This is a genomic window from Pararhodospirillum photometricum DSM 122 (genome assembly GCF_000284415.1).
In the GTDB taxonomy this organism is placed as follows: domain Bacteria; phylum Pseudomonadota; class Alphaproteobacteria; order Rhodospirillales; family Rhodospirillaceae; genus Pararhodospirillum; species Pararhodospirillum photometricum.
This window is the reverse complement of the sequence record NC_017059.1, coordinates 3377155-3432583: the sequence shown is the minus strand read 5'-3', so window position 1 is coordinate 3432583 and position 55429 is coordinate 3377155. Positions and strand designations below refer to the sequence as shown.

The following is a 55429-nucleotide window of genomic DNA, read 5'->3' as shown; positions in this document are numbered from 1 at the left end:
CCTGGCTGCTTTTGTCGTCGCCGCCTTGTCCCTGGTCGGCATGCCCGGCACCGCCGGCTTCATCGGCAAATGGCAGCTCGTGTTGGCGGCCCTCGACAAGGGCTGGTGGTCGGTGGCCGTGCTGATCGTCCTGGGCTCGCTCCTGACCCTGGCCTATGTCTGGAGAGTGATCGAGATCGCCTATTTCCAGCCACCCCCGGTCCAACCGACGAGCGATCCCGGCGAGGGCCCCTGGTCCATGCGCCTGCCGGTGCTGGGGCTGGCGGCGGCCAACATTGCCCTGGGCTTTGTCACCGTCCCGACCGTGGGCTTGGCCGCGCCCGCTGCCCGGGCCCTGCTGGCGGGAGGCACCCCATGAGCGTTCTGGCCTGGATCCTCGCCACTCCGCTGTTGGGGGCGCTCCTGGTGCTGCTGGCCCGGCGGCCGCTGGTGCGCGATGTCGTCTTGCTGTTCATCGCGGTGGCGACCTTTTTGCAGGTTGTCCCGCTGGTCACGCCGGTTCTGGCGGGCGGGCGGCCCGCGTTTACCCTTCTTGAGGTCCTGCCCGGGGTGCCCTTGGCCCTGGAGGTCGAGCCGCTGGGCCTGATTTTCGCCCTGCTTGCCTCGGGCTTGTGGATCGTCGCCTCCCTTTATTCCATTGGCTATATGCGGGCCAACAACGCTCCGGGGCAGAGCCGCTTTCATGCCTTCTTCGCCCTGTCCATTGCCGCCACCTTGGGGGTGGCCATGGCCGGGAACCTGTTTACCCTGTTCTTGTTCTACGAGGCCCTGACCCTGGCCACCTATCCGCTGGTCACCCACGAGGGCACGCCCGAGGCGCGGCGGGCCGGGCGGCGTTATCTGGGGACTTTGCTCTTTACCTCCATTGCCTTGTTCCTGGTCGGGATCTTGTGGACCTACAGCCTGACCGGGCGCTTGGACTTTGCGCCGGGTGGTCTCTTGGGGCAGGTGCCCGATGGGCCGATGATCGGTGTTTTGCTGGCGCTTTATGTCTTTGGCATCGGCAAGGCAGCCTTGATGCCGGTTCATGGCTGGCTGCCCGCCGCCATGGTCGCGCCGACCCCGGTGTCGGCCCTGCTCCATGCCGTGGCCGTGGTCAAGGCGGGGGTGTTTAGCGTCGTCAAGGTGATCGTCTATGTCTTCGGCGTGGACCGGCTGGCCAGCACCGGCTCGGCCGACTGGCTGGCCTGGGCGGCGGGCTTCACCGTGGTCGTCGCCTCGCTCATCGCCCTGACTCGCGACAATCTGAAGGCCCGGCTGGCCTATTCCACGGTGAGCCAGCTCTCGTATGTGGTCTTGGCGGCGGCCCTTTATGTTCCGGCCGGGATCGTGGCGGCGGCGGTTCATCTCGTCGCTCATGCCTTTGGCAAGATCACCTTGTTCTTTGCCGCCGGCGCCATCTACACCGCCGCCCACAAAACCCGGGTGAGCGAGTTGGATGGCCTGGGACGGGTCATGCCGTGGACCTTCGCCGCGTTTACCGTTGGCGCCTTGTCGATGATCGGTGTTCCCCTGACTGCCGGCTTTCTCTCCAAGTGGCTGTTTTTGGAAGGCGCCATGGACAGCCAGGCCTGGGGGGTGGTTTTGGTGCTGGCCGGGAGTACCGTGCTCAATGCCGGCTATTTCCTGCCCATTGTTCACCGCGCCTTCTTCCGCGCCCCGGCGGGGGGCCAGGACCACGCCCCCGGGCACGAGGCGCCGCTGTTGCTGGTGGTGGCCCTGTCGTTGACAGCCATCGCGACGGCGGCCGTGTTCTTTGTTCCCGACTTGTTGCTTGACCTTGCGCGAGGTGTGGCATGAGTGGCCTCAACCAGACCGTCAAACGCCTGGCCGGCGCCGGGATTGGGGTGTTGATCCTGTCGGTGGCGGCCGAGCCCTTTGCCGGTGTCACCGCCCATGCCGGGATCGACGGCTGGCTGGGCTTTCATGCCGTGTTCGGCTTTGCCGCCTGTGTCGTGATGGTGCTTGTTGCCCGGCTCCTGGGCTTTTTTTTGAAGCGCGAGGACGGCTACTATGATTGATGCCTTGCCGCCCGGCCTGATCTTGATCCTGGGCGGCGTGCTGCTGCCCGTGCTCCCGGCTTGGGCCCGCGCCCCCTGGATGTTGGCGCTGCCTCTTTTGACCCTCGCGGCCATTTGGAACGTGCCGCTTGATGCCTCAATCCGCCTGGAGTTCCTGGGCTTTTTCCTGGAGCCCCTCCAAGGTGGGGCGCTGGCCCGGCTGTTTGGCACCGTGTTTGCCCTGATGAGCTTTGCCGGCACCTTGTTTGCCCTGACCCAGCCGCGCGTCACCGAGCTGGCCGCCGCCCTGGTCTATGCCGGGGGCGCTGTGGGCTGTGCCTTTTCCGCCGACTTGATCTCTTTGTTCGTGTTTTGGGAGATCATGGCCGTGGCCTCGACGGTGGTGCTGTGGTCCTCGGACCAGCCGGGTGCCGGCAAGGCCGGGCTGCGCTATGCCGTACTGCACCTGCTGGGCGGCGCCGTCTTGATGGCCGGCATCGCCGGGCACGCGGTCTCGACGGGCTCCATCGTCCTGACCGCCTTGTCCCTGGACAGCCCGGCCTCGTGGCTGATTCTGGGCGGCGTGCTGCTCAACGCCGGCGCGCCCCCGCTGTCGGCCTGGGTTGCCGATGCCTATCCCGAGGCGTCCTATTCCGGCATGGTCTTCCTGTCGGCTTTCACCACCAAAACGGCGGTGCTGGTGCTGCTCAAGGCGTTCGCCGGGGCCGAGGTATTGATCTGGGTCGGGCTGTTCATGGTGTTCTATGGCATCTTGTACGCCCTTCTTGAAAACGACATGCGCCGCATCCTGGCCTATTCCATCGTCAATCAGGTGGGCTTCATGGTGTGCGGCATTGGCATTGGCACCGAAATGGCCCTCAATGGCGCGGCCAGCCATGCCTTCGCCCATATCCTCTACAAGGGCCTGTTGTTGATGAGCGCCGGTGCGGTGTTGATGATGACCGGGCGGCGCACGTGCACCGATCTGGGCGGCCTGTATCGCTCCATGCCGATCACCACCACCTGCGGCATCATTGGCGCCCTGGCCATCTCGGCCTTTCCCCTGACCAGCGGCTTTGTCTCCAAGTCGATGGTGGGCGAGGGGGCCCTGGGCGAGCATTTGGTCTGGGTGTGGGTCGCGCTTCAGGCGGCCAGTGCCGGGGTTTTCCTGCATGCTGGCATCAAGTATCCGTGGTTTGTGTTCTTCCAGAAGGACAGCGGCTTGCGCCCGGCTGATCCGCCGCTCCCCTTGCGTTTGGCCATGATCCTTCTCGCCGTCTTGTGCGTCGCCATCGGGATCTGGCCCTCGGCCCTCTATAGCCTGCTGCCCTATCCCGTGGCCTACGAGCCGTATACGCCGGCCCATGTGGTCACTCAGCTTCAACTTTTGCTGTTTGCCGGTCTGGCCTTCTTCGTCCTGCTGCCGCTGATGAAGCGCACCCGCACCGTGAGCTTGGATGTGGATTGGCTCTATCGCTGGCTGGGGCCGCGCTTGGCCAAGGCACTGTGGCGGGCTTGGGAGCAGGCGGGGGCGGGGCTGGAGCGGTGGACTGCCGCCGTGGGGGCGGCCGTGGCGCCGGGCTTGCGCCACAGCCACGGTCCTCTTGGGCTGTTGGGGCGGGGGTGGCCGACCAGTTTGTCGGTGGTCCTTGTTTTGGGACTGCTGGCGCTGGCGCTGCTGTTGGGCTACGAGCGGTAGAGGAAAAAGAAGGCTGGGGAGGCTTGCCTCCCCAGACCCCTCGTTTCTAGGGGCGGCCCGGGGGCTGGTTCAGGTCACGGGCAATGTAAACGCGGCACGTTGAATAGCCATCGTTGTGGAAGTGATAGGTGACGTTGTCTTCCGCCTTGGCCTTTGGGTCGCGGAGGTTGTAGTCCTTTTTGGCGATACCGGTCAGGGTGCGCCGTCCGTCTTCGCTTCCGACGTAGCCGATGTACAGGCGTTCCTTGTTGACCTGATTGAACAGGCCGCGCCGACACAAGGAGGTCAACTCCTTGTTTAACTCGCCCACTTTCCAGAAGGCGGCGGTTCCCTTGCCATAAAGGCGGCCGCGATCTTGGGCTTGGGCCAGGGCCGGGGCGAGAAGAGCGGCGGCCATGAGCCCCAGCAGCCACGTTTTCATATCTGGCCTCTTCCATTGCGCAAGACTGCCTTGGTCAAGAGTGCCCCAAGGGCGGCAGCTTGGCAAGGAGAGGAGGGGTCTGGGGAGGCGAGCCTCCCCAGCCTTCCTTTCGCCCCCCGTTCCCAGGAAGCCCCAGCCACCCTATCTCTCAGTGAGAAGATCCCCCCAAACAAGGAGCGTGGCGCATGTGGCGACGGATAGGGCGATGGCTTTCGGCCGTGGGCGTGAGCGGGGCCTTGGCGGGCTGCGCAGTGGGGCCGGGCCCGAGCGTGGGGGGAGGCGAGTCCCCGCCAAGCGGCCGGATCATCGACACCCGGACTGGCACGCCCCTAACACCAGCGGCCCTGGTGGCCCGGCTGGCCGAGGCCGACGTGGTGTTGCTGGGGGAACGCCACGACAACCCGGACCACCACGCCGGGCAGGCCTTCCTCTATCAAGCCTTGATCGACCAGGGGCGCCGCCCGGCCCTGGTGATGGAGATGCTCGATCAGGGGCAGGAAGCGGCGATCATGGCGGCCCAGGCTGCGCCCGAGAGCGCCGCCACGGCGTTGGCCTGGGAGGAGCGGGGCTGGCCCGATTTTGCGTGGTACGCTCCCGTGCTGCGGGCGGCGTGGACGGCGGGGCTGCCGGTCACGCCCGGCAATCTGCCGCGCGAGACGATTCGGGCCGTGGTGCGCGCGGGGCAGCTTCCTGCGGGTCTGGATGTCAGCCGTCCCTTGCCCCCCCAGGCCCAGGCCGATCTCGAGACCGAACTGCGCGACAGTCATTGCGGCATGCTGCCCGAGGCCCTGCTGCCCGGCATGGTTCGGGCCCAGCGGGTGCGTGACGCCGTGATGGCCGAGGCGGTTCTGCGGCATCGGCCGTCGGTGCTGATTGCTGGCTGGGGGCACACCCGGCGGGATCGACCAGACGAACAACGCTTCGGGCAAAAGATAGCCGATGAAGTCGATCGGGCGCTTGATCGCGCCTCCCAAGGTAAAAAGTAAGGACTCGCGCCGATGCACAGCACGCTTGTTTTTCCAGACCCCGGCTCGTGGGACGTTCTGGAACTGCCCTTCACACCCGATCGGATTTTGTGCGTCGAGGTGTGGTGCCCTGACAAAGAAGTTTGGGTGACGGTCGCGCCCGAACGTTGGCGCTGTGACGGCGCCCGGATCCTCCCCGTTGGCGAATGGCCGACAGCGGTGGAGATGCGGGTGACGGTGGCGTCCTGATGCCCTACGCCCCGCCTCGGATATGCGCGCGGTGCAAGAAGCTGGTGCCCCATGGGCAACGCTGCCCATGCGCACCGGCCAGGGAGCCGGATCGGCGGGAGTCCGCGAGCAAGAGGGGCTACGGGGCACAATGGCGGCGGCTCCGGGACCTGGTGTTGGCCGACGAGCCGTTGTGTCGCGAGTGCGCCAAGGTGGGGCGCGTGGTGCCTGCGACTGACGTGGACCACATCATCCCGCACCGGGGCGACGATCGGCTGTTTTGGGATCGTCGCAATTTGCAACCGCTTTGTAAGGCGTGCCATAGCGCCAAGACAGCGCGCGAGGACGGTGGCTTCGGCAACAGGCGGAAAACGGGTTGATTGGCGCACTTGGTGCGCTGAATACCCCTAGGGCGGGTCTTTTATCTTTTGCTTACCCCTGGAGGACCGGGTGGGGGGTCACGCGCGCACTCTCTCGGAAATTGGGGTTTCGCAGTTTGCAGGGGTTTGAACAACCATGAAGGGCAGAAAACCGAAACTCTTGCTTGTCGAAAACGCCCCTCTGGCCGGCGGCTGTCCTGCCGCGCCGTCCTGGCTCCCCCCTCTTGCTCAAGCTGAATGGCGCCGAGCGGCCCCCCAGCTTCACGCACGCGGTGTGTTGACCGACGATGTGTTCGCAATGATGGAAAGTTATTGCATCGCATCTGGTCAGGTCCGTGAATGCGAGGAAGTCATGATGCGCGAGGGGCGGCTTGTCGAGGGCGAGCGGGGCCAGACGGTCCACCCTGCGCACCGGCTCCAACAAGCGGCGATGCGTGAGGCCAGACTTCTGGCCTGTGAACTGGGCATTTCGCCGCACCGCAAGAAGGCCGTCGAGGAAGAGGATAAGACTGGTGGCTGGGATTCCGATCTTCTCGCCTGACCCGGCCCTGTACGAGGACCCCACGGGCCGGGCGGATCGCGTATGCCGTTTCCTGGCCCGTCTGCGGCTGTGGGAGGGGCGGTTCGCTGGACAGCCGTTCACCCTGGCACCCTTTCAGCAAGCCGTCCTGCGCCGGATTTATGGCCCTACCGCGCCCGATGGTGGGCGGCTGGTCAGGCAGGCTTGCATCTGGATCCCGCGAGGCAATGCCAAGACCACGCTTGCCGCCGGCTTGGCCCTGGCTCACCTGCTCGGGCCGGAAAGCGAGCCGGGTGGGCAAATCGTCTGTGCGGCGGCGGATCGTGAGAATGCCGGGATCGCGTTCAACAGCGCTTGGCAAATGGTCCGACAAGATCCCGCGTTGCTGTCGCGCGTTCGGCCAATCGAAAGCCGCAAGATCCTTCATCACGACAAGAGCGCGTCGAAGTTATCGGCCATTTCGACAGAGGCTTACTCGAAGCATGGCCTAAATGTTTCTTTCTTCCTGGCGGATGAGGCCCATTCCTGGCCTGCAAGTGAAGCGCGAAAACTGTTCGGTGTCGTGCGCGATAGTATGGTGAAGCGTGAACACCCCTTGACCATCGTCATTTCGACTGCCGGCGAAGGCGAGGGGACGCTCGCGGCGGACCTTTGGGAATACTCTCTGGCCGTGGCACGCGGCGAGATCGAAGACCCGACCTTTGCCCCGATCATCTTTGCGGCGGATCCTGGCGACGACTGGAAGGCGCCCGAGACGTGGGCGAAGGCGAATCCTGCGATTGAAGCCGGGTTCTTGTCTGCCGAAGAGATCCGGTTGAAGGTCAAGAGGGCCGAGTTTATCCCGCGCGACGTGGCCGACATAAAGAGATTCCACCTGAACATCTGGCAAAACGGCGCTGCGGAACCCTGGATTGACCCTGCCGTTTATGACGCGGCGCCAGACCGGACCCCYCTTGAGAACCTGGAAGGCACGCCCGCGTTCCTCGGAATAGACATGGCGGCGGTTACGGACATGGCTTCGGTAGCCATCTGCTGGCCTGATGGCACCGGRGGCTATGACATCGACGTGACCGGGTTCTTCCCGGCTGACGGGATCCAGGCCCGAGGCGAGCGGGACCAAGCGGATTATCAGAAGATGGTCAAGGCCGGGTGCCTTCGTCTCACCGAGGGCAACGTCATTGACCAGAACGTGATTTTTGAACACGTGCTGGAACTGGCCGAACGCTTCCAGGTCCAGGAAATCGCCTGCGACCGTTGGGGGAGCGTCGGGTTCATGACGCGCTTGCAGGACGCGGGCCTGACCGTGGCCCCTTTCGGCCAGGGGTTCGCCAGCATGGCCGGGCCGGTCAACGAAATGGAACGAGCCATCTTGTCGGGTGGCTTTCGGCATGGCGGCAATCTGGCCCTGCGGTCTGCCGTTGGCAACGTGGCGCTGGAACAAGACCCTGCCGGGAACCGCAAGTTTACCAAGGCCCGCGCCCGTGGGCGCATAGACTCTGCCGTGGCTGCCGTCATGGCCCTGGCCCGTGCCCAGGCGGGTGGGAGTGTCGGGCTCGTTTATAACGATGCCGCGCTTCGGCCCGATGGCTTCCTGACGATTGACCTGGGGTGGTGATCGTTACGTAACGCTTGCCGCGCCGCGTCTGTTACGTTACGATCCGTTACGTAACAACCCGTAACGTAACGGACAAAGCCATGGCCCTTAGCAATGCCGAGCGACAGAAACGACACCGCGAGCGCGTCAAGGATGCGTTACGTAACGCAAACGCTGGCCCGCAAGGGCGAAGCCTGCCGCTGATCCTGGTGGATTATTACAGGTGGCTATCAGAACAATTGCCAGAAGACGACGAATTACAATGTGATTTAAAAGGCGATATAGAGGATCTGGTCCGTAGCGTGATATTGAGAATGATAAATGAACCTGACAATATTTTATGCGGAAGTTATATATTAGAACACCCCGAGCTAGTGTCTTTACTTGGTGGTGCTGATTTCGTAAACGCGCTTATTAAGTGGGATCGGGAGCGTAGTCTACGTCCATCAAAGCGAGGGGGGAAGAAAAGCCTTGCGCCAGAACCTCCCCCGTTGCCCGTTACGTAACGGTTTCACCCAACGGCCAGGGTGGCGTGACCGCTGTCCTGCCAGCCCGCCCCCTCTGAAAACCCCTTCCCGCGCCTTCGGATCGCGCCGAGGTCAGTAATCGCGCCCCCTCCGGCAAAGCATCTGTCGGCCCCTCTTCTGGTGGCCCTGGCGGCTGTTCTGCCGGCGACTTCCCGATGGTGCCCGTAATCCTTGAAAACGCTATCCAGAAGGGCCGTTATCCGACAGGGGCGTTCTAAACTAGCCCGGGCCAGGGCGTGGGGGCAGAGTCCAAGTATAGCCTTTTGGGTGTGTCGTGCCTGTGGATAACTTGGCGTTTTGGGGTAACGGTATAGTATCCCGTTGATATGTTTCCCTTTTTATATATTAAGGATATGGATACGGCTGGAAGATTCCGGGGTTTTCTCAAGCGGGACAAGGGTTTGGGGTTGACAGATAGTTTGCTGTGAGCAAACACTTGTTTGTCCTGAGCAAACTATCAGCGTGGGAGGGCACCTTGAGCATATCGAAGAAGCGGCTGGTGGCCGAGGRGCACGCCCCGGAGGACATCGCTACCGCGCGCACCGTCCAGGATGCGCAAGCCCGCATGGGGATGAAGCCCCAGTCGCTCAGGACCATCCTGACTGGCAAGGCCCCGACAAATGCGCCCAAGCCCCCAGAGGACCTATCGGCCCGGCAACTGCGCAAGCGGGGACGCTACGGGCAAGCGGCTTTGCTGGCTGATCAGGAAGCCCTGGCCGAGGATGACCCGACCAGAGCCCAAAAGGCCCGAGAGGCAAGCGGGATCCTTAAGCAACTGGCGAACAAACCGGAACAAGCCGAGTTTAATCTTTGGAGCGGCAACGCCATGACCGGGGACGAATACCACGACGCAATCAGGGATCGGTTGAAAGAGACGACAGCAACCCCGGCCGAACGCGCCATTGCTCTTGCCGTCTTGAAGGAGGTTTGCCGCTGGCTTCGCTGGCAGTCCTTCGAGTGCGGAAAAACGGCCGCAGAACTTGGCGATCTTTTGGGGTTCAACAAAACGGACATGTCTTTTGCCCTGACCCGACTGGAATCCGTGCATGCCATCACGCGCGTGAAGCGCGGTCGAACCAAAATCATCACTGTGAACCCCGAGGGCGCTTATCGCGGCGACGTGAACCACCACGCCGAGGTGATGGACAAGTACCGGGCCGAGGTGGTCCCCCTGCGCCCTGACTTGCGCCCCGCGTCTTGATCGAGGGAATAGCTATGGCCGAGAACGTCACGAACGACCTGTTGCTTGAACACCTGAAGCGCATCCAGGCGACACTCACCGCCTTGCAGGAAGGGCAAAACGACCTGCGGGAACGGGTGTCGGAACTGTCGTCGCGCACGGCGGCGCAATGGGGCGCGGAGGCCCGGCAAGACCTGCGGCTTGACCGCCTGGACGCCCGCCTTCAACGGATCGAAAGCCGGCTGGACCTGATCGGCTGACCACCCGAACGAACACCCGTTGACCGGCCGGTGATCGGGTGTACCCTCCCCGTTCATGATGAACGCCCCGCCCTTCACCTACGCCACCCTGGCTGTTCGCCTTGGCTGTACGCCAGAGGCCGCACGTCAACGCGCGCGGCGCCGAGGCTGGCTGGTGACGTTAGACAACAGGGGCCGCGCTCTTGTTCACGTTCCCCCTGGTGAACTGCCGGATGAACGGCCAGCAAACACCCGATCACCGGCCGCTGAACGCCCGATCGACGCCCGGACAGCAAACACCCCGACCCCGGACACTCTGGCCCTGGTGGCCGACCTGCGGGCCGAGCGGGACCGCCTGCTGTCCGAGGTGGCTGACCTGCGCGCACGGCTCGACGGCGCCGAGGGCAGGGCCAGGGCGGCAGAGATCGAAGCGGCGGAACTGCGGGGCCGGCTCGATGAACGCGAGCGGCTGGTGAGGGCGCTGGAAGGGCGCGGATGGCTGGGCAAGCTGTTGGGCTGACGGCCGATCCGCGCTACACTCCTTCCTTGCCCCAGCCATGACCGCGCCGCTGGGGCCGTCTGCATGGTGTGGTGAGGGTGCGCGGGACCGGGGCGCTAGGTGCGCCCGCTCGGAGCCACACCAATGAAAATCTCCCACCAAGACCTGTTTGACCGTGCCGTTGCCGCTTATGCCCGCGCCTGCGCACGGGACGGGGTGGCGTTTGCCCAGCCGAGCCTTTCGGCCAGTCACGTTGATGGCGACACCGTGACCTTGGCGAACATCAACGGCCCGCTGGCCCGGTATCGCTGGGCGGGGGCGAAGGTTTTGCGCGTCTCGGGATAATCGCCCCTTGCGCGACATTTTCACCTAGACCGCCGAGTCGCGCTGCGCGAGAATCAAGGCGCCCCCGGGAGGCGTTGGCCCGCTCCCCGGGGACTTTCCCCAACGACATGAAGAAGGATGTCGTCATGGACACCCCCACCCTAACCGTTTCCGTGCCCCAGAGTCTCGCCGCGAGTTTTCCCGTAAAACGCCTTTTCGCGGCGGAAGCAATTCGCGACCAGGATTTTAACGAACTGCGGTCGATTATTTCATCAATCGAACTTGCCGCACCCTGTCACTGTGAGGACTCGGGCGACAGTAACAGCACTTCGCTTCGCGATGCTTTGTTTTATCTTTGCGGCCAAGCGCGAGCGTCAATTAATAACATCAATGCGGCGCTCACTAAGTTCGAAGCACTTCTACGGCCGATTGACGACGCCTTTTCCGAGGCCATCGCGAAAGCCGAGGTGGAGGCGTGCGAGCGGCGTCTTGTCCAGGTCTTCGCGGACCCCGACGACCCCGAAAGCGTGGCAAGGGCAAAGCGCAGCGTTGACGAGTATATCGCTAGCTTGAAGGCCGAACGCGCCCAGGGGGAGGGTCAAGCCGATGCGTGACGAAGACCGCCAAGATATCGTCTGCGCCCTATCCGGCGCGCAAAGCATCGCCCAAGCCCTGGGACATATGGCTTTCGATGGCGAGCCGGTGGCCGATATGTCTGCGGCCCTCTGGGCTTTGGCCGAGATGCTGGGCGACCTGTCCGACCGACTGAGCCGGGCGCGCGTGCAGGGCGGGGAGGGCGTGGCCCATGTTTGACGACGAGGACCTGGGGCGGTTCGAGGCATTCGCTCGACAGGAATTTTCCCAATACATCCCCGCCGCTCGGGCACGCCGCCGTCGCCGCGCCGCCCTCTTCACCCTGGCCGCTGCCTGCTGTGTGGCCGTCGGCTGGTTCGGACACGCCTTGATGGCCTGACCCGCCCCTCTCCTTACCATCGCCGGAAACCCGCCCCGACCCCGAGGGCGGGTTTTTTTGTGTCTGCAAAAACAGTTGAGATTTTCCCATTTTCCCCCTTGCGCTCCCAATGAGATGTCGGTAAATTCACAACATTAGATGTTGGAACTACAACAACAACCTGATTGGAGACTGCAACCTTGAATACAAGAGAGTTTTACCGGAACCATGCCAAGCAAAGATATGGCATTACGCCGGGGGACGCATACGAGTTAGAGCGCGCCCTAAAGGTCCATGCCAACTTTCCCGAATCTTCTGGGAGCGGCCCCGGTGGTGGCGTCGAAGCAACCGCCTTCACGATTTCCTTCTTTACTATCGGATGTCTTCTGGGTGGCGTAAAAAAGGATCTTGGAGAGCGCGTCTGGACCTTTTGGAATTTGTCGCGCGAGGGGAGCTCTCTTTGCGGTTACGGCGATGTCCAGCTTACCATGGCCCGCGACGGACTTACCGGCGAACATCTGTTTGGGGATGCCGTCTACGCCGTGATCGCCAACCCCACCCTTGCCGCTCGCGTCGTCGGGATTGGCGTATCCCGGACGGCGCCGGAGGCTTGGATCACTTACCGCGACGGGGACGGCGTACAGATTTCCCGGTTTTCGGCCCACGGGACCAGCAACGACCGCGAGGAACGCGAGCACAGCGGCGTTCTTAACCTGACCGCCACGATAGGCGGAAAGGCACTTCAAGAAATAGCCCGGGATACAACCAAGGACACCGAAGAGGAAAGCGACACCAAAACACATACGACGTTTGTTGCTGACGCCTGACGCCTACCCCTCCCGGACATTTTTACACCTTGGGCAACGCGCCCTTGTGGGCGCGCACGCTCCCCCCTTGCCTAATCGAAGGCGTAGAAAGTGCTAAACCTTCAAGATATCGCGTCAAAGCTGCAAAAACTGATCCCGCTTCTTGGTAGCGACAAGGACGGTGAGGTTCTTGCTACGGTTGCAGCTATCCGGCGAACGCTAGATACCGCTGGAGGTGATTGGCACGACTTAGCCCGGGTTCTGGCGGGTCCAGTGCGGCCACCCCCACCACCACGGCGGCCACCCGGCGATGTGGACCTGATTAGGGCGCTTCTTCACGGTCAAATCGAACTCACCGATTGGGAGCGAAAGTTTCTTGAAAGTCTAAGCCTATGGATTTCACAACAGAAGCGTTTAACGCCCAAGCAAAAGCAAACGTTAATAAATATCGCAAAGGAGGCGGGCCTTGCTTGATTTCCAGGCTATTAACAGGGCTGCCATTGCCGCCTTGCCCTGCATCCTCCGACGCCTTTTCCCCCAGGGAAAGATAGACGGCGCCGACTTCTGCATAGGCGACATTCATGGGACACCAGGGCAAAGCCTTCGCATTTGCCTACGGGGGCCAAAGGTCGGGGTTTGGAAGGATTTCGCCACTGGCGAAGGTGGGTCCGACCCCGTTTCCCTGGTAGCCGCCTACGCGCGCGTCAATCAGGGCGAGGGCGCGGCTCTGCTGGCCCGGATGTTGGGGATTGATAATGACCGATGACCCCTTTCGCCCCCTTACCGACGAAGAAAGATCCCGTGGCCTGGATGGTGTGCCCACCCTGGACGGTGGCCGTGGCGCCGGATCTTCCCATGACGATCTTCTGTCCGTGGTCCCCGTCCCCGATGACATGCACCAGCCACCAGACCGACACCCGAAACTCGGGGCGCCGTCGAAGGTCTGGCAATATAGGGACCGCTTCGGATGCACCGTGTTTTTGCTGGCGCGCTACGAGCGGCCGGAGGGAAAGCAGGTACGCCCCCTGTCGGTGTGGCGTGACCCTGAGGGCCGTCTGCTGTGGCGCTGGAAGATGCCCGACGGCCTGCGCCCGATCCTGCGCGCCGACGAAATCCATGCAAGCCCGGGGAAGCCGGTCCTGGTGGTCGAGGGCGAGAAGACCGCCGACGCTGCGCAAGCCCTTTTTCCCGAAGCCGTCGCCACCACCAGCCCAAACGGGGCGCAAAGCCCGCAAAAAGCCGACTGGAGCGTTCTTTCTGGTCGAAATGTTGTGATCCTGCCGGATTTCGACGGGCCGGGAAGCCAATATGCGGCAACGGTGGCGGAAAAAGCCCGGGGCGCGGGCGCAAAGCGCGTTGTTATTGTCCCCATTCCCGATGGTTTCCCCCAGGGATGGGACGTTGCCGACGATGTGCCCCCGGGGGCCGACCTGGGGCCGACGCTGTCATTCATCCGTGCCGTGCTGGCAGGAGAGGGTCCAGAGGAAGAGGAGGAACCCCAGGCCAGCCAGACCGACGCGCTCCCCCGACCCGGCTTCGCGACGCATGATGAATGGGTGGTTATCGGGGGGAAGAAGCTGAAACCCGGCCTTTGGTTTCACGGGCTGRAAAAAACAAAGGAAGGTGTTGAAGGGTTCGATGAATGGATTTGTGCCCCCATTCACGCGGTAGCTCAAACAGCCGGGACGGACGGGACCAACTACGGGCGCTTGCTGCGCTTCAAGGATAGTACCGGAAAATGGCGCGAATGGTGCGCGCCGATGCGTCTGTTGAAGGGAACTGCCGAAGACTTGCGCGGCGAGCTTCTGGATCAGGGCTTGTTGATTGATCCCAGAAACAGGAACCTTCTCAATACTTGGCTGATGGCGCAAGTGCCCAAGAACGTGATCACCGCAACGCCCGTCACGGGCTGGCACGACGGAGCCAAGGGGCGCGCCTTTGTCACACCCACGCGGACCCTTGGCGATGACACCGTGCGCTTCCAAGCCGAAGCCGCTCATCTGGGCGTTTTTCGTGCCCGGGGGACCCTGGAAAGCTGGAAGGCCGAAGTAGCGGCGCCGTGCGCCGGGAACCCACTCCTTATCTTGTCGCTGTCGGCGGCGCTGGCTGGGCCGCTGTTAAAGCTGGCCCGGCAACACGACGCTGGGGGCATCGGGCTTCACCTCGTTGGCGACACGTCGAAAGGCAAGACGACGTGCCTGCAAGCTGCTGCAAGCGTTTGGGGAGCGCCCGACTTCGTGCGGACCTGGAACGCGACGGTCGCAGGTCTTGAGGCCGTTGCCGCGACGTTGAATGACACCGCGCTTATCCTGGATGAGATCAGCGAAAGCGATCCAAACACCGTCGGTTCCATTGCCTATTGCGTCGCGAACGGAACAGGCCGGTCACGGGCCGCACGCACTGGCGGCGCCCGAGACGCGGCGCGCTGGCGGGTGGTGCTGCTGTCGAGCGGCGAGCGGACCCTGGCAGCGCACGCAAGCGAAGGCCGGGCAACGGTGAAGTCAGGCCAAGAGGCCCGGCTGCTGTCCATCCCGGCGACGACGCGGGCGCACGGCGCTTTCGACAATTGCCATGGTCAGGAACCACGCGCCTTCGCCGACGGAATCAAGCGCGCCACCAGTTTGAGCCATGGCGTCGCTGGCGCGGCTTTTGTCGAGGCGCTTTTGACCTGCGAGGAAGACCTGCCCGCGCTCTACGCCGAGGCACTCAAGGCCGATGTGTTCGCCCGCGCTGAAGGGATGGAAGGCCGGGCGGCGGGGGCCTTCGCCCTAGTCGGACTGGCCGGTGAGCTTGCTGTTGAGGTGGGGATCCTCCCCTTCTCTGCGGGCGAGGCGATGGCGGCGGCGGTGGGGGCGTTCACTTCATGGAGGGGGCTCCAGAAGGGCTCTGCCGCACCGGAAACGGACGCCATCCTATCGGCCCTCCGGGGGTTCGTGACGAAAGCCGAGGCGCGGTTCTCGCCCCTCGGCGGGGATACCGTTGTTCGTGATCGGGCCGGCTGGTGGCGCGGCGATGACGGGGAGCGCGTCCATTACCTGCCCTTGGCGCCTTCCGCCTTCGGCGTCTTCGCTCTGGCCCTTTTCAGGGTCCAGCGAGCATCCCTGTCCTTCTGGGCCAGCTTGTGCGGGGTCTCTTCCCAGCCGTCAGGGATGCGCCCTTCGCGGATCGCCTGCTTCTCGTCGTCGTCGTTGCGCTGACGCGGCGCCGCCACAATGGTGGCGTCGATGATCTGCCCCGACATCGCCAGATAGCCGCCTTCCTTCAGCTTGGCGTCGAACACCGCGAACAGCTTCTCGATCGCGTTGGCCTCGGTCAGCGTCTCGCGGAACAGCCAGATCGTCTTGGCGTCCGGCGCCTTGTCCGCCAGCCCTAGGCCGAGAAAGCGTTTGAACGTCAGGCGGTCGTTGATCATGAACTCCGCCTGATCGTCGGACAGGTTGTACAGCGCCTGAAGCACCAGGATCTTAAACATCAAAACCGCGTCATGGGGCGGACGGCCGCCCCGGGCTCGGTCGCTGCGGTTCAACGCCTTGTCCAGCCGGTAGCGGAACGCCTCGAAGCTCACCACCCTCAGCAGCTTCTCCAGCGGGTCGCCCGCCTTCGACAACTCCGCATACCGCTCTTCAAGATCGAAGAACCCAGGCTGCCGACCCATCGTTCCCTCCAACACGGCCTGGGGCTTATTGAATCAGCAGACACCGCTCAGAGCCAGGGTTTTTCGAGGTGTCCAAGCGTTCCGGCCGCCCATCCCGCCGGGCGGACCCTTCAGCACCAGATCAAGGCGTGGCGTGGGAAGTTCTTCGTCTTCCTGGCCGACCGCCGGGTGCCGTCGACGAACAACATCTGCGAACGCGAAATCCGGCCCTCGGTGGTGTTTCGCAAGGTGACCAATGGCTTCCGCTCCGCTTGGGGAGCACAAATCCACGCCGGATACCGATCCATCACTGGAACCGCTCGCCTCTCAGGGGCTTCCGATTACGACGCCGTCTGCGACCTCGTCAGAGGAAAATTCGCCCTCACTTGATCGCCAAACAGCCAACCCCGTGAGCAGTTACCGATCTTATGGTGACCGTTGTGTTTCTTCAGGAGCCAGTTCAGAAGAGCTCGGGTGATCATACCCGCGCGGCTGATAGCAAAGGTCAGAATCGGTATAAAGACGCGGGCTGTACCAACGGCTAATTTTGGGAACCGCCGTTCCAAGTGCAGCCAGCAGAGTCTCGGATGGAGCCGGAGGCTGAACCCGCCTGTGTTGTGTCAGCCTCCAAGTGCTAAACGGCGTGTAAAGAATGCGCCGTCCCTCAGTGTGTGCTCCGAGAGCGATCGCTCCGGCCAGTTCGGCCACGGATATCTCCGTTCCGATTCGTCCTAAAAGCGTTTTCAAGAATGTTGCCCGGGCAACCCAGTGGCATGTCGCGACACCGTCCACGAAGCGCTGACAGAAGGCCATGCCGTGATACCCAGCATCGTCGGCAGCGCGGCCATAATCCGCCGTGGCAAGGAAGCCGCCCAGACCGAAAAATCCGCCGGCCCAGGCGACACGATTTTTACAATCTAAAACCCGACCACCGATTGCCACCGCTTCATCAACCCCGTCGAGCAGTCCTGCCAACTCCCGTATCGTAGAGGCCTCTGTCGGTGCGCAAAGTGCATCAAAGAAAACGACATAGTCGGCATTCGCGCAGACCTCCGCCACGGCGACCACCGGACTTCCCACCACTAGAGTCACATTCCCCAGAGCCCAGCCGCATCCTGCTTGATTCAGGCGTTCGATCAGAATTTGTGCATCTTCGCGAGTATCAAAGACAATCTGGACCGACACAACCGATCGAGGACGATGAAATAAAAGAGTGGCAATGGCTTCAACCGTCATCTTTGAGATATTGCTTGCAGCAATCACCCGCGCGATACGGTACGACGCCTGGGATACGGGCTGGAGGCGCCAGATACCGGTGTGAGGGAACAGCGTGTTCATCGTAACAGTGAGTCGTGAATTCCGCCCTGTCAGAGCGAGATGCTGTTCGATAACGTGGCGCTGACTATTGATGGTATCAGGCTTTGTCCCGCTCTCGATTGACGCTGTTGATCCTGGGTTGATACGCCAAGCGTAAAGAAGATGGGGGACATGAACGATCTTATAGCCAGCCCGCTCGACACGAGTGAAGGTATCCCAATCGTGGCTCCACGTTGCCTTCCGATCCGTGTAAGCTTCCACTTCAATGCCGACGTCCCGACGTAAAGCACAAAGATGACACGTAAAGCAAATGTTGGTGTGAAGAACCCAGTCGAAATCTGGTTTATGAAAAGGTGAAAAAAGACGTGAATGTTCGTTACTTTTGAATTCATCAGAATAAAGTGCAGCCGGATATCCATTTGAGTAGATATATTTAGCTATGACTTGAAGGGCGTCGAGCGTTAAAAAGTCATCAGCATCAACTGGAAGAACATAGTCTCCTGTGGTCGCCTGGAAGGCTTTCCCATAGCCGGCCATAATCCCTTGGTTTTCGGGGCTGACGATTACTGTGACATTGTCATGTTCATTGACTGAACGCAGCCAATCCAGAAGTTCCGGACGGTAGTCGCCGTCGCTAACAATGACCCATTCAAAATTACGATAAAATTGGTTAAGAATCGTCTTTTCGATCTCTCGCAAGAAACGAATAGGCTGCTTATAGATACTCATAAAGAATGAAAAACGGATCTTTTCTTCGACAAGAGGCAGGCGTCGTGCTGCTTCAATACGAGCTAGAACTTGATATTCCACATCTCGCACGGGACGCTCTTCTTGTTTTTGAACAACTTCATAAAAGGGGCGGGCCGTTGAAAAGTTTGGATTTTGGTAGGGATCAGACAAAATTCCCCAACGCGACACAAACTTTTGTAGTTCCCAATTAAATGTTCCTTCTTTTGATAAAGACTCAAAGTGGTACAGCTCAATAGCAGGATCGATAACAATCCTCAATCCCTTAGCCAGAACTTTAGTGCAGAAATCAACATCATTGTAATTCAAGCATAAACCGATATCGAAGCCACCGACAGCGATAAATAATGCGCGCGAAACCAAAAGGCAGGCGGCTGTCACTGCACTCACGTTATGGACAAGTTGTCCGATCCCCTGAGGACCAAAAGTTAGCCGCTGTTCGCCGATAAGCGGATGGGTTGGGATCCCATCAAGCAAGCTAATACCAACATGCTGGATGCTACCATTCGCAAAGAGGAGGCGTGGACCGACGATGCCGATGCCAGGTTGGGAAGCAAGCCCCACCATGTCCCGGAGAAATTTTTGTGAACGAGCCTGGATGTCATCATTGAGAAGAAGGATGTATTCGCCGCGCGCATAAGAAACGCCAATGTTAACTCTTTCAGAAAAATTAAAATTTTTAACATTGCAGTTAACATCCATAACATTTGGAATGTTTTTTAAAAACATTAATGTCGATTTACTAAGCTCGCCATTATGAACAATTATTATTTCATAATTTTCGTAAGATTCGCTACCAATAAGGCTCATGACACAGTTCTTCAGAAGATCAACTTGAAATCCGAAGATATCTCCCATACGTCCAGCACTTGGTATGATAATACTGACAAGAGGGGGGGGAGAGGGAGGAGAATATACAACCCGCCAATTACCCGTAGAATAGTGAGGCATAACCTCAAAGGAGGTCTTAGCATTTTTTTCAACAAATTCAGTAATGGCTTTTTTTTGTCGCTCTATCGCGTAGCTTTTCGCCGACAAAACATCAGCGGTTGAACCAGGAATGGCCACCCAATGGTAAAGAATCTTTGGAATATGAATAAAACGATTTGTGACTTGAGCAACACGCAATGCTAAATCGTAATCTTGCGTACCATCAAAATCGCTACGGAAGCCGCCTATTTTACGCACGATAGCCGTGCGATAGGCGGTTAGGTGGCCTATGTACATTGTACTTGTTAGGAACTCAGGCGACCAATCAGGTTTAAAAGTAGCATCAAAAAGACGTCCTTCGACGCTCATCTTGTCTTCATCCGAGTAGACAGCGTCTGGGGCATGATTAAGTACGGCAAGCGCGATTTCGAACAGAGCATCAGGGGTAAGTTGATCGTCGTGATCAAGGAGGGCAATCCAGGGCCCAGAGGCCAACATCAAAGCAGCATTTGAGGCCCCGGCAATCCCCTGGTTGATAGGAAGGGTAGTGATCCGGATGCGTGAATCGCGTACCGCGAACTCCTGTAAGACTTCCTGAACGCGGGGATGCGGAGAATTATCGTCAGCAATGCAAAGTTCCCAATAGGGGTAGATCTGCCCTAGGACAGATTCTATAGTCGCACGTAGCCATCGCTCCGGAGTATCGTAAACCGGCATAATGATAGAGATTTTTGGCCAGTCTTTTATCTCGTTGAGACGAGCCAGAAGAGCTGCCGTTGATATAAGCCTGACCGGAGGCTCGCTACTAGCCACCCCGCCGTTACGACCTTCCTCGTGTCCAAAGCAGAGAAAATGGTGATAGCCGGAGGGAATTTGCCGTTTTCCAACGGCTTCCGCGATATCGGGGTTGGCAACAAGGTACCGATGTTCACAGTATCCGGCGATCCGAGGAACCGTGCCGGAGATGTCTTCAATAAAGCCGTGCTCTCTCCAATGGCGGGCAGAGATGGCACCACTCGCATCTAGTCGGTGCGCTTGGTATAGAGCCTCAGCAAAATGCCAGGGGCCGCTATCTAGGACAAAACTGTGAGCGTGCAAGGTCGCCCAGTCACGCCCTGCTGCGTTGGAAAGCAAAGCGCCAACCGAAATTTCCGTGACCATGGCGACCAACTCACGGGTCAGCATGAGGTCTTGAGTGGCAAGGCGAGGAAGGGAACACCAAGGCGCGGTTGCTCGACCTTCGATTGCTCCAAACATTAGGTAATGACTATATCCGCTAATCAGCTCCCGCGCTTCCACAAGTGCGCGGACATCGCCATTGATGGCGAGATAACTCGTCTCGTCGAACCCTGGTACAGCATCGAAACCAAGGATCCCACCAGCTAGATAGTAGTGATCGAGAGGGCTGCGGGCAACGATCTCCGACATCTTACCAATGAAGACACCATATCGTTCCGTATACCAATTGACGTTGATAGGAACATGGGGGAGCAGTCCCTGTGAACGGCCCATCATCTGGTAATGATAGTACGGGGGCTGGCCTGTTTCAGTACACCACTCTGCTACGTCTGGATAGGCGCTCAGGTACCACTGACCATCAAAGACCCCGCCCCCGGCAAGAAGAGCCACATCACCAAGAATATCGACGGGCTGATCCTCCGGTTTAGTCCAGAGCATGCCTCCGGGGGCGATCGCTGGATCGAGCGGTTGCAGACCAACGCTATCAATTAGCTGTCCGTTGCCAAAAACATGGTAGATCCGAGGATTGCTAACAGGGGCGTGGACAGCCGGAAGCAAAAGGGAAAAGCCGTAAAAACCGGCCCCTCGGCCTTCCGCAGCGAGAGTAGGATGAAAAAGGCGGGCCAACGCAGCGGCGACCGTCTGCCCCTCAGTGACAACGCGGATTTCGACTTTTGCGTAAGGATCCGCATCGCTAAACGCCCAACCTGTCAGGACATAGCCCAAAAATTTGTTGATATAAACGCTCTCTAGGCTACCGACGATGGATTTCTGAGAGTTCATAGGGGGGATCACCTTGTTTCCGGTCGCCGTGGCGTCGCGAGGCTCATAAAGCCGAAATCTGTTATGATACGTAAAAAACCGCCTTCTTGGATCAAAGCAATGCTGGGTGCGATGATTACGCCAAGTGAGGGAAGTGGGCAAGAAAAAGACTTATATTCTATTTTTTATAATTCATCTAACCATTCCATTTGGACACCTCCGGAAACTGGCATCCGGGTCTGGTTCGTGATTCTATGGGCCATCGGCGGTTGGGAAGCTGGTGATGGCGGTTCAGATCGGGTTCTGGGATGTCGAGCGTCGTCTGGCCGAGCTTTCGGCGGAGGGCGATCCGCTGGAGAGGTTGTCGAAGACGGTGGATTTCGAGGTGTTCCGGCCGATCCTGGGTAACTGCTCACGGGGTTAGCTGTTTGGCGATCAAGTGGGGGCGAATTTTTCTCTGACGAGGTCGCAGACGGCGTCGTAATCGGAAGCCCCTGAGAGGCGAGCGGTTCCAGTGATGGATCGGTATCCGGCGTGGATTTGTGCTCCCCAAGCGGAGCGGAAGCCATTGGTCACCTTGCGAAACACCACCGAGGGCCGGATTTCGCGTTCGCAGATGTTGTTCGTCGACGGCACCCGGCGGTCGGCCAGGAAGACGAAGAACTTCCCACGCCACGCCTTGATCTGGTGCTGAAGGGTCCGCCCGGCGGGATGGGCGGCCGGAACGCTCAGCAGCACGTCTAGGCGATGCTCGGCTCTGCCGGCGTAGGTCGCCAAGGTGGTGTCCTTGAGCCTTGGCTTTCGTTTGCCGATGCGGATGGTCCAGCGTAAAAGATCCCGGATCCGGGGGGCGAAGACCGTATCCCCGCAATCGATGGCGTATTGGACATCCCGCAAAACATGGGCGAGGCAGACTTGGTGAACCTGGCCCAGGTCCTGCTGCCCAGCGTAGCGATCCGAGATCCAGACCTCCGGCCGGTGCAAGCCCAGAACCGATGTCACGACGGCGCGCGCCCGACTGGGCTTGATGTCGTGCAGAACGGCCGTATCGGTCACGAACACCCACTGCCAGTGGGTTTTGCCTTCGACCCGCGCCGTGGTTTCGTCCGAGGCGATGACAGCCGCCTGCATGATTCTCGTCTTGATGGCCGCGCAGGCCGCCGTCAGGCTGGTTTGGAGACGGCGGAAGGCGTTGGCGATCGCCCCTTCCGAGATTTTCAGCCCAAACAGCTCCTTCAGCATCCGGGCGAGGCGCTCGAAGCTGACGTGGTGACTGTGGTGCAAATACGTCAGCAAGGCCTGGATCCCTGGCCCAAAGGGGGTCCCAACTGGATGATCGGCCGGCGCCTGTGCCCGAAACCGTCGGCGACAAGCCGGGCACCGTCCCCCAAACAGCTCAACGCGTGTCACCACCGGCCGGATCGAGGGGAGGTCGATGTGGTCATAGCGGTGACGGCAGACCTGATGCCTCTCGCCTACGGCCTTTGCGCAATGCGGGCACACCTCAACTATACGGCGCTCCGTTTTATCCGGGGTTTCCGTGAGCGGTCGGGCGACACCGGGGCGGGAGGACCGGGTTTTGCCTGACTTTTTCGGGGGCTTTTTGTCACCCCCCTTACGCCCCGAACTGTCCTTCGAGGGAGGAAGGTGGGAGTTCGACGAGGTCTTCCTAGGCTTGCCGACCAGTGCCTCCAACTCCTCCACCCGCGCCGCCAAGCGCTCAATCAACGCCGCCTGATCGGTAATCAGGGCGTCCTTCTCGGCATCACTCAGGCGGACACCTCGAAGAACCGAGTTTTTGGACGGTTTGGATAGGAAAACGGGGCGCCCGAGCTGAGACTGGGGGCTATTTCGGTCTGAATTCCGTGGTATTTGGGCCGTTACGGCCCCCTCTTCGGCCTTTCGGCCGTCATGCGGGCGCAGTTCTCCCGTCCCACCAGACTAGGCGGCGCATGTTGTAGACGAGATTGGCCATGCCGATCTTGGTTTTGGCCCTGGCGATGCCGATGGTGCGGACGAAGAGGGCCATCGGCCCTTTCTGGCACGCGAAGACATGCTCGACGGCCGAGCGCACCTTGGAGCGGGCGGCGTTGGCCTTAGCGTGGGCCTGTGACAGTGGTTTGCCCGGTGCCCGGCGAAAATGGACCTTCGAGCGCAGGCCCCGTTTCGCCATGAACTCCTCGTTCTTGCGCGAGCGATAGGCGGTATCTCCAGGTTTCCCTATCAGGACCGTGGTAGACCACCACGTTGATAGGCCGGGTGTGGAAGCGCAGTAATGCGTGAAGCTAACCGGTACTAATCGTCCGATCGGCTTGATAAACGCGCAGCGGCCAGGCCGGCCCTAGCGCTTGTAAATTCCCATAACGACATCACAGACGGCTTCGATGGCTTGGTGGTCATGGCGAACAGGAAACACCCGATCCCATCCCGAACTCGGCCGTGAAACTGTTCAGCGCCAATGGTACTGCGTCTTAAGGCGTGGGAGAGTCGGTCGCCGCCAGGCCTTCAAAGCCGTCTGTCAAAAAACCCTCTTAAGAAAGCCCGCTCCGGTGATTCCGGGGCGGGTTTTTTGTTTGCGCAAAGGGAAGGCCGGATTAGCCAAGAGGCGGCGTGGTCATGCCGGGCGGCACCGGCAGCCCGAGGAGGCGCAACACGGTGGGGGCCAGGGCGGTTTGCTCCTGAAGGTCAGGGGAGCTTGGACCTGCGTCGGGGGCTAGGTCATAACAGGGCACCAAGCGGGCGGCCTCGGCGGTGCCGCCGTGGTGGCCCTCGTCATCCATGCCGTGATCGGCAGTGACCAGCACGCGAAAGCCCTGGGCTTGCCAGAGGGGCACAAACTGGCCCAGCAGCTCGTCTTGGGCGGCGGCGGCGCGGCGGTAGGGGAGGGAGGTGCCGCCGTGGCGGTGGCCGTGGACATCGCAGCCCATGGGGTGGACCAGCATGATCTGGGGGCGAGCCCGCTCGATCATCCGTGCGGCCTGCCAGAACACTTCGCGGTCGGGAAAGTCATCGGCCTGATAGAAGCGGCCGTGGTGGACCGCGCCGGCGCGCCCATCGTATTCGCCGTCGGCCAGGGGATCGAAGGGCGCGCTAACGCACAGCTCGTGAATCCAGGCATAGGCCACCGCTCCCGTGACCAAACCGGCCTTGGCGGCGAGGGAGAACACGTGCGGCACGTTGAGCGTTCGTGCCGCCGCGTTGGCGGTGATGCCGTGATCGGCCGGCGGCAAGCCGGTCAGCACGCTGGCGTAGGCCGGGCGCGACAAGCTGGGCAAGACGGCGCGTAGGGTCCAGCGCCGGGCGCGACCGACCTCGACCAAGCCTTCAAGATAGCCCATCTCGCGCCGGGCACAGGCGTCGCCCAAGCCATCAAGCACCACCAAAATCACGCCCCCGCCGGTCATGCCGGGGTCCTGCGGCGGCTGAGGACGTACAAGGTGGCCGCCCCCACGGTTAGGCCGATAAACAGCACGCCGATGACGTTGATCACGGGGGACAGGCCAAAGCGAAAGCGCGAGCCGATTTCGGTGACCAGAGTCCAGTCCGCCCCGATGGCGAACACCGTGGTGTTATAGTTTTCGATGGACTGAAGAAAGGCCAGGACTGCGGCGGTGATCAGGGTGGGGCGCAGGAAAGGCAGCGTCAGGCGCCAGAAGACCAGGGCCGGCGAGGCGCCGAGATCAAGGGCGGCCTCTTCCAAGCTGGGATCCAGGCGTTGCAGGCGGGCCAGGATCATCAGCATGGCATAGGAGGCGATGAAGGTGGCCTGGGCCAAGGTGGCGGTGAGCAGGCCGGCGGCGACGCCAACGCTGCTCCAGAACACCAAGGTGGAGATGCCGAGCAAGATCCCGGGGACCAGAATGGGCGAGACGAGGACGGCGTACACAACGGTGTTCCAGCGAGACTTGAGATGGGTCAACACGAACGCCCCGGCCAAGCCCAGTGGAAGCGCCACGGCCACCACCCCAAGCCCGATCAGCCCGGAGTGGCCCAGGCCGATCAACAGCCGCCGGTCTTCAAGAAGCGCCGAAAACCAATGCAGGGTGAAGCCTCGCCACTGGGTGACCGAGGGGTAAGGATAGGCATTAAAGGCTGCCACCGCGACCACGCCCAGCGGCAAAAACAGATACAAGAAGAACAAGACCAAGTAGGTATTGAGGATCCATCGGCTGGTGCGCGACATACGGCCCTCCTTGCTTATTTTGCGATGTCGCGGATGCCAACCTTGAAGAGCTTCATCATGATCAAGATGAAGGCGATACAGGTCAGCAACAGGGTGAATGAATAGGCCGCGCCGACGTTCCAGTTGAAGCTTTCAAAGAACTGGCGATAAATCAATTGGCTAAACCAGTCGCCGGCTTTGCCCCGCGTCATGACCTGGGGCACCGAATAGGACCCGACCGCTAACATGAAAGTCATGAGACAGCCCACGGCGATCCCGGGTTTGGCGTGCGGGATCACCACGCGGCGGTGAATGCGCACGGTGGAGGCTCCGAGGTCGCGGGCGGCCTCGATCTGGTTGCGGTCCAGGGTCTCCAAGGTGTTGTAGATCGGGAAAACCATGAACAAGGTGTAAGTGTAGACCATGGCGACAAACACCGCACCCGAGGACTCTAAAAAGGGAATCCAGGTGCGGGCCTGAAAATCGACAACGCCCAGCCACGCCAGCAGGCTGTTCAGGACGCCTTGGGTGTCAAGGATCATCAGCCACGCGTACACCCGCAGCAGCTCGTTGATGGCGTAGGGAATGGCGAGGCCGACTAGCAGTAGCCCGGCCCGGGCCGGGGGAGCAAGATGGGCCACGGCGTAGGCCACAGGGTAGCATACGGCCAGCGCCAGCAAGGTGACCGCTAGGGCATAGGCGATGGTTTTGACAAAAATCGTGAAGTGCAGCCCGGACATGCGGGTGTAGTTGGCCGTGGTATAGACCTTGCGGGGGGCGTTTTCCTGGGCTTCCAGGGCGGCGACCTCGCGTTCCAGGGCGGTAATCTCGTCGGCAATTTGCTTTTTGGTGTCCTCGGCCTTGGCATCTTCCAGGTCGAAGCGCTTGAGGTCGAGGCTGGTGTAGAGGGCGTTGATTTTTTGCTCCCCCGAGGTATCACGCTCCTCCAGCCACAAGGAGCGCTCCATCATCACCACCTGCGGCAAGACGATCAGGCCAACGGCCCACAAAGCCGTGAGCAGCAAGAACACGGCGCCAAGCGGGCGGCCGACGGTGCGCATCAAGCTAGTCATCGGCCAGGGCTCCCGCGCGCAAGATCCGCGCGTCCTCGGGGGCGAAGCTGAGGGCGAGCGGGCCGGGGTCGGGCAACAGGCCCGTGTTGGTCCGGTGCATCACCAGCGGCACCCCCTGAGCGTCTAGGTGCAAGTGCCAGAAGGCCCCCTCCAGATCGCGCCGAACCAAGGTCGCGTCCAGACGGTTGGGGCTGTCGGCCTGGGCCAGATGCAAGCGCTCGGGCCGGACAAACAGCAAGGCGGCGTCGCCCGGTGTGAGGGCGTTCGGGTTTTGCCCGCGCAGGACTCCCAAGGCGGTGGCCATCTCGGCCTGGCCGCCGCCGGCCCGCACCACGGTGCCGGCCACCACGTTGTGTTCGCCCACGAAGGTGGCGACAAAGGCGGTGTCCGGTTGGTCATAGAGGGTATCGGGGCGGCCGACTTGTTCGATCACCCCCTTGTTCATCACCGCCAGCCGGTCCGAGAGGGTCAGGGCCTCGCCCTGGTCGTGGGTGATGTACAAGAAGGTGATGCCGATCTGGCGCTGCATGGCCCGCAGTTCGGCGCGCATGTGCTGGCGTAGCTTGAGGTCCAGGGCCGACAGGGGTTCGTCGAGCAGCAAGACCGAGGGCTCCACCGCCAGCGCCCGGGCAATGGCGACGCGCTGGCGCTGGCCGCCCGAGAGGTCGGCGGGCCGTTTGTCGCCCTGGTCGCCCAGGGCCACCATGTCGAGCAGCGCCTGGGCCCGGCGTCGGCGCTCGGCCTTGGGGACGCCGCGTGCTTCCAGGCCAAAGGCCACGTTCTCCCAAACACTCATCAGGGGGAACAAGGCGAGGTTCTGAAAAATCAGAGCGGTGGGCCGCTGGTTGGGGCCCACCCCGGCCATGTCGCGTCCGCCGATCAGGATGCGCCCGCTGGTGGGCGTCAAAAACCCCGAGATCAGGCGCAGCAAGGTCGTTTTGCCGCAGCCCGACGGACCCAGGATGGAGAAGAACTCGCCGGCCTCGAGATGCAGGTCGGTCGGCTGGACGGCCTGGAAGTCGCCAAAGCGCATGGCGACCGCGCGCAGGTCCACATCCTTGCCATGCAGAAGGGGGGCGCCGGTCATGGAGGCTCCGAAGATCGGGCAGGCCGGGGGGCGCGCCGAGCAGGGGCGGTGTCCCGGCCTGGGGGACAAGATCAGGCGTTGGTGAGCTTTTCCACGAACTCGGCGCGCAGTTCGCCGAAGAACTTGGTCTGGGCCGGCCACCACCACAGGCCATCGATCGCGCGGGCGTCGGGGTAGGCCATCGAGAACGCCGTCTTGTTGGCCGCCGACAGATGGGGCTCGGTACCCACGGCGGCCGAGTTGTAGCCAGTATTGTTGGCCATCATGGCGCCGATCTCGGGCGACATCAGGAAGTTCAGCAAGGCGTAGGCCTGTTCCACGTTGGCGGCGCCGCGCGGAATGCCGGCGGTATCAATCCAGCCCAGACCGCCTTCCTTGGGCATGATGTAGGACCACTTGGGATCGACATCACGGTGGAGGAGAACGCCGGTGGTATCCCACGTCTGGCCGATGGAACAGCCGCCATCGGTGAAGGCGGCGGTGGCTTCGGTGGCGTTGTTCCAGAAGGCGCCGATGTTCTTCTTATGCTTGGCTGCGAAGTCATAGGCCGCCTGGAACGCCTTGCGCGCCGAGGCCTCGTCTTTAACCAGATCCAGGCCGCCGCCGGCGGAGATCTGCCCGGTGGCATCAAGATAGAGAACGATGCTGACCAGAACTGACTTCTGCCGGCAGGCCACCTGTCCGATCAGGCCTTCGGTCCACAGGTCGCCATACGACAAGGTGCCGAACTTTAAGGTGGGGTGCTTGGTGGTGTCGAAGGTCAGGGCCTCGGTGCCCCAGTTGAACGGCACCAGATAGCGCTTGCCCCGGTTCGTGGCTCCCAGGGTTACTGACTTGCGGTAAATCGAGGGAATGATCTGATCGACCTTCAGCTTGGTTTCGTCGATGGGCTGAAGCAATTCGTCGCGGTAATAGTTGGGCCCGGTGTCGATCGAGGGAAAAATCAGGTCGAAGCCGGCGCCACCCGCCGCGCGCAGCTTGTTCTCACACTCCTCGTTCGAGCCGTAGGTCGAGAGGTTCATGGTGATGCCGGTCGCCTTCTCGAAGGCCTCTTTCATGTTGTCTTTGATGTAGTCGCCCCAGGCGAACACGTTGACACTGCCCGAACTGGCGCGGGCGCCCTTGAGGATCCCGGGCGCCGCCAGAGGCAGCGCTCCCGCCACGGCGGCGGCTTTGAGCAGGCGACGACGGGTGAGCGACGGCGAGGCAAAGAGGCTCTGGGTCATGTCGTTCCTCGTGGCTGGGCAGAGTCGGGGGTCGAGACAACGTCAGGAGGGTGCTGCACACGCTTTGCGCACCGGGATGTCGGCGCACAATAGAAATTACTCATTGCAGCTCCGGGACGCCACGATGACGTTTCCGTGAAATCGCTGGATTTGTTGATGAGGCGGCGGTGGGGAAACGCGAGTATTCGCTCAAAAATAGAGCTGTGTTATAATTAAGCAATTTAATTGAATTGCCCTGCTGGGCATCGTAAAAAAAATCCAGGGAGTGTCCGCGCGGTGGGGAGGCGCAGATGGCGTACCACGCGAAAGCCTGGATCCTGGGCGTTGCCGCCTTGGCCTTCTTCGGGCCGGCCGCCGCTGTCGAAGGTCCGCTTACCGGCGTTTGGCGTGGTCCCTATGGGGTGTTTGTTCTCGACCAGCAGGGCGCCACGGTTCGGGGCAGTACCTTCTATAACGAGGCCACTCTTCAGGGCACGCTTGACGGGGAGACGCTCCGCTTTCACTGGCGCGATGCCTTGGGGCAGGAGGGCGACGCCAGTTTGCGACTCGACCCAGATCAGGCCGAGCTCCAGGTCGAGTGGCCTCTGGGCGGGGAGGCCGGCCTGCCCGTGTCCTGGCGGGCCATCCGGTATGCCGAACCGGCGGCTCCGCCCGGGCAGCGTTCCCGCTGGCGGGTCGTGATGGATTTGCGCGATTTCCCCGAGGCCGCCGGGCAGGTGACAGGATCGGCTGATCTGTTTTTCGCCGGGGATCGGGTGGCCGGTTGGCTCTCGGGGCACTTTGTGCCTGTTGCTCCCGACACGGGGGCGCCGCTCGCCGAGGGGGTCGAGGGCATCATGGTCTCCTATCGGATCGAGGGGCAGCAGGCCGGGGACACCCTGCGGCTGTCCTTGCTCAATCCCCATGACGACAGCATGACCGAGGCCGTTGTGGCGCGCCGACCCGAGGGCTTGGTCGGGACATGGCGCGATCAGTCCCCTTCCTCCGGGCCTTTGGCGGCGCCGCCGCAGCAAGGGACGATCCATCTGACCCCCGAGGAGGGCCCCCCGACCCCGACGCCCACCGAGGAAGCCAAGGCGCGGCACCGCCGGTTATGGCAGGTGGCCCAACACGTGGGGGAGGCCTGGGCCTCGCCGCTTGGGGGAGATCCCCGCCGGGCGATCCAGGCGATGATCCAGCGCGGTGCGTTTAAAGACGCGGTCCAAGCCGCCGATCAGATGGCCCAAGCTGCCGCCGCGGCCGGTCTGCCCACGCTTCAGGCCGATGCGATGCTCCTGCGGGCCAACGCCCTGAGCGCCGATGGCTTCTTTGCCGAGGCGCGCGACGCCTATACCCGCCTGCAAACCCATCCCGGGGCGACGGCGTTTCACCAGGACATGGCCGAGGCGGGCTTGTTGAGCCTGTCCTTGCATATTGGTTCCGTTCAGCCTTTGGCGGTTCCCCCCCTCCTGCGCTGGCCGTGGCCGAGGATGACCCCCTGAGCCTCAAGGATCGGGGGTTTCGTGCCGAAAAAGAGGGGCGCGACGAGGAGGCCCTGGCCTTTTACGATCGAGCCGCCGTCCTTTACCGCGCCGCCTGGGAGAGCCAGACCACGCCAGTTTTGCGCGAGAGCCAGGGAACCAGCTTGGCGATCGCCTTGCAGCACGGCGTGACGCTTGAGATCCGGCGCCGGCAGTGGGACGCCGCCGCCCGCCGTCTGGAAGAGACCCTGAGCGTGTGGCGCTCGGTGGCGGGAGGCGCCGGGCCGACCGCCAGCCTGCTGGGAACGCGGGCCATGGTCCAGCGCGCCCAGGGGCACCTGCCCGAGGCCTGGGCCAGCATCACCGAGGCCCTGGCTACCGCCGAGGCGGCGCATGTCGCCGAGACGTGGCCGCTGCACGGCATGGCCGGGCGCCTTGCCCGGGCCCGGGGCGACGCGACGGGGGCCGAGGCGGCGTTTCGTCAGGCCATCACCAACGTTGAGACCCTGCGGGGGCGTCTGACGACCGACGAAACCAAGATCGCCTTTTTTGGCACGCCCGCCGATCTTTACGAGGAGTTTGTTGCCTTTTTGATGGACACCCAGCGGCCCGAGGCGGCCTTGGAGATCGCCGAAAAGGCCCGGGCCCGGGCCTTGCTGGACGGGGTGGGCGGCGCCGGTAGCGAGGGGGAGGGCTTTGCCGGGGAAACCCCCAGTCCCGCCAGTGCCCCCACGGTTTCGGCCGCCGACGCCTTGGCCCTGGCCCGCGCGCGGGACACAGCGTTCCTGGTGTATTTTCTAACCCGCGCCAAGCTTTATGTCTGGCTGTTGACCCCGCAGGGCCGCGTGTACAGCGGGGCTCAGGTCGCCGATCCCGCGAGTGTGGCCCAAGCTGTTCAGGCCTTGCGCGAGCCCTTGGTGTTTGGCGAGTCCTTCGAGGCGCCGCGTCGCGCCCTCAACGACCTGCTCACCGGCCCCGTTGCCGCCGCACTGGACGCCCTGCCGCCCGCAAGCCGCTTGAGCATCGTGCCCCATAAGATTCTGGCGCAGGTGCCGTTCGCCATGCTGGGGCCCACGCCGGGTGCTTGGGCCGAGGCGTGGTCCCTCACTGTCTTGCCCAGCTTGTCGGTGGGGGCGCAGCGATCGGCGCGGCCCCTTCCCCCGGACGGGCCGCTGCTGGCCGTGGGGTATAGCACCGCCCATCGGCCCTTGCCGGCCGTGGCTGGGGAACTGAAGGCGGCGGCGGCCCTGTATCCCGGGGCAACCGTTCTGAGTGAAGCCGACGCCACCGCCTCGCGGCTGCGGGCTGAACTGCCCCACTACCCCTTGATTTTGATCGCCGCTCACAGCGCCCGGCGGCCGGGCGCGCCCGGGGACGTGGGTCAGGGAGAGCCGTTGGAAATCGTTCTCTCCGGCTCCGCGCTGACGAGCCGCGATCTCAAGCCCGGCCTGACCCCCCGGGCCGGGTTGGTGATCTTGAGTGCCTGCGAAACCCTCCAGGGGGTCCAGGTGGCCGGTGATGAACTCCTGAACCTGGCGCGCGCCTTCCTCATCGCTGGGGCCGAGCGGGTGCTTCTCACCCAATGGGAGGTGGAAGACGCCGCCACCGCCACCCTTGTTCCCGCTCTGCTGGCCGGGGTGCGCGAGGGGCAGTCTCCGGCGTGGGCCTTGCATAACGCCGTGCAAGCCTATCGTCTGGCACATGCCAACGACGGCTCCGCCGCGTGGGCCGCATGGATTTTGGTGGGGCCTCATGACTGAGCCCTCGGCCCTGGACCACGTGAAACTGGTGGGGAAAACCGTGGCCGCCGTGCTCGGGGGTCTTGGGGTCATGGCCTATCTCGTCCGGTTGTTGCAGTACCGTCTGCATGGCCTGCCGTTTGACGGGGAGGTTTCCGTTGAGACGTATCTGCTCGCGGTGGGACTGCTTCTCACCATCGGGCAGAGCGCGGTGCTCGTCGTGGGGCCCTTGCTCGCCGTGGCGTGGGGGGGGCGGCTTGTGCGGGCCCGGATTTTCCCCGGGGGTGCGACGGGCGGGCGGCGGTTTCTGGCGTGGTTGACGCTGGGCGCGGTGGTCCTCTTGACCCTTCTTCTTCCCGCCGGGCAGATCGGTTCCACCCCTCCGATCTGGGGGGCCGCGTCTGCTCCGGCGGTTGCCTCTTTGTTGGTCCGCGAGGATGGGGCGTGGCTCGTGGTGAGCGGGCTGGCCGTGGGCGGGCTGGGGCTGGCCCTGGTGCCTTTGGGGCGTCTGCTGCTCCAGGCTCGCTTGCGGATCCCGTCTTGGCCGCGGGTCGTCGCCTGCGCCGCCCTCGCCACCGTGGCCTTGAGCTTTTTTCTTCCCATTATCGCCGCGACGCTGCCCGCGCCCGGGGGGACCTTGCCGCGGGGCAGCGTTCACCTGCGGGCCCCGGCCGATGGGTGGGTGGCGGGCTACCTGTTGCCCTTGTCCGGCCAGGACCTCCTTGTTCTTCCCGCCTCTCCCGACGTCCAGGAGGTCGAGATCCTGCCCCGGGAAAACATTGGGCGGATCGTTTTTTTTGCGGGAGGCGGAAAAAGCATGAACGATCTTATGAAAGAGCGCTGGAAGGGGGAGAAAAAGCCCCTGCGCATCGGCGGCATGCCTTTTGGGGGGTGGGGAGCCCTCAGTGCCGTTGTTCTGACCCTTGGTTTTGTTTTTGCGGGGGGGAGTGCGGGCCGCCGAGCCCCCGGAGCCCCCCGCCGAGGAGGCTCTGCCGCCCTGGGCGCTGGGGTTCTTCCCCCTGGTGAGCGCGGCCGGGAGTGATTTGTTGCAGCAGATCCAGGCGGTCATGGCGCTCTACACCCGGGGCGACGAGGGTCAGGGCGGGGCGGTGTGGCGGCAGCGCGGGACGAATGACGCGCAGTGCGTGACGTCGGGCGGTGGCTATACGTCGCCTCGGCCTGGGCGTGATGGGCGCCAGATCGCCGTGTTGCGCGACGGTCGTCCCAGGATTTTGGATCTCGACACCGGCGAGGAGACCCCCGTGCCCGGCACGGCGACCTATCAACGGCTTTATGGCTGGAACGAAGCGGCGGGAACCTTGCTTCTTCAAGCCGGCCCGCAGGTGGTGTCCGTGGCCCTGGCCGATGGCAGCGCAACGCCTTTGGCGGCGGTGTCCTCCGAAACGGGGACCCAACTCGATGCCTTGACCCGCCTGACCCCCGAGGGCGCGGTTCTCCTCGTGCGCCATACCGGCGGCGTGTGGGCCATCATGGAACGGCGTCCGGGGGAGGCCACCGGACGGCGCGTGGTGAGCCGCCCCGTCCCGTTGGCCGAGCCGGCCTGGAGCGCTGCCGGCGTGGTCTTTCTGGCGCCGCCGCCCTGAGCCGGCCCCTGATCAGGCCGGCAAGCACCCCCTTGTCACCCCGATTTCCCGCAAGCTGTCTGCGCACGCCGTCGCACAGGCGGTCATCACTCCGTCGGCCAGGGCGCCAATGCAGCCCAGGCGGAAGCTCTCGGCCGCGGTCATCTTGCCCGGATAAATCAAAAAACCCCGCCGCTTCATCGCCTCATAAAAGGCCGGGAAGCTGTAGGCCGGGTCCTGCGGCGCCCGGAAAGTCACAATAATGGGGGAGCGCAGAGCCTCGGGCAGCAAAGGCCGCAGCCCCAATGCCCCCATGGCCTTGATCAGGGTCTCATACTGGCGGCGATAGCGGGCCAGGCGACCCGGGGCCGCCCCCTTCGGCATCGTATTCGTCGAGGGCTTGCCGGAAGGCGGCGCCGTCGCTCCCGGGGGGAGGCCTGTCCGGCCTGCCTGCGCTCGGCCCTGAGATTCCGGGGGGAGGCAGCCCTCACCGGCCTCTTGACCCCCCTACTCCCGGCGGCACCGGCCGGTTTGCCCGGCGGAACCCTGCCAGACGCGACGGCGGCCCCGGTGTATGGCTTCTTAGAGCAGGCGGGTCCCCAGACCAGCCCGTCGCCCTCCTCCTCCGTCCCGGCCCCGCTGTCGCCGCGCCTGGATCCCGAGCACAAAACGCCCCACGGCGCCTTTGATGCGGCCACGCTGCGCCGGGACTTTCCCATCCTCAATGAACGGATCAACGGCCGCCCGCTGATCTGGCTCGACAACGCGGCCACAACGCAAAAGCCGCAAAGCGTCATCGATCGCTTGGCGCATTTTTACGAGCACGAGAACTCCAACATCCACCGCGCCGCCCACACCCTGGCGGCGCGGGCCACCGACGCCTACGAGGCGGCGCGCGACAAAGCCCGCCGTTTCCTGGGGGCGCCGTCAGTCGAGACCCTTGTTTTTGTGCGCGGAGCGACCGAAGCCATCAACCTTGTGGCCCAAAGCTGGGGCCGAACCAACCTGGGTCCCGGTGACGAAATCGTCATCACCTGGCTGGAGCACCACGCCAACATCGTACCGTGGAAGCGCTTGGCCGATACGGTCGGCGCCGTGCTGCGGGTGGTGCCGGTGGACGACCACGGACAAGTCCGGCTCGACGTTTACAAGTCCATGCTGGGCCCGCGCACCAAGCTGGTGTCGATGACCGAGGTGTCAAACGCCCTGGGCACGGTGGTGCCGGTGGCCGAGATGACCGAACTTGCGCATCGGGTGGGAGCGCGGGTGCTGGTGGACGGGGCCCAGGCGGTTTCACACAAAGCGGTTGATGTCAGGGAGATCAATTGCGACTGGTATGTGTTCTCGGGACACAAGGTCTTTGGCCCCACCGGCATCGGGGTTCTGTACGGCACCCAGGAGGTGCTAGACAGCATGGAGCCCTGGCAAGCCGGCGGCAACATGATTGCCGACGTCACCTTCGAGCGCATCGTTTACCAGCCGGTGCCGGCCAAGTTCGAGGCAGGCACCGGGAACATTGCCGATGCGGTCGGCCTGGGTGCCGCCCTTGATTACGTCGAGGCCATCGGCATGGACGTGATCGCGCGGTACGAGCATACTCTGTTGGAGTATGGGACGGCGTTGTTACAGGAAATCCCGGGCCTTCGTCTGGTTGGGACGGCGGCGGAAAAGGCGGGCGTCTTGTCCTTTGTCTTCGACGACATGCCACCGCTGGAAGTGGGCCGGGCTCTCAACCGCGAGGGCATTGCGGTGCGGGCGGGACACCATTGCGCCCAACCGATTTTGCGCCGCTTTGGCCTGGAAGCAACGGTGCGCCCCTCCCTTGCACTCTACAACACGCCTTCCGATCTAGAGGCTCTGGCGGCCGCGCTGCGGCGGATCCGGGCGGGCCATCCCCCGCCGGCGCTTTGACCACTCCCAGTGCCGGGGAGGCCCCTCCCTCCCCGGCCCCCGCCATCCCTCCCACGGAGGATCCCATGTTGAACAGCGCTCTTGACCGGTTGAGCGTGATCACGCAGGTGGATACGGGCCCGCCCACCGCCATGAAGCTCGACGCGTTGTGGCTGCGACTGCGCCAGGAAGCGCGGGAGGCCTATGCCCATGCCCCCATGCTGGCGCCTTTGTTTGTCGATTCCATCATCAATCAACCCTCGCTGGAGGCGGCGGCGTTTCATCGCATTGCCGCCCGGCTGAAGAATGACGTGGTGGGCCTCGGTATCATCATCGATGCCTTTAACCGCGCCGTCGCCGATTGCCCCCAGATTTCAGAGGACCTGCGCACCGACTTGTCCGCCGTGGTCGATCGGGATCCGGCCTGCGAGCGCTTTATCGAACCTTTTTTGTATTTCAAGGGCTTCCACGCCATCCAGACCCACCGGCTGGCCCATTGGCTGTGGCACCATGACGAGCGCGACTTTTCCCTCTACCTGCAAAGCCGCTCCTCGGATGTGTTCCAGACCGACATCCACCCAGCGGCGCGCTTTGGCCGGGGTGTGTTCCTTGATCACGCCACCGGTCTGGTGGTCGGCGAGACGGCCGTGGTCGAGGATGACGTGTGCCTGCTGCAAAACGTCACCCTGGGCGGGACGGGCAAGGAAAGTGGCGATCGCCATCCCAAAATTCGCAAGGGGGTGTTGATTGGGGCCGGCGCCAAAATTCTGGGCAATATCGAAGTCGGCGCGGGGGCGCGGGTGGCGGCAGGGTCGGTGGTCCTGCGCCCGGTCGGCCCTGGCGAGACCGTCGCTGGGGTTCCGGCCAAGGTGGTGAACCGGGCCCCCAATGTCCCGGTCGAGGAGCAGATTCTCAACGACCTTCTTTACGACTCCTTCGTGTACACGATCTAGGCGGGTTTTCAACCCCTTGAAATAAAAAGAAGGCTGGGGAGGCGAGGCCTCCCCAGACCCCTCCATTCCCCCCCTTTTGGGGGGATTTTTTTTGCCTTGACGCGGCGGGCGGAAAACAACATCCTATTACTCGATGGATTTTATGGAGTGTTCCCGGATGTCTTCCGCCGATCTCCTCTCCCAGATTGGGCAAACGCCGATCGTCCACCTCGCCGGGCTGGACACGGGACCGTGTGACCTTTTCGTCAAGCTGGAGAGCCAAAACCCCTCAGGCTCGATTAAAGACCGGATCGCGGTGTCGATGATCGACGCGGCCGAACGAGAGGGCCGCCTGAAACCGGGCGGGGCCTTGGTGGAAGCGACCGCCGGCAACACCGGTCTGGCCCTGGCTTTGGTGGCGGCGCGCCGGGGCTACCGGTTGACCCTGGTGATCCCCGACAAAATGAGCCGCGAGAAGATCGCTCACGTGCGCGCCATGGGGGCCGAGGTGGTGCTGACGCGCTCGGACGTGGGCAAGGGCCACCCGGCCTACTACCAGGACTTGGCCGAGCGCCTAGCCCGCGACAGCGGGGCGGTCTACATCGACCAGTTCAACAACCCAGCCAACCCACGCGCCCACGAAACGGGGACAGGCCCGGAGATCTGGTCGCAGTTGGAAGGCCGGGTGGATGCGGTGGTGGCCGGGGTCGGCTCGGGCGGCACCTTGACCGGGCTGTCGCGGTTTTTTGCCCGGGTGTCGCCTGGCACCGACATCGTGCTGGCCGACCCGGAAGGCTCTATTCTGGCCGAGTATACCCGCTCGGGCCACGTGGGCACTGCGGGGTCGTGGCTGGTGGAAGGGATTGGCGAGGACTTTGTGCCGCCGGTTTCCGACCTGTCGCGGGTGCGTCACGCCTACACGATCTCGGATGCCGAGAGCTTTGCCACGGCGCGCACGGTTTTGCGGCGCGAGGGCCTGTTGGTGGGCTCGTCGTCGGGGACCCTGATTGCGGCGGCCTTGCGCTATTGCCGGGCCCAGACCGAGCCGAAGCGGGTAGTGACGTTTGTCTGCGACAGCGGCAACAAATACCTGTCGAAGATGTATAATGACACTTGGCTCAATGATCAGGGTCTGTCGGATCGCCCGAGCACCGGCGACCTGCGCGACCTGATTGCCCGCCGCCCCGAGGACGGCGCAGTGATCCACGCCGGCCCCGAGGAAACCCTGCGCATCGCCTACCAACGCATGAAGCTCAACGATGTGTCCCAGCTTCCGGTCCTGGAGGGCGAGCGCTGCATTGGCTTGATCGACGAATCGGACCTGTTGCTGGCCTTGCAGCGCGGCATCGCCTTCGACACCCCGATCCGCGACGCCATGGTGACCCGCCTGGAGACCCTACCGCCCAGCGCCTCGCATGAGCAGCTTGTTGCCCTGTTTGCCCGCGACCATGTGGCCCTGGTCGTCGAGGACGGTCGCTTCCTGGGCCTGATCACCCGGATTGATTATTTGAACGCCCTGAGAGGAAAAGCCGCATGACCGCCTCCCTTATTTCATCCCCCCGGGGCTTCGCCACCTTGAGCGTCCATGCCGGTCATGGCGCCGATCCGACGACGGGCGCGGTGATGACGCCCATTTACGCAAGCTCCACCTTTGCCCAGAGCTCACCGGGGCAGCACACCGGATGGGAATATGCCCGGTCGGGCAACCCGACCCGCGCCGCTTTTGAGCGGGCGGTGGCCGAGTTGGAAGGGGGCACCCACGGCTTTGCCTTCGCCTCGGGCTTGGCGGCCGAGACAACGGTGCTCGACCTGCTCGATCACGGCGCGCACATCGTGGCCGGGGCGGATCTCTATGGGKGGTCGTGGCGACTGTTTGCCAAGGTGAGAGCCCGCACGCAGGGCCTGGAGACCACCTTTGTGGATCCCACTGACCTTGCCGCCCTGGAAGCCGCCTTGCGGCCCGAGACCAAGCTGATCTGGATCGAGACCCCCAGCAACCCCCGGCTGGCTGTCACCGATCTGGCGGCGGTCGCCGCCTTGGCGCGCGCGCGGGGCCTGCTTACCGTAGTGGATTCCACCTTCGCCACGCCGTGGATCCAGCGCCCGCTGGAACTGGGCATTGATATCGTGGTGCACTCGGCGACCAAGTATCTCAATGGTCACTCGGACCTGATCGCCGGGGTGGTGGCGGTGAAGGACGCCGAGTTAGCGGAGCGGCTGGGATTTCTTCAGAACGCCACAGGCGCGGTCCTGGATCCGTTTGCGTCGTTTCTCGCCCTGCGTGGCCTGAAGACCCTGGCGCTGCGCATGGACCGTCATTCGACGAACGCGCTGGCCGTGGCCCATCACCTGGAGCACCATCCCAAGGTGGCCCGAGTCCTGTACCCCGGTCTGCCCAGCCATCCCCAGCACGCCTTGGCGCGGCGGCAGATGCGGGCCTTTGGCGGCATGCTGAGTGTGGAACTGGCCACCGATCGCCCCGGCACGGTCCGTTTCCTGGAGGCCTTGCGGCTGTTCACGTTGGCCGAAAGCCTGGGCGGCGTGGAGAGCCTGATCGGGCATCCGGCGACCATGAGCCATGGCTCGCTGCCGCCCGAGCGCCGAGCCGACTTGGGCTTGCATGACGCGTTTGTGCGGGTGTCGGTGGGCATCGAGGACGCCGCCGACCTGATCGCCGATCTGGACCAGGCCCTGGACCGGATCTAACTCCCCAAGGGCGGGGCGGCCCGACATCCCCCAGGAGGGACCGCCGTTCACAAGAGGAAAGCCCTCATAATGGATCCCTCCCGGGTGCCTGCGGCTCACAGCCGCCGCCGGTTGCCGCCGCTCAACGCCTTGCGCGCGTTCGAGGCGGTCGCCCGGCACCTGAGTGTCACCTTGGCGGCCGACGAGTTGTCGGTAACGCCGGCGGCGGTCAGTCAACAAATCCGGCAACTGGAGGACACCCTGGGGGTGCCTCTGGTGCGCCGCCAGGGCCGGGGCTTGGCCCTGACCGAATCGGGTCAAGCCTTGCTGCCGGGCTTGAGCGAAGGCTTCGACCGACTGGTTCAGGCCCTGGGAGCCATGCCGCAGTCCGCCGAGACACGGGCTACGGTTCGGGTTGCCGTCACGCCCTCGTTTGCCGACAAGTGGCTGCTGCCCCGGCTGGGAGGATTTATTCAGGCCAACCCGGGGCTGGACGTGCACGTCATCGCCGGCATGGAGGTCATTGACCTCCAGCGCGAGGCGGTGGATCTGGCGGTACGCTTTGGCACGGGGCAGTATGCCGGCCTGTCGGTTGCCCTGTTGCGCGAGGAGGAAGTGTTTCCAGTCTGCGCGCCCGCGTTGCTGACAGGCCCCACGCCGCTGCGAACCCTGCCCGACCTCCAGCACCACGTCCTCATCCACGATGACAACCCGGCCGAACGCGGCGCCTGCCCGGACTGGCCGCTGTGGCTGACCGCGGCCGGCCATGCCCCTTTGGCGTCCTCCAAGGGGCCGCGCTTCAACCAGTCCTCCATGGTCCTCGACGCGGCGGCGCAAGGCCTGGGGGTGGCGCTCGCCAAGGGATTTCTCGCTCAGACCGACCTGGAGGCGGGTCGGCTGGTCCGCCCGTTCCCCGAGAACCACGTGCCACGCTTCGCCTATTGGATCGTCGCCACCGCCCAGGCCTTGGACCGCCCGGCCGTGCGCCTGCTGCGCGACTGGCTGTTGCATGAGGCCAGTCGATGACGATAGAGAGGCTTGATCTAACCTCTGCCCCGGGGCTGGGGGGCCCTTTCTCTCGTCTTGATCAAAAACAATGGCTCTGCTGGAAACGCTGTCCCTGTCAACGCTCGATCCGGTTTCCCTGGCCCGTCTGGCAGATCTGCTTGACGACGAAGAGCGAGCCCGTGCCGATCGCCTGAAACTCTCACCAACCCGGCGAGAGTTTATCGCGGCCCATGGGCTTAAACGCACCATGCTCGGGGCCGTGTTGGGTCAGGACCCTCGGGCGCTTCGTTTCACGGCTGAATCCGCGGGAAAGCCGGTCCTGGTCGGGGGAGGCCCTGACTTTAATCTTTCCCACACCACAGGTCTCGTGGCCTGTGCGGTGGCCACGGACGGGGGACGGGTGGGGGTTGATGCCGAAACTCTGGCCCGAACCCCCGAGCCGAGGCTGGCCCGGCGTTTTTTTGCCCGCGAAGAAGCCGATGCCCTGCAAGCCCTGCCGCATCAAGAGCGCCCCCAGGCTTTTTTGCGCCTATGGACGCTAAAGGAAGCGGTGGTCAAGGCCTTGGGCGGCGGCTTGGCGCTGGGCCTCAAGCGTTTTGCTGTTGGAACCGAGCCTCCCCGGCTCTTACGGCAAGAGGGCCTCCTCCCCCCGGGGCACCCCTGCCACCTGGAGCAACACTGCCTTCCGTCTGGCCATGTGCTGGCCCTCGCCGTTCTGCCGCAAAACGCCCCTTCCAAGGAGCCGGACGGATCTAGCCGAACATGAAGCTGGTCGGATTGGCGATGGGACGGTTTTCGTTCAACAAGAGGAGGCCCTTAACGCAACGAACGATCAACCAGACCAGCCAGAAAAGCAAAACGGCATAGCCGATCAGGACAAGAGAAAGCGCGCCACCGATGACCATAATCAGCAAGCCGTACCAAAACGTCCTGATCTGGAAATCCAAATGACTTTTTTCGATACCAGCGGCGCTTCCCGCCTGAATATGAGCAATAACAACGCCAATTAAGGCTGTAACACCCGTAAATAACCCTATTATATAAAGTATATAAACAGCAAAACACAGACCTTTTTTATTAAGAACCTGACCGTCTCCAGACGCGGGAACCTCGTTCATCGCTCGATCTCCATATCATCAATTAACCCACATACCCATTTCAGGAGAAAGTTTATCCAAGAACAAAAAGAATATCCAGACACCTCCCAAATCGGGCAACGACTCTCAAGAGAGTGACAGCCTTATTTTAGATCAGAAGAGGTCAATCTGGAACTAAAAACACTCCAAACTGCATTGCGACCGATAATACCCCCTCCTTGAGCCCCCACCAGTCTCTCGAAATGACCTGGAAGCAGCCTGACGGCTCGGAAGGAAGAAAGGCAGAGGGGGGGGGGCGGACCTCCCCAACGAGTTTTCTTGCAGTCCTGGGGATCCAAAGAGCCTCAGGCTGTTACCGGACCTTCCCCTTTCCCCCTCTCACGAGGTCGAAAGGGAGGCGGAAAAACCGCGTTAGTCTTGTATCGCTTCTTCTTCAAGAAAGGGAAAACCGGCGCGGTCCTCTTCCTGGTGGGCTTTCACGAGATAGGAGCCGGTGGGCATCACGGCGGCGACGAGAATCCACAGCAACGGCCCCATGTCGGTGGCAATGGCGATGGCCCAGGACAGCCAGATTTGCTTCCAGTACACGAGAATGGCTTCCAGATCGTGCATGGGGGCAAACGGCGGCACCACGACCTGCCCCTGGTCGCCCATGGCCTTCAGCGAGGCGGCAATCTCGTCGAGCAAGGTGTTCTTGTCGTTTTGCAGATTGGTCACCACCTCGCGCTGACTGACGGCGAAGCCGCGGTTGATGCTATCGGCCGAAAGCGGGCGCATGTCGCGCATGGTGGCGATCTGGAATGAGAAGTAGTCGAGGGGAGAAGTCGCCGCGACGCTGCCGATGCGGCTTTGCACGGAGTTCAGGTCGCGGATCAGGGTTTCGTAGTTGGCGCGCAGCACATCCCCCCGGTCGGCCAGCGCCTCGCGTAAGCGGCGCAGGGACTCGTTGATGTCGCGGATTTCCTGGGTCTCGGCGGTGCGAGTCTGCTCAATGTGATCGGCAATCCCCCCCGCCACCTGAGACAAGTCGCGCAGGAACACCGACACCGAGCCGGCCCCGGCCGCCGAGGTCAAAGTGCCGTGGGTTTCCTCCTGGACGGCCAGACGCTCGAAGCGATCGGACATCTGGCGGGCGATCGGCACCAAGCGGTCATACTGCCCGACACGAGCTTGGCGCAACTCATTGAGGGACTGCTGCAAGGCATCGGCTGAGACGCGCAGATGATAGGTGTTGGCGGCATCGCCCCCGACGCCAAGAACGCTGGTGGCCGTGGACATGCCAAAAATGATGGCCGCGCCAATGGGAGCGATGATCCCCAAGAGGACGGTCTTTTGCCAGAGGTTGGCCATCTCCATGCGTTCGAGGAGCGTGGTCCAGAAGGTAAAGACGAATCCGGCTCCGATCACCCCGGCCAACGCCGGCACCACCCAATAGCGCCAACCCTCGTCGGGCGAGAAAAAGACGATCTGGAAGCCGTAGCAACTGGTGTAGCCGGTCCACACGCTGGCGAGAAAGGTAATGACGTGAAAGAGTTTTTCTCCCATCGGCGTGTGGCGGCGGGGCTTTTTGGCCGCACGCGGGCGCAAGGTGCCCCCCAGCCAGACGGTCAGCCAGTGCAAGACGATAAGCCCGACCACCGAAGCCAGCACCACCCCCAGCGCCCCATAGCCCGCAATCACCAAGCCCCAGGCTTCGTCGGCGCCAAAGGAATGGCCGCGCCGCAAGCCGACCACCTGCAAACTCAGGACCCCCAGCAGGAACAAGATCAACACCCCGGTGGCGAAACCTTGATGCGTGGTGAGGACATAGGACAAGGAGCGCCCGAACACCTCCCCAAGAGCGCGGAAGGGGGAATCGAGGGGCGGCAGGGTGTCGGCCCGCGCGGTCCCCGGCCCGGTTCTGTCCTCGTCATAAGCGGCGGCCTCATCGGCGGCGGGCTGACGGGGCGGGGCCACGGGAGCGCGCGGAGGGATCCGCTCGCGCGAGGTGGAAGAAGGATCGGGGGGCAGAAAGCGATCACCGGACGCCTCGAACGCCCGGGACGCCGCTTCCTGGCCGGAGCCGGAACTGTCGTTGGCCATGCCTGCCTCTCACCGTGGGGAAACCTGCGGGGCCGGCGCTCTTGAACCGCGCGACGCGCCGGAAGGCGGCAGGACCATACTCCGAGCCGGCCCCGGCGCAAACAGCAAATCCCTAGGGCAATCGGGGGAAAGACGGGGGGAAGAGCAGGCTGGGGAGGCGGGGCCTCCGACACCACGGTCCTGCTGGCCCTTCACCGTGAGGGATGCCCCAGGATCGGAGGGGTCTGGGGAGGCCTCGCCTCCCCAGCCTGCTCTTTCCCTCCCGGGACGTTCTTCTTGTCCCCGGTGTCCTATTTGCTTGCAGCGACCCAGGGAAATCCGCGACAAGGATCAACAAGGTGTCAAGGGAGTCGGGCGGTCCAACGATCATGGCAAAGCGTGGGGAGGACGAGGGCGGATCCATGGATCCGGCGGCGTCAATCCGGCGAAAGTGAGGCCCCCCGCGTCGAGCGGCCTTGTCTCGGCGCGGTTGAACGGGCATGGTCCCCCCCCTGGGGCCACGACACTATGGTTACCGCCCGCAGTTTCACGTTCAATCCAAGGGTGACTTGATGAAGATCGCCATTCCGAAGGAGCGACGCCCCGGCGAGGATCGCGTCGCCATCTCCCCCGAGGTGGCCAAAAAGCTCGTCGGCCTGGGCTTCTCGGTGATTGTTGAAAAGGGAGCCGGTCTTGGCTCCTCAATCACCGACGCGGCGCTGGTTGATGCCGGGGCCACCATCGCCGACAGCGCCCAGGAAGCCTTCGCCCAGGCCGACATGGTCTGGAAGATCCGCGCGCCCATGCTGGCCGAGGAGGGCTTCGACGAAGTCGCCCTCCTGAAGGAGGGAACCCTCCTGTTGGCCCATCTGTCGGCCCTGACCAGCCCGGCCCTGGTGGCGGCCCTGGCCCGGCGCAAGATCACCGCCTTTGCCATGGAACTGATGCCGCGCATCAGCCGCGCTCAGTCCATGGACATTCTCTCGAGCCAGTCGAACCTCGCGGGCTATCGCTCGGTGATCGATGGCGCTTACGAGTTCGGCCGCGCCTTCCCCATGATGATGACCGCCGCCGGCACCGTGCCGCCGGCACGTGTCTTGGTGTTTGGCGCCGGCGTGGCGGGCTTGCAGGCCATTGCCACGGCCAAGCGTCTGGGCGCCATTGTCATGGCGACCGACGTGCGCCCGGCCACCAAGGAGCAGGTGGAAAGCCTGGGCGGCAAGTTCATCACCGTAGACGACGAGGCCATGAAAAAGGCCGAGACGTCTGGCGGCTACGCCAAGGAAATGGACGACGAGTTCAAGAAGAAGCAGGCCGCCGCCGTGCTGAAGGAACTCGTGCGCACCGATATCGCCATCACCACCGCCCTCATCCCTGGCCGTCCCGCCCCGGTGCTGATCACCGAGGAGATGGTCAACCAGATGAAGCCGGGCAGCGTGATCGTGGACCTCGCGGTCGAGGCCGGCGGCAACTGCCCGCTGTCGCGTCCTGATGAGATCGTGGTGCACAACCGGGTCAAGATCGTGGGCCACACCAACGTGGCCGGCCGTCTGGCCACCGATGCCAGCCCGCTGTTTGCGAAGAACCTGCTCAACTTTATCACGCCGCAGGTGGACAAGGCCGCCAAGACCCTGGCGCTGAAGCTCGAGGACGAGACGGTCTCTGGCACCTGCGTGACCCGTGACGGGGCTGTGGTCCACCCGGCGCTGCAAGCCAAGCCGGCCGAAGTGAAGGCTGAGCCGGCGCCGGCTCCGGTTGCCGAGGTTAAGGCCGAGCCCGCGCCCGCTCCGGTCGCCGAAGTGAAGGCCGAGCCCGCGCCGCCCGGTCGCCGAAGTGAAGGCCGAGCCCGCGCCCGCTCCGGTCGCCGAAGTGAAGGCCGAGCACCGGGCCGACCGGGGGGGGAGCGCGTCACTGCCGCCCGGGCCCTCTTCCAGGCGGAGCACTTGGCGCAACAGGACTTGAAGGCGCACGGGCTTGAGGCAGACCAGCGCGAGGCCAAGGCTGCTTGGGTCATTGTGTTCGGGGGGCAGTGACCCGCCGGAGGTCAGCAGCACCATGACCAACCCCTTGCCCAACCCGGGGATGGTCTGCACCGCGGCGGCGACATCGGTGCCGGTGAGGCCCGGCATCATCTGGTCGAGCAGGACGATATCGAAGGGCTGGCCAACCGCGTGGGCTTCCTTGAGGCGGTGCAGGGCCTCGGGACCGCTGGCGGCGGTATCGGCGGTAATCCCATAGGCCTCCAACTGCTTGGTAAGCAGGCTTCGGTTGATGGGGAGGTCGTCAACAATCAAGAATCTTTTGCGGCGCAACAGGGCAAAGGCTTCGGCATCGGGATCGGCCCGCTCGGTGACGGGGCGCAAGGGGACCTCGACCCAGAACGTGGACCCCTGACCCACGGTACTGCGCACCCCGATCGTTCCTCCCATCAACTCAACGAGGCGTCGGGAAATGGCAAGGCCCAGGCCGCTGCCGCCAAACCGGCGCCGGGCCGAGCTGTCCACCTGGGAAAAGCGGGTGAACAGGCGTGGCAAAGCCTCTTCGGGAATCCCAACCCCCGTGTCGGTGACGTCGAAGCGCACCAAAGGCGCCGTCCTCGGTCCCGAGACCCCAACCTCCACCGAAATCCAGCCCTGCTCGGTGAACTTGACGGCGTTTCCCGCAAGATTGAGGAGAATCTGGCGCAGACGGCCGGCATCGCCCAGGAACCAGCCCCGGGCCTCGGGGGCGATGGCCTGGGCGATTTCCAGGCCCTTGGTGGCGGCGCGCGGCGAGAGAATCTCTACCACCGAGTCAACCAGGGCCGTCATCTCGAACTCGCCGGGCTCCAAGGTGAGCCGGAAGGCCTCCATTTTGGAGAAATCCAAGATGTCGTTGATGATACTGAGCAAGGCCTCGCCGGAGTCGCTGATCGCCTGGGCATAGCGGCGCTGCTCGCTGTCTAGGGGAGTATCAAGCAAAAGCCCGGCCATGCCGATGACGCCGTTCATGGGGGTGCGAATTTCGTGGCTCATGGTGGCCAGGAAGTCGGACTTGGCGTCGTTGGCCACTTCGGCGGCGTCGCGGGCGTCGCGCAAGGCGCGCTCGTTGCGCTCAAGCTCGCGCAGGGTCAGCACGGCAATCCCCGCCGCCAAGATCAAGGTCCCGGTGCACAACAAGACTAAAAACGCCTTGCTGGAGAGGGCCGATTGGGAAAGCTCCTGGCTGCGTTGTCGCACCTCGGTTTCCATGGAGGCCACCAGATCCTGGACCACCCGGGTCAGGCGCTGGATGGTCTGGCGGTTGTCGGCCAGAAGGCCCTGGATCCGCTCGGCCGTGTTGATTTCCCGTCGGCGCAGGTCAAAAACGCTCCCCGCCCCCTGGCCTAACCGGCTCAGGGCGTCGCGGGTCTTGAACAGGCTTTCGACCAGAACCGGGTTGCGTTGGGCGAGATCGCTGCGCTCGAAGATCTGGGCGGCGTCGGAGAGCACGCCCAACGATTGATTGTAGCGGGCCTGCAAGGAGTGCACGGCGCTTTCCGACTCCGCATTGGTCGCGGCGTTGAGCACCCCGACAATGAGGTTCCCCTCGGCCTTGATATCGACGATATAGCCCAAGTCATTGACCGCCCCGGCCATCAGGCGGGTGACCACGTCGTCCACCGCCCCGGTCAGCGAGGCATGAAGCTCGGTCATGCGCCCAACCTCGGCGCGCAAGGCGGTATCGCTCCAGGCCAGGAGGTCGGTCCGCCACACGGGGTCGTGGCGGGCGCGCTCGGGCTGGGTCAAGGCTTCCAGCGCGGGGTCGGGGCCCAGCACGGCGAGGGCCCGAGTCAGGGCCTCGCGGACGGCTTCGGGGCTCTCGGGCGGGTGGCGCGCCAGGGACTGGATTTCCACCACCACGCCCAGGCGGGCCGCGCTTTCCTCCACGGTGGTGCGTGTGGCCCGGGCGTTGGTGCGCACCGCCCGGCGGGCCAGCAGATCAAGCTGGGCCCGGGCGCCATAGACCATGGGGCCCACGGTTTGCAGCAATTGTTCCTGGGCCTCGGCGATGCCGCGCAGCAAGGCGCGGCGGCTATCGGCGAGCGCCACGCTCTCGTGGGTGGCGCGCTCCATGGCCTTGAGGGAGCGGGTTAGCTCGTTGCCCAAGGCCTCGATGGCGTTGGCGGCGTGATCGCGGCCGATCTCGCGCAACGGGTCAAGCTCGGCGATGCCCGCCGCCAGTTCGTCGCCCATGCGCCGGGCTTCGCGCTCCAGGTCCTCGCGGGTTGACGAGGCCACCAGCAGGGGGGCGGAGGCCCCCAAGGTGGCGCTGGTTTCTTGCAACCTCAAGGCGGCGCCAAGGGCGGGGATGGTCTGCCCCGTGGTCACTTGGACCGCGTTGCCCAGGTTGTTGAAGGTGGCCACCGCGATGATGGTGGCCAGCACCGACAAGGTTGCCGTGCCGGTGATCGCGAGGGCCGCCCAGGTTCTGGAGTTGAAACGTCCCATGGATCTCCTGGCGTCAAGGGAAGGAGGGGGCTGAGGGGGGCCTGCCTCCCCGGCCTTCTCTCTTCGAGGGATCTGCCTGTCCTCCGCTCCTAGGGCAAATCGCGCCGCCCCGCCAGGATTTCCTCGGCCTTGGCCTTGTCGATGACCTGGGTGGGCAGGGTAATGGTCTTTTCAATCGGTTGGCCTGCGAGATGGCGCAAGGCTTGGCGCAGGCCCTCGTCGCCCGGGGTTTTGTAGAGGAAGGTGGCCGACAACACGCCGTCGCGCACCCAGCGCACCCCCTCGCTGGGAATGCCGTCGATGCCAAGAAAGGCGATGCCCTGGGCCCGGCCCTCGTCGCGCGCCGCCAGATAGGCGCCATAGGCCATGGGATCGTTATGGGCATAGACGAGGTCGATCTTCGGCTCTTTTTCCAGGACCTGGACCATGGCCTCGTAGGCCAGATGCTGCTTCCAGTCGCAGTCCACGGGGGTGCCAGCGAAGCGGATGCCGGGTTCGCGCGAGACCACATCGTAAAAACCGTCGTGACGGTCGCGGCTGGGCTTGGTCTTCATGCCCCCCCACACCTCGAACACCGTGCCTTGAGCCTTACCGGGGCCGCCCAGCAGCTTGACCGCGTACGTCCCGGCGGCGGCGCCGATGGCCCGGTTGTCGCCGCCGATGAATTGGGTGATGCGGTCCGTCTCCACGTTGCGGTCGAGCACGAAGACCGGAATGCCCGCGTCGGCGGCCTTGATCACCACCGGGGTGAGTTGGGCTGACTCCTTGGGGGTGATCAAGATGGCATTCACCTTGCGCTGGATGAAGCCCTCCATGTCCGCCACCTGCTTGTCCACGCTGTCGTTGGCGTCGGCGATCAAGACGGTGACCTCGGGATGTTTGGCGGCCTCGGCCCGAAGTTCCTCGTTGAACAAGATCCGCCAGGGTTCCAGGGTCGTCGCCTGGGAAAAGCCGATGACCGGCCCCTTGGTCGCCGGGGGTTCTTGGGCCGCGCCGCTTCCCGGGAGCAGCCCCAGGGCCAGAAGCACAAGACCCGCCGTTCTTCCCATGCCTGCCATGATGTGCTGCCTCCCCGCCGATCCGTCGGCGCGTTTGCGTCTTTATGGTCTTCGGTCTCCGCAAGACGGCGTCCATTTCGGTTGCCCGGGACCTGAGAGCGGGTTATACCCGATGGTCCAGGTCTTGTTCCACCCCAATGAATCCGCAACCGCATCAGGGCGGTCATTCAAAGACTGAATGGGCAAAGACTGAACGGGCGAGGACGCAATGGGACGGCATACGACGGTCTTCCTCCTGTGGATCGCCCTCTTAGTGGGGGGACTGGAGGCCAGGGTGGGAGAAGCGGCCGAGTCTTTCACCTTGCGGGTGGCGGTGCAAGATGCCTCGGCCATCGGTCGCCCCGCCGAGGTTCATGGGGCTACCTGGGCGGCCAAGCGTCAGGCCGGGGTGGATGTCAAGCGCATTCCCTTTGGGGCGTTGTATGAAAGCGTGTTGGCCAGCCTCAAGGGCGAGGCGCCGCCCTTTGATGTGATTTTTTACGCGCCCGCCTGGGCCGGGGACTTTGCTCCCTACCTGCGCGAACTGCCGCCTTGGGTGGCGGAGGATGAGTCGTTTGACGATATCCACCCCATTTTTCGCGACCGCTTGATGAAGTGGAACGATCATTGGGTGTCGATTACCGTCGATGGCGATCTCTTTAGCGGATACTACCGTCGCGATTTGTTCGAGGATCCGGTCAGCCGGGCCGGCTTCTTGGCGCGCTATGGCTACGATCTGTTGCCTCCGGCCACCTGGGACCAGTATCGCGATATCGCCGAGTTCTTTACCGGACGACCGGGGCCGGACGGGCGGCCGCTGTTTGGCGCGGCCGAGGCCTTTGCCCGGGGTAAGCAACAGTTCTGGACCGCCTTTGCCCGCGCTGCTGCCTATACCAACGCCCCCGGGGTCTCCGGGGCGCAGTTCTTCGATCCCGACACCATGGTGCCTCAAGTCAACAATCCGGGCTGGGTGCGGGCCATTGAGGACTATGTGGCGGTTTTGGCATTCTGCCCGCCCGAGGCGCGGTCTTTTGGCATTGTCGAGAGCCGCCAAGCCTTTATCGACGGTCAGGCCGCCCTGACCTTGGACTGGGGCGATACCGGCCCGGCGGCCGAGGACCCGGCCCGCTCGAAGGTCGCCGACAAGGTCGGGTATTTTGTGCTGCCCGGGGCCGCCCAGGTCTGGAATCCCCGTCTGAGCCAGTGGATCGATGTGCCGCGCGGGCGGCGCGTGCCGTATCTGGCCTTTGGCGGTTGGGTCGCCGCCGTGCCCCGCAATGCTCCCCACCCGGAGGCCGCTTGGGACTTCATCTTGTGGTTTTCCAGCGTGGCCAACAGCCTGGAAGATGTCCTGGACGGAGGAACGGGCATCAATCCCTATCGCTACAGTCATTTCGCCGAAATTGACGCCTGGACCCGGGTCTTTTCGCGGCGCGCGGCGGCTGAATACCTGGGGGTAATCAAGACCAGTCTCGATTCTCCCAACGCCGCGCTCGATCTTCGATTGCCTGGCTTTAAGGAATATACCGATGCTTTCGAGGCCCAGATGGTCCGGGTGTTGGCTGGCGAGATCGCGGTGAAGCCGGCCCTCGATGCCGTCGCCCTGGCCTGGGAAGGCATTACCGAGCGCTACGGTCGAGCCTCGCAAAAAGCCCTCTATCGTGCTTCCATGGGGCTGGCGCCAGAGTAAGGCAGGGGGCCAGGGAATAAGGGGTCGGGGGAGGCCGTCCTCCCCAGCCTTTCCCCGTCTGGCGGCAGCCGGGGCCGCGCGTAATCAAGGGGATACCAATGCGGGTTCTTCTTCTGGATGATGATGAAACCAACCTCATCATCTATAAAAGCATCGCCCAACGGACCGGCCAGGAGATCGAGATCGTCTGCGAGACTGATCCGCTGGTTGCCTTAGAGGCGTGTCGTGCGCGCATGCCCGACCTGATCGTCCTGGATTACCTCATGCCCGGCATGGACGGCCTGGAGTTCCTGAGCCGGGTGCGCCGCCATCCCGAGGGGCGCGACGTGCCCATTGTCATGATCACCGCCGCGGGCGAGCGCTCGGTCCGCCACCAAGCCCTGGAGCGAGGGGCCACCGACTTTCTGGCCAAGCCGGTGGATGCGACGGAAATGCGGGTGCGTTTGACCAACCTTCTGGCCCTGCGCCGTTCCCACCTGCGGCAAGTGGACTGGAACCACCATCTGGCCCACGAGGTGGATCTGGCGACGCGCAAGATTTCCAACCGCGAGCACGAGTTGATTATCCGCCTGACCCGGGCGGCCGAGTTCCGCGATCCCGAAACCGGTGGCCATATCCAGCGCATGGCCAGCTATTCGCATCTGATTGCCCGCCATCTCGGCCTACCCGAGGGCTTTTGCGATTTGATCTTGCGGGCCTCGCCCATGCACGACGTGGGCAAGCTGGGGGTGCCCGACGCCATCTTGCTCAAGCCCGGCCGCCTGACTGCCGATGAGTTCACGGTGATGAAGAATCACACCACCATCGGCCACGCCATCTTGAGCGGGAGTGAGTCTGACCTGATCCAGTTGGGGGCCGAAATTGCCCTGACCCACCATGAGAAGGTGGATGGCACGGGCTACCCCTACGGCGTGAGCGGGGAGGCGCTGTCCTTGCCCGGGCGCATCGTCGCCGTGGCCGATGTGTTCGACGCCCTGACCAACGAACGGCCCTACAAGCGGGCCTGGCGCTTGGACCAAGCCCGCCAGTTCCTGGTGGAGGGCCGGGGCTCTCACTTTGACCCTTTGTGTGTCGATGCCTTTCTCGCGGCGTGGGACGAGGTGCTGGTCATCAAGGCCCGCTTTGTCGATGAGGCCCTGGTGCCAGACGAGCTGGACTTGTTGCAAACCTTGTCGTGAGTCCTGCTCCAGGATCGGAGGGGTCTGGGGAAGCCCCGCCTCCCCAGCCTTTCTATCCTAGCGGGTCTTGCCCCTGGCCGGGGGCAGGGGTAAAAGCCGAGGATCATGACACCCTCTCTGAGCGCGATCGTCGCCGTCTTTCTCGTCATCCTTCTGGGGACGGGCCTGCGGCGCCTGCGGCTGATTCCCGACACCTTCTGGGCACCGGCCGAAGCCTTGACCTACTATGTGACCTTCCCGGCGCTCCTGGTGGCCAATCTTGCCAACGCCTCCTTGGACGGCGTGCCCTGGGAGCGGTTGGCCGTCCTGGAGGCCCTGGGGGTCGGGGTGGGCGCCGCCGTCCTTTTGGCCTGCCGGCCGTGGCTGGCGCGCCGGGGGATGGAGGATCCGGGGTTCACCAGCGTGTTCCAAGGGGCGATCCGTCCGAACACCTATATCGGCCTCGCGGTGGCGGCGGCCTTGTTCGGTCCTCAGGGCGTGACCCTGACCGCTCTGTGCATCGCCGTGGTGGTGCCGCTCGTCAATGTGTTGGCCGTGAGCTGCATGGTGCGCTTTGGCCGGGGCCAGCGCGCCACCCTTCGCGGGTTCCTGCGCGGGCTGGCCACCAATCCCTTGATCTTGGGCTGCGTGGTGGGGCTCGCCCTTCAGGTGACGCAAACCCGGCTGCCCCCCGTGGTGGGTGGCTTTTTGCAGATGCTGGCTAGCGCCGCCTTGCCGCTTGGGTTGCTGGCGGTGGGGGCGGGCTTGAGTGTGCGGGCCCTGGGGGGCGCCCTGGTGCCGCTGGGGCTGTCGTCCGCTGTCAAAATGCTGCTGACCCCGGCGGTGGTGGGGGCCGCCGGGTGGGCTTTGGGGCTGGAGGGGGCGGTCCTGGCGGTGGCGGTGCTGTATGCGGCCTTGCCCTGCTCGGCCTCGGCCTATGTGTTGGCGCGCCAGATGGGCGGGGATGCCCCGATGATGGCGGCGATCATCACCGGACAAACCGCCGCCGCTGCGGTGGTTCTGCCGCTGATCCTGGCCGTGATCGCTCCTTAAGTCTTGGGTCGGCACGGGCGATTGCATTAAGGCAGGGGAGCCGGTATGGTGCGCCCCTGGCCGGGGCCCCCTCCAGATCCCGAAACGGCGAGGCGAGGGGGCCCCCGCCTCTCAGGTGTCCAACGGGAGCGACCTTCTTCCATGAAACTTTCGGCGCTGGCCCACCTCCTCGATGGTCAGGTCCACGGGGACGGCGATCTTGACTTCGAGCGTCCGGCCCATCCCGATCACGCCGGAGCGGGCGATCTGGCCGTGGCCATGCAGCCCGAGCTGGTGGAGCGTCTTGCGGGCAGTGCCGCCCGGGTCGGCTTGGTGGCAACCGGCGCTCAGGTCCCGGACGGCGTTCTTGACGCATGGGTGAGTGTGGGCCGGCCCCGCTACGCCTTGCATCACCTGACCACCGCCTTTGCCCAGGCGCCATCGTTGGCGCCGGGCCTTCATCCCACCGCCGTGGTCGATCCAAGCGCCGAGATTGGCGAGGACGTTGCCCTCGGGGCCTTTGTGGTCGTTGGGGCTGGCGCGCGCCTTGGTCGCGGCTGCCGCATTCAGAGCCACGTCAGCATCGGCGCCGGGGCCCGCCTGGGGGCGGACTGCCTGCTGTATCCTGGCGTGCGGATTGGCGAGCGTGTGGTGGTGGGCGATCGCGCCATCCTTCACGCCAACGTCTGTCTAGGGGCCGATGGCTTCAGCTTTGTGACGCCTGAACCGGGCACCGTGGAGAGCGCCAAGGCCTCCGGGAAAGTGGCCGGGGAAAACCAAGCCCTGGTGCGCATCCACTCCCTGGGCGCCGTGGTGGTGGGCGATGACGTCGAGATCGGCGCCAACACCTGCATCGACCGGGGCACCCTCGCCGACACCCGCATCGGCGCCGGTACCAAGATCGACAACCTCGTCATGATTGGCCACAACGTCGAGGTCGGACGCTCGTGCCTGCTGTGCGGGCAGGTGGGGATTGCCGGCTCGGCGGTCATTGGCAACGGCGTGGTGCTCGCGGGCGGTGTCGGGGTGGCCGACCATGCCCGGATTGGTGATTTTGCGGTGATCGGCGCGCGCTCGGGGGTGAGTGGTCATGTTCCTCCGAAAAGCGTCTGGCTCGGCTATCCCGCCGTGCCCAAGGAACAGATGGTCGAAACCTATATGCTGACGCGCCGGTTGAAGACCTTGTTCAAGGATGTGGCCGAGCTGAAAAAGCGGGGGCGGGCTTGTCCCTCCCCCACGTGATCTTCCTTCTCTCAACCCCTGGATGGGTCCGGTCGAGCCATGAGTGACATTGAAAACAAGATCTACGATATTATCGTCGAAAAGACGGCGGTGGAGCGCGACCGTCTGAGCCGGGATGCTCGCCTGGGAGACCTCAGCATTTCCTCTCTCGATTTTGTCGAGATCGTTTTTGCGGTTGAGGAAACCTTCGATATCGAGGTCCCGTATAACGCCAATACCCAGGATCAAGACTTCAAGACCCTCGGCGACATTGTTGCCGCCGTTGAGGCCCTGGTCGCCGCGCGCGATTAGCACCAAGCCAAAGACAGCTTTTTGCAGGAAAGAGGGGAGAAGGGCATGCGCCGTGTTGTCGTAACGGGGATGGGCGTGGTCTCCGCCATCGGCGCTTCGGTGCCGGCCTTTCAGGCGGCCTTGGCCGAGGCCCGCGGGGGCATCGGGCCCATCGAGACCATCGGCACCGAGCGCTTGACCATCCGCACCGCCGCCGAGGTCAAGGGGTTCGTCCCCGAGGAACGCTTCACCAGCACCGAGTTGACCGTTCTCGATCGCTTCTCCCAGTTTGCCGTGTTGGCCGGGCGCGAGGCCTGGGCCATGAGTGGCCTGACGCTGACGCCGCAAACGGCGGTGCGGGCCGCGTGCATCATCGGCTCCGGCGCCGGCGGGCAACTGACCATCGAGGAAGGGTTCCGCCGCCTCTATGAAGAGGGCAAGCACCGGGTGCCGCCCTTTACGGTGCCGCGCTACATGAGCAGTGCTGCCGTCAGTCAGGTGAGCATGGACCTCGGGCTTCAGGGGCCCTCGTTTGGGGTGTCGAGCGCCTGCGCAACCGCCACCCATGCCATCGGTCTCGGCTTCCACATGGTGCGCGGCGGTCTTGCCGACATCGCCGTGGTGGGCGGCGCCGAGGCGCCCATCTCCATGGGCTGCGTCAAGTCCTGGGAGGCCTTGCGCGTGGTTGCTAAGGACACCTGTCGTCCCTTCTGCAAGGACCGCAGCGGTATGGTCCTGGGCGAAGGGGCCGGTGTCTTTGTGTTGGAGACCCTGGAGGCCGCCCAAGCGCGAGGCGCCACGATTCTTGCCGAGGTCGTGGGCTTTGGCATGAGCGCCGATGCCGGCGACCTGCTTAGTCCCTCCATGGAGGGGGCGGGCCGCGCCATGCAGGCCGCGCTTGACGATGCCGGCCTTGCTCCCGAGGCGGTGGGCTATATCAACGCCCATGGGACCGGGACCGCCGCTAACGACGGCGTGGAGACCAAGGCGATTCATCATGTGTTTGGCGAGCATGCCAAGGCACTGATGGTTTCTTCCACCAAGTCTTTCCACGGCCATGCCTTGGGGGCGTCGGGGGCGATTGAATTGGTCGCCACGGTGTTTGCCCTGCAAACCGGGGTGATCCCGCCGACCTTGAACTATACGACGCCCGATCCCGAGTGTGATCTGGACTATGTGCCCAATACTCCGCGTCAGGCGGTGGTCGATGTGGCGTTGTCCAATTCGTTTGCTTTTGGGGGCTTGAACGCGGTGTTGGCGCTGCGCCGCTTCTAAAAGGAAGGCTGGGGAGGCGGGCCTTCCCAGGCCCCTCGCCCATGCTGCGCTGCACTATAGGGCGGGAAAATCACCGCCGTGCTCTTCATGGTTGGACTTGTGGAAACCTTCCGGTAGGATGACGTGCACGACCAGCGAATAACGTTGGCGTTATTCCAGGAAGGCATGTCAATCGGAAGGGGAGAAATGGGCGAAGCAGAAGAACGGCTGCGGGAGGCCTTGCCGCGTTTGGCGCGGCTGGGGGCAGTGGTTTGCCTCGATCTGGGGCCAGAAGGGTGCTGGCGCATTGAT

The 55429-nt window shown here is 63.6% G+C and carries 49 protein-coding genes, 1 rRNA gene, 6 pseudogenes and 1 other annotated feature (2 of these 57 running past the window's edge); of the genes and pseudogenes, 40 read left to right on the top strand and 16 right to left on the bottom strand.

What is annotated here, in order from left to right:
• The 4 genes in view from RSPPHO_RS15295 to RSPPHO_RS15280 are tightly spaced (each overlapping or abutting the next) and all read left to right on the top strand, a layout consistent with a single transcriptional unit that may run on beyond the window.
• A protein-coding gene (locus RSPPHO_RS15295; RefSeq protein ID WP_014416117.1) for a monovalent cation/H+ antiporter subunit D family protein crosses the window boundary here: on the top strand, window positions 1–358 show its end. Its footprint begins 1145 nt before the window's first position; 358 of the gene's 1503 nt are visible here — the last part of the coding sequence; its start codon lies off the left edge, out of view; the stop codon is at window positions 356–358.
• A complete protein-coding gene (locus tag RSPPHO_RS15290; RefSeq protein WP_041795826.1) occupies window positions 355–1800 on the top strand; it encodes a proton-conducting transporter transmembrane domain-containing protein in 1446 nt (481 codons plus the stop codon). The genes RSPPHO_RS15295 and RSPPHO_RS15290 overlap by 4 nt, the downstream gene beginning before the upstream one ends.
• Window positions 1797–2021: a hypothetical protein gene (locus RSPPHO_RS15285; RefSeq protein WP_014416115.1), complete on the top strand. Its 225-nt coding sequence runs from the start codon at window positions 1797–1799 to the stop codon at window positions 2019–2021. The genes RSPPHO_RS15290 and RSPPHO_RS15285 overlap by 4 nt, the downstream gene beginning before the upstream one ends.
• The gene (locus RSPPHO_RS15280) at window positions 2014–3699 is read left to right on the top strand and encodes a Na(+)/H(+) antiporter subunit D (RefSeq protein WP_014416114.1); all 1686 of its coding nucleotides are present in this window, start codon (window positions 2014–2016) and stop codon (window positions 3697–3699) included. Before RSPPHO_RS15285 ends, RSPPHO_RS15280 begins: the two co-directional genes overlap by 8 nt.
• Before the next feature lie 46 nt (window positions 3700–3745).
• Here RSPPHO_RS15280 and RSPPHO_RS15275 read toward each other — a convergent pair whose 3' ends face one another.
• Complete coding sequence (locus RSPPHO_RS15275; RefSeq protein WP_041795817.1) at window positions 3746–4120, bottom strand: hypothetical protein; 375 nt, start codon at window positions 4118–4120, stop codon at window positions 3746–3748.
• A 185-nt stretch (window positions 4121–4305) separates the two neighbouring features.
• On the opposite strand from RSPPHO_RS15275, the gene RSPPHO_RS15270 reads away from it, so the two are divergent.
• The 14 genes from RSPPHO_RS15270 (at window position 4306) to RSPPHO_RS20250 (ending at window position 12355) form a co-directional block, all read left to right on the top strand.
• Window positions 4306–5106: a ChaN family lipoprotein gene (locus RSPPHO_RS15270; protein WP_051013935.1), complete on the top strand. Its 801-nt coding sequence runs from the start codon at window positions 4306–4308 to the stop codon at window positions 5104–5106.
• A 12-nt stretch (window positions 5107–5118) separates the two neighbouring features.
• Window positions 5119–5334 carry a hypothetical protein gene (locus tag RSPPHO_RS15265; RefSeq protein ID WP_041795437.1) on the top strand — a complete coding sequence of 72 codons (216 nt, stop codon included), beginning with the start codon at window positions 5119–5121 and terminating at the stop codon, window positions 5332–5334.
• Complete coding sequence (locus RSPPHO_RS19395; protein WP_339325387.1) at window positions 5292–5693, top strand: HNH endonuclease; 402 nt, start codon at window positions 5292–5294, stop codon at window positions 5691–5693. The genes RSPPHO_RS15265 and RSPPHO_RS19395 overlap by 43 nt, the downstream gene beginning before the upstream one ends.
• Before the next feature lie 136 nt (window positions 5694–5829).
• Window positions 5830–6234, top strand: a complete 405-nt coding sequence (locus RSPPHO_RS15255; protein WP_051013934.1) for a phage terminase small subunit P27 family — start codon at window positions 5830–5832, stop codon at window positions 6232–6234.
• Entirely contained in the window at window positions 6206–7828 is a 1623-nt protein-coding gene (locus RSPPHO_RS15250) for a terminase large subunit (RefSeq protein WP_051013933.1), read from the top strand. Before RSPPHO_RS15255 ends, RSPPHO_RS15250 begins: the two co-directional genes overlap by 29 nt.
• A gap of 80 nt (window positions 7829–7908) precedes the next feature.
• The gene (locus RSPPHO_RS20265) at window positions 7909–8313 is read left to right on the top strand and encodes a hypothetical protein (RefSeq protein WP_157879271.1); all 405 of its coding nucleotides are present in this window, start codon (window positions 7909–7911) and stop codon (window positions 8311–8313) included.
• A 496-nt stretch (window positions 8314–8809) separates the two neighbouring features.
• Window positions 8810–9535 carry a hypothetical protein gene (locus RSPPHO_RS15245; RefSeq protein WP_041797658.1) on the top strand — a complete coding sequence of 242 codons (726 nt, stop codon included), beginning with the start codon at window positions 8810–8812 and terminating at the stop codon, window positions 9533–9535.
• A 14-nt stretch (window positions 9536–9549) separates the two neighbouring features.
• The gene (locus RSPPHO_RS15240; protein ID WP_041795812.1) at window positions 9550–9774 is read left to right on the top strand and encodes a hypothetical protein; all 225 of its coding nucleotides are present in this window, start codon (window positions 9550–9552) and stop codon (window positions 9772–9774) included.
• Window positions 9775–9829: 55 nt separating this feature from the next.
• Window positions 9830–10273: a hypothetical protein gene (locus RSPPHO_RS20260; protein ID WP_157879270.1), complete on the top strand. Its 444-nt coding sequence runs from the start codon at window positions 9830–9832 to the stop codon at window positions 10271–10273.
• 123 nt (window positions 10274–10396) lie between these two features.
• Window positions 10397–10597 carry a hypothetical protein gene (locus tag RSPPHO_RS15230; RefSeq protein ID WP_041795810.1) on the top strand — a complete coding sequence of 67 codons (201 nt, stop codon included), beginning with the start codon at window positions 10397–10399 and terminating at the stop codon, window positions 10595–10597.
• Window positions 10598–10722: 125 nt separating this feature from the next.
• A complete protein-coding gene (locus RSPPHO_RS15225; protein WP_041795808.1) occupies window positions 10723–11190 on the top strand; it encodes a hypothetical protein in 468 nt (155 codons plus the stop codon).
• On the top strand, window positions 11183–11389 hold the full coding sequence (locus tag RSPPHO_RS15220) for a hypothetical protein (RefSeq protein ID WP_014416106.1): 207 nt from the start codon (window positions 11183–11185) through the stop codon (window positions 11387–11389). Before RSPPHO_RS15225 ends, RSPPHO_RS15220 begins: the two co-directional genes overlap by 8 nt.
• A complete protein-coding gene (locus RSPPHO_RS20255) occupies window positions 11382–11549 on the top strand; it encodes a hypothetical protein (RefSeq protein ID WP_157879269.1) in 168 nt (55 codons plus the stop codon). The genes RSPPHO_RS15220 and RSPPHO_RS20255 overlap by 8 nt, the downstream gene beginning before the upstream one ends.
• Window positions 11550–11713: 164 nt before the next feature.
• On the top strand, window positions 11714–12355 hold the full coding sequence (locus RSPPHO_RS20250) for a hypothetical protein (RefSeq protein WP_014416105.1): 642 nt from the start codon (window positions 11714–11716) through the stop codon (window positions 12353–12355).
• A 331-nt stretch (window positions 12356–12686) separates the two neighbouring features.
• On the opposite strand, the gene RSPPHO_RS20245 is transcribed toward RSPPHO_RS20250, so the two are convergent.
• Complete coding sequence (locus tag RSPPHO_RS20245) at window positions 12687–12917, bottom strand: hypothetical protein (RefSeq protein ID WP_157879267.1); 231 nt, start codon at window positions 12915–12917, stop codon at window positions 12687–12689.
• A 172-nt stretch (window positions 12918–13089) separates the two neighbouring features.
• Here RSPPHO_RS20245 and RSPPHO_RS21330 point away from each other — a divergent pair.
• A pseudogene (locus tag RSPPHO_RS21330) lies at window positions 13090–14742 on the top strand (DUF927 domain-containing protein); the annotation flags it as partial.
• 632 nt (window positions 14743–15374) lie between these two features.
• Here RSPPHO_RS21330 and RSPPHO_RS19390 read toward each other — a convergent pair.
• Window positions 15375–15989 (bottom strand): annotated as a pseudogene (locus RSPPHO_RS19390) (transposase); the annotation flags it as partial.
• A 78-nt stretch (window positions 15990–16067) separates the two neighbouring features.
• On the opposite strand from RSPPHO_RS19390, the pseudogene RSPPHO_RS18170 reads away from it, so the two are divergent.
• Window positions 16068–16358, top strand: a pseudogene (locus RSPPHO_RS18170) (IS66 family transposase); the annotation flags it as partial.
• A 36-nt stretch (window positions 16359–16394) separates the two neighbouring features.
• On the opposite strand, the gene RSPPHO_RS19385 reads toward RSPPHO_RS18170, so the two are convergent.
• Window positions 16395–20984: a glycosyltransferase family 2 protein gene (locus RSPPHO_RS19385; RefSeq protein ID WP_081581809.1), complete on the bottom strand. Its 4590-nt coding sequence runs from the start codon at window positions 20982–20984 to the stop codon at window positions 16395–16397.
• A 262-nt stretch (window positions 20985–21246) separates the two neighbouring features.
• Here RSPPHO_RS19385 and RSPPHO_RS20240 point away from each other — a divergent pair, with 262 nt between their 5' ends.
• Window positions 21247–21387, top strand: a complete 141-nt coding sequence (locus tag RSPPHO_RS20240) for a hypothetical protein (RefSeq protein ID WP_041795796.1) — start codon at window positions 21247–21249, stop codon at window positions 21385–21387.
• A gap of 11 nt (window positions 21388–21398) precedes the next feature.
• On the opposite strand, the gene tnpC is transcribed toward RSPPHO_RS20240, so the two are convergent.
• Both tnpC and RSPPHO_RS22090 read right to left on the bottom strand, forming a co-directional pair.
• The gene (gene tnpC, locus RSPPHO_RS15185) at window positions 21399–22736 is read right to left on the bottom strand and encodes an IS66 family transposase (protein WP_041795793.1); all 1338 of its coding nucleotides are present in this window, start codon (window positions 22734–22736) and stop codon (window positions 21399–21401) included.
• Between the two features lie 136 nt (window positions 22737–22872).
• A pseudogene (locus RSPPHO_RS22090) lies at window positions 22873–23064 on the bottom strand (IS5/IS1182 family transposase); the annotation flags it as partial.
• A gap of 109 nt (window positions 23065–23173) precedes the next feature.
• Window positions 23174–23270 (top strand) — a sequence feature (23S ribosomal RNA rRNA prediction is too short).
• Window positions 23271–23351: 81 nt separating this feature from the next.
• Here RSPPHO_RS22090 and rrf point away from each other — a divergent pair.
• Window positions 23352–23466, top strand: a 5S ribosomal RNA gene (rrf, locus tag RSPPHO_RS15175).
• A 91-nt stretch (window positions 23467–23557) separates the two neighbouring features.
• Here the strand turns inward: rrf and RSPPHO_RS15170 are convergent.
• The 5 genes from RSPPHO_RS15170 to RSPPHO_RS15150 form a co-directional block, all read right to left on the bottom strand.
• Window positions 23558–24367 (bottom strand): alkaline phosphatase family protein, encoded by an 810-nt coding sequence (locus tag RSPPHO_RS15170; protein ID WP_014416098.1) that lies wholly within the window; start codon window positions 24365–24367, stop codon window positions 23558–23560.
• Window positions 24364–25146, bottom strand: a complete 783-nt coding sequence (locus RSPPHO_RS15165; protein ID WP_014416097.1) for an ABC transporter permease — start codon at window positions 25144–25146, stop codon at window positions 24364–24366. The genes RSPPHO_RS15170 and RSPPHO_RS15165 overlap by 4 nt, the downstream gene beginning before the upstream one ends.
• Before the next feature lie 14 nt (window positions 25147–25160).
• Complete coding sequence (locus RSPPHO_RS15160; RefSeq protein ID WP_014416096.1) at window positions 25161–26198, bottom strand: ABC transporter permease; 1038 nt, start codon at window positions 26196–26198, stop codon at window positions 25161–25163.
• Entirely contained in the window at window positions 26191–27285 is a 1095-nt protein-coding gene (locus tag RSPPHO_RS15155; protein ID WP_242390519.1) for an ABC transporter ATP-binding protein, read from the bottom strand. The genes RSPPHO_RS15160 and RSPPHO_RS15155 overlap by 8 nt, the downstream gene beginning before the upstream one ends.
• A gap of 71 nt (window positions 27286–27356) precedes the next feature.
• On the bottom strand, window positions 27357–28511 hold the full coding sequence (locus RSPPHO_RS15150) for an extracellular solute-binding protein (RefSeq protein WP_014416093.1): 1155 nt from the start codon (window positions 28509–28511) through the stop codon (window positions 27357–27359).
• Window positions 28512–28801: 290 nt separating this feature from the next.
• On the opposite strand from RSPPHO_RS15150, the gene RSPPHO_RS15145 reads away from it, so the two are divergent.
• Genes RSPPHO_RS15145 through RSPPHO_RS15130 form a run of 4 tightly spaced genes read left to right on the top strand, consistent with a single transcriptional unit; the run spans window position 28802 to window position 33314 of the window.
• Window positions 28802–29992, top strand: a complete 1191-nt coding sequence (locus RSPPHO_RS15145) for a hypothetical protein (protein WP_014416092.1) — start codon at window positions 28802–28804, stop codon at window positions 29990–29992.
• On the top strand, window positions 29971–31731 hold the full coding sequence (locus RSPPHO_RS15140) for a CHAT domain-containing protein (RefSeq protein ID WP_014416091.1): 1761 nt from the start codon (window positions 29971–29973) through the stop codon (window positions 31729–31731). The genes RSPPHO_RS15145 and RSPPHO_RS15140 overlap by 22 nt, the downstream gene beginning before the upstream one ends.
• Complete coding sequence (locus RSPPHO_RS15135; protein ID WP_041795791.1) at window positions 31724–32752, top strand: hypothetical protein; 1029 nt, start codon at window positions 31724–31726, stop codon at window positions 32750–32752. The genes RSPPHO_RS15140 and RSPPHO_RS15135 overlap by 8 nt, the downstream gene beginning before the upstream one ends.
• Complete coding sequence (locus RSPPHO_RS15130) at window positions 32733–33314, top strand: hypothetical protein (protein ID WP_162138098.1); 582 nt, start codon at window positions 32733–32735, stop codon at window positions 33312–33314. Before RSPPHO_RS15135 ends, RSPPHO_RS15130 begins: the two co-directional genes overlap by 20 nt.
• 12 nt (window positions 33315–33326) lie before the next feature.
• Here RSPPHO_RS15130 and RSPPHO_RS21325 read toward each other — a convergent pair whose 3' ends face one another.
• Window positions 33327–33677: a 2-aminoethylphosphonate--pyruvate aminotransferase 1 gene (locus RSPPHO_RS21325; protein ID WP_014416088.1), complete on the bottom strand. Its 351-nt coding sequence runs from the start codon at window positions 33675–33677 to the stop codon at window positions 33327–33329.
• 114 nt (window positions 33678–33791) lie between these two features.
• Here RSPPHO_RS21325 and RSPPHO_RS15120 point away from each other — a divergent pair, with 114 nt between their 5' ends.
• From RSPPHO_RS15120 to RSPPHO_RS15095, 6 genes are all read left to right on the top strand, one after another.
• Entirely contained in the window at window positions 33792–35204 is a 1413-nt protein-coding gene (locus RSPPHO_RS15120) for a family 2A encapsulin nanocompartment cargo protein cysteine desulfurase (RefSeq protein WP_014416087.1), read from the top strand.
• Window positions 35205–35272: 68 nt separating this feature from the next.
• Window positions 35273–36136 (top strand): serine O-acetyltransferase, encoded by an 864-nt coding sequence (gene cysE, locus RSPPHO_RS15115; protein ID WP_041797645.1) that lies wholly within the window; start codon window positions 35273–35275, stop codon window positions 36134–36136.
• Window positions 36137–36293: 157 nt separating this feature from the next.
• The gene (locus RSPPHO_RS15110; RefSeq protein WP_041795787.1) at window positions 36294–37652 is read left to right on the top strand and encodes a pyridoxal-phosphate dependent enzyme; all 1359 of its coding nucleotides are present in this window, start codon (window positions 36294–36296) and stop codon (window positions 37650–37652) included.
• The gene (locus tag RSPPHO_RS15105; protein ID WP_014416084.1) at window positions 37649–38821 is read left to right on the top strand and encodes a trans-sulfuration enzyme family protein; all 1173 of its coding nucleotides are present in this window, start codon (window positions 37649–37651) and stop codon (window positions 38819–38821) included. The genes RSPPHO_RS15110 and RSPPHO_RS15105 overlap by 4 nt, the downstream gene beginning before the upstream one ends.
• 69 nt (window positions 38822–38890) lie before the next feature.
• A complete protein-coding gene (gene gcvA / locus RSPPHO_RS15100) occupies window positions 38891–39826 on the top strand; it encodes a transcriptional regulator GcvA (protein ID WP_014416083.1) in 936 nt (311 codons plus the stop codon).
• Window positions 39827–39896: 70 nt separating this feature from the next.
• Window positions 39897–40574, top strand: a complete 678-nt coding sequence (locus tag RSPPHO_RS15095; RefSeq protein WP_051013929.1) for a 4'-phosphopantetheinyl transferase family protein — start codon at window positions 39897–39899, stop codon at window positions 40572–40574.
• Here the strand turns inward: RSPPHO_RS15095 and RSPPHO_RS15090 are convergent.
• Both RSPPHO_RS15090 and RSPPHO_RS15085 read right to left on the bottom strand, forming a co-directional pair.
• The gene (locus tag RSPPHO_RS15090) at window positions 40561–40926 is read right to left on the bottom strand and encodes a DUF4870 family protein (RefSeq protein WP_041795785.1); all 366 of its coding nucleotides are present in this window, start codon (window positions 40924–40926) and stop codon (window positions 40561–40563) included. The two genes, RSPPHO_RS15095 and RSPPHO_RS15090, sit on opposite strands and share 14 nt — an antisense overlap.
• Before the next feature lie 390 nt (window positions 40927–41316).
• Window positions 41317–42987 (bottom strand): hypothetical protein, encoded by a 1671-nt coding sequence (locus RSPPHO_RS15085; RefSeq protein WP_014416081.1) that lies wholly within the window; start codon window positions 42985–42987, stop codon window positions 41317–41319.
• A gap of 551 nt (window positions 42988–43538) precedes the next feature.
• Here RSPPHO_RS15085 and RSPPHO_RS21320 point away from each other — a divergent pair.
• Window positions 43539–44699 (top strand): annotated as a pseudogene (locus RSPPHO_RS21320) (Re/Si-specific NAD(P)(+) transhydrogenase subunit alpha); the annotation flags it as partial.
• A gap of 228 nt (window positions 44700–44927) precedes the next feature.
• Here RSPPHO_RS21320 and RSPPHO_RS21315 read toward each other — a convergent pair.
• Both RSPPHO_RS21315 and RSPPHO_RS15075 read right to left on the bottom strand, forming a co-directional pair.
• A pseudogene (locus tag RSPPHO_RS21315) lies at window positions 44928–46196 on the bottom strand (ATP-binding protein); the annotation flags it as partial.
• A 1328-nt stretch (window positions 46197–47524) separates the two neighbouring features.
• A complete protein-coding gene (locus RSPPHO_RS15075; protein WP_014416080.1) occupies window positions 47525–48493 on the bottom strand; it encodes a substrate-binding domain-containing protein in 969 nt (322 codons plus the stop codon).
• 208 nt (window positions 48494–48701) lie between these two features.
• Here RSPPHO_RS15075 and RSPPHO_RS15070 point away from each other — a divergent pair, with 208 nt between their 5' ends.
• The 7 genes from RSPPHO_RS15070 to RSPPHO_RS15040 form a co-directional block, all read left to right on the top strand.
• Window positions 48702–50162, top strand: coding sequence for an extracellular solute-binding protein (locus tag RSPPHO_RS15070; RefSeq protein WP_014416079.1), 1461 nt, complete (start codon window positions 48702–48704; stop codon window positions 50160–50162).
• 98 nt (window positions 50163–50260) lie between these two features.
• On the top strand, window positions 50261–51340 hold the full coding sequence (locus RSPPHO_RS15065) for an HD-GYP domain-containing protein (protein WP_014416078.1): 1080 nt from the start codon (window positions 50261–50263) through the stop codon (window positions 51338–51340).
• Between the two features lie 105 nt (window positions 51341–51445).
• Window positions 51446–52372, top strand: a complete 927-nt coding sequence (locus tag RSPPHO_RS15060) for an AEC family transporter (protein WP_014416077.1) — start codon at window positions 51446–51448, stop codon at window positions 52370–52372.
• A gap of 141 nt (window positions 52373–52513) precedes the next feature.
• Window positions 52514–53593, top strand: coding sequence for a UDP-3-O-(3-hydroxymyristoyl)glucosamine N-acyltransferase (gene lpxD / locus RSPPHO_RS15055; protein ID WP_041795779.1), 1080 nt, complete (start codon window positions 52514–52516; stop codon window positions 53591–53593).
• Window positions 53594–53632: 39 nt separating this feature from the next.
• The gene (locus RSPPHO_RS15050; RefSeq protein ID WP_014416075.1) at window positions 53633–53884 is read left to right on the top strand and encodes an acyl carrier protein; all 252 of its coding nucleotides are present in this window, start codon (window positions 53633–53635) and stop codon (window positions 53882–53884) included.
• 45 nt (window positions 53885–53929) lie between these two features.
• Window positions 53930–55138, top strand: a complete 1209-nt coding sequence (locus RSPPHO_RS15045; protein WP_041795777.1) for a beta-ketoacyl-[acyl-carrier-protein] synthase family protein — start codon at window positions 53930–53932, stop codon at window positions 55136–55138.
• Between the two features lie 165 nt (window positions 55139–55303).
• Window positions 55304–55429, top strand: partial view of an SCP2 sterol-binding domain-containing protein gene (locus tag RSPPHO_RS15040; RefSeq protein ID WP_242390518.1) — the 5' end (the start) only. The gene runs 207 nt beyond the window's last position; 126 of the gene's 333 nt are visible here — the first part of the coding sequence; the start codon lies at window positions 55304–55306; its stop codon lies beyond the right edge, outside the window.

Excerpts from the sequence above, each read along its gene's own strand:
- RSPPHO_RS15290 (WP_041795826.1), top strand. The coding sequence starts at position 355 with ATGAGCGTTCTGGCCTGGATCCTCGCCACTCCGCTGTTGGGGGCGCTC.
- RSPPHO_RS15285 (WP_014416115.1), top strand. The coding sequence starts at position 1,797 with ATGAGTGGCCTCAACCAGACCGTCAAACGCCTGGCCGGCGCCGGGATT.
- RSPPHO_RS15280 (WP_014416114.1), top strand. The coding sequence starts at position 2,014 with ATGATTGATGCCTTGCCGCCCGGCCTGATCTTGATCCTGGGCGGCGTG.
- RSPPHO_RS15275 (WP_041795817.1), bottom strand. The coding sequence starts at position 4,120 with ATGAAAACGTGGCTGCTGGGGCTCATGGCCGCCGCTCTTCTCGCCCCG.
- RSPPHO_RS15270 (WP_051013935.1), top strand. The coding sequence starts at position 4,306 with ATGTGGCGACGGATAGGGCGATGGCTTTCGGCCGTGGGCGTGAGCGGG.
- RSPPHO_RS15265 (WP_041795437.1), top strand. The coding sequence starts at position 5,119 with ATGCACAGCACGCTTGTTTTTCCAGACCCCGGCTCGTGGGACGTTCTG.
- RSPPHO_RS19395 (WP_339325387.1), top strand. The coding sequence starts at position 5,292 with ATGGCCGACAGCGGTGGAGATGCGGGTGACGGTGGCGTCCTGATGCCC.
- RSPPHO_RS15255 (WP_051013934.1), top strand. The coding sequence starts at position 5,830 with ATGAAGGGCAGAAAACCGAAACTCTTGCTTGTCGAAAACGCCCCTCTG.
- RSPPHO_RS20265 (WP_157879271.1), top strand. The coding sequence starts at position 7,909 with ATGGCCCTTAGCAATGCCGAGCGACAGAAACGACACCGCGAGCGCGTC.
- RSPPHO_RS15240 (WP_041795812.1), top strand. The coding sequence starts at position 9,550 with ATGGCCGAGAACGTCACGAACGACCTGTTGCTTGAACACCTGAAGCGC.
- RSPPHO_RS20260 (WP_157879270.1), top strand. The coding sequence starts at position 9,830 with ATGATGAACGCCCCGCCCTTCACCTACGCCACCCTGGCTGTTCGCCTT.
- RSPPHO_RS15230 (WP_041795810.1), top strand. The coding sequence starts at position 10,397 with ATGAAAATCTCCCACCAAGACCTGTTTGACCGTGCCGTTGCCGCTTAT.
- RSPPHO_RS15225 (WP_041795808.1), top strand. The coding sequence starts at position 10,723 with ATGGACACCCCCACCCTAACCGTTTCCGTGCCCCAGAGTCTCGCCGCG.
- RSPPHO_RS15220 (WP_014416106.1), top strand. The coding sequence starts at position 11,183 with ATGCGTGACGAAGACCGCCAAGATATCGTCTGCGCCCTATCCGGCGCG.
- RSPPHO_RS20255 (WP_157879269.1), top strand. The coding sequence starts at position 11,382 with ATGTTTGACGACGAGGACCTGGGGCGGTTCGAGGCATTCGCTCGACAG.
- RSPPHO_RS20245 (WP_157879267.1), bottom strand. The coding sequence starts at position 12,917 with ATGAATGTCGCCTATGCAGAAGTCGGCGCCGTCTATCTTTCCCTGGGG.
- RSPPHO_RS19385 (WP_081581809.1), bottom strand. The coding sequence starts at position 20,984 with ATGAACTCTCAGAAATCCATCGTCGGTAGCCTAGAGAGCGTTTATATC.
- RSPPHO_RS20240 (WP_041795796.1), top strand. The coding sequence starts at position 21,247 with ATGGCGGTTCAGATCGGGTTCTGGGATGTCGAGCGTCGTCTGGCCGAG.
- RSPPHO_RS15170 (WP_014416098.1), bottom strand. The coding sequence starts at position 24,367 with ATGACCGGCGGGGGCGTGATTTTGGTGGTGCTTGATGGCTTGGGCGAC.
- RSPPHO_RS15165 (WP_014416097.1), bottom strand. The coding sequence starts at position 25,146 with ATGTCGCGCACCAGCCGATGGATCCTCAATACCTACTTGGTCTTGTTC.
- RSPPHO_RS15160 (WP_014416096.1), bottom strand. The coding sequence starts at position 26,198 with ATGACTAGCTTGATGCGCACCGTCGGCCGCCCGCTTGGCGCCGTGTTC.
- RSPPHO_RS15155 (WP_242390519.1), bottom strand. The coding sequence starts at position 27,285 with ATGACCGGCGCCCCCCTTCTGCATGGCAAGGATGTGGACCTGCGCGCG.
- RSPPHO_RS15150 (WP_014416093.1), bottom strand. The coding sequence starts at position 28,511 with ATGACCCAGAGCCTCTTTGCCTCGCCGTCGCTCACCCGTCGTCGCCTG.
- RSPPHO_RS15145 (WP_014416092.1), top strand. The coding sequence starts at position 28,802 with ATGGCGTACCACGCGAAAGCCTGGATCCTGGGCGTTGCCGCCTTGGCC.
- RSPPHO_RS15135 (WP_041795791.1), top strand. The coding sequence starts at position 31,724 with ATGACTGAGCCCTCGGCCCTGGACCACGTGAAACTGGTGGGGAAAACC.
- RSPPHO_RS21325 (WP_014416088.1), bottom strand. The coding sequence starts at position 33,677 with ATGCCGAAGGGGGCGGCCCCGGGTCGCCTGGCCCGCTATCGCCGCCAG.
- RSPPHO_RS15110 (WP_041795787.1), top strand. The coding sequence starts at position 36,294 with ATGTCTTCCGCCGATCTCCTCTCCCAGATTGGGCAAACGCCGATCGTC.
- gcvA (WP_014416083.1), top strand. The coding sequence starts at position 38,891 with ATGGATCCCTCCCGGGTGCCTGCGGCTCACAGCCGCCGCCGGTTGCCG.
- RSPPHO_RS15095 (WP_051013929.1), top strand. The coding sequence starts at position 39,897 with ATGGCTCTGCTGGAAACGCTGTCCCTGTCAACGCTCGATCCGGTTTCC.
- RSPPHO_RS15090 (WP_041795785.1), bottom strand. The coding sequence starts at position 40,926 with ATGAACGAGGTTCCCGCGTCTGGAGACGGTCAGGTTCTTAATAAAAAA.
- RSPPHO_RS15085 (WP_014416081.1), bottom strand. The coding sequence starts at position 42,987 with ATGGCCAACGACAGTTCCGGCTCCGGCCAGGAAGCGGCGTCCCGGGCG.
- RSPPHO_RS15075 (WP_014416080.1), bottom strand. The coding sequence starts at position 48,493 with ATGGCAGGCATGGGAAGAACGGCGGGTCTTGTGCTTCTGGCCCTGGGG.
- RSPPHO_RS15070 (WP_014416079.1), top strand. The coding sequence starts at position 48,702 with ATGGGACGGCATACGACGGTCTTCCTCCTGTGGATCGCCCTCTTAGTG.
- RSPPHO_RS15065 (WP_014416078.1), top strand. The coding sequence starts at position 50,261 with ATGCGGGTTCTTCTTCTGGATGATGATGAAACCAACCTCATCATCTAT.
- RSPPHO_RS15060 (WP_014416077.1), top strand. The coding sequence starts at position 51,446 with ATGACACCCTCTCTGAGCGCGATCGTCGCCGTCTTTCTCGTCATCCTT.
- lpxD (WP_041795779.1), top strand. The coding sequence starts at position 52,514 with ATGAAACTTTCGGCGCTGGCCCACCTCCTCGATGGTCAGGTCCACGGG.
- RSPPHO_RS15050 (WP_014416075.1), top strand. The coding sequence starts at position 53,633 with ATGAGTGACATTGAAAACAAGATCTACGATATTATCGTCGAAAAGACG.
- RSPPHO_RS15045 (WP_041795777.1), top strand. The coding sequence starts at position 53,930 with ATGCGCCGTGTTGTCGTAACGGGGATGGGCGTGGTCTCCGCCATCGGC.